Annotated in this window: 56 protein-coding genes (2 of these 56 cut by a window edge); 42 read left to right on the top strand and 14 right to left on the bottom strand. The window is 57.8% G+C overall.

The window, feature by feature from the left end:
- On the bottom strand, positions 1 to 524 hold the 5' portion of the coding sequence (locus ACR0LX_RS16445; RefSeq protein ID WP_480784644.1) for a glutamine synthetase family protein. It extends 853 nt beyond the left edge of the window; 524 of the gene's 1,377 nt are visible here — the first part of the coding sequence; the start codon lies at positions 522 to 524; the stop codon falls past the left edge of the window.
- 113 nt (positions 525 to 637) lie between these two features.
- Positions 638 to 1,294, bottom strand: coding sequence for a GntR family transcriptional regulator (locus tag ACR0LX_RS16440; protein ID WP_480784643.1), 657 nt, complete (start codon positions 1,292 to 1,294; stop codon positions 638 to 640).
- Positions 1,295 to 1,450: 156 nt separating this feature from the next.
- Here ACR0LX_RS16440 and ACR0LX_RS16435 point away from each other — a divergent pair, with 156 nt between their 5' ends.
- From ACR0LX_RS16435 to ACR0LX_RS16400, 8 genes are all read left to right on the top strand, one after another.
- Positions 1,451 to 2,539 (top strand): polyamine ABC transporter substrate-binding protein, encoded by a 1,089-nt coding sequence (locus ACR0LX_RS16435; RefSeq protein WP_480784642.1) that lies wholly within the window; start codon positions 1,451 to 1,453, stop codon positions 2,537 to 2,539.
- A gap of 74 nt (positions 2,540 to 2,613) precedes the next feature.
- Complete coding sequence (locus ACR0LX_RS16430) at positions 2,614 to 3,753, top strand: ABC transporter ATP-binding protein (RefSeq protein WP_480784641.1); 1,140 nt, start codon at positions 2,614 to 2,616, stop codon at positions 3,751 to 3,753.
- Between the two features lie 12 nt (positions 3,754 to 3,765).
- Positions 3,766 to 4,662 carry an ABC transporter permease subunit gene (locus ACR0LX_RS16425; RefSeq protein WP_480784640.1) on the top strand — a complete coding sequence of 299 codons (897 nt, stop codon included), beginning with the start codon at positions 3,766 to 3,768 and terminating at the stop codon, positions 4,660 to 4,662.
- Positions 4,659 to 5,477 (top strand): ABC transporter permease, encoded by an 819-nt coding sequence (locus ACR0LX_RS16420; protein ID WP_480784639.1) that lies wholly within the window; start codon positions 4,659 to 4,661, stop codon positions 5,475 to 5,477. Before ACR0LX_RS16425 ends, ACR0LX_RS16420 begins: the two co-directional genes overlap by 4 nt.
- On the top strand, positions 5,474 to 6,814 hold the full coding sequence (locus ACR0LX_RS16415; RefSeq protein ID WP_480784638.1) for a glutamine synthetase family protein: 1,341 nt from the start codon (positions 5,474 to 5,476) through the stop codon (positions 6,812 to 6,814). Before ACR0LX_RS16420 ends, ACR0LX_RS16415 begins: the two co-directional genes overlap by 4 nt.
- A 2-nt stretch (positions 6,815 to 6,816) precedes the next feature.
- The gene (locus tag ACR0LX_RS16410; RefSeq protein ID WP_480784637.1) at positions 6,817 to 8,148 is read left to right on the top strand and encodes an NAD(P)/FAD-dependent oxidoreductase; all 1,332 of its coding nucleotides are present in this window, start codon (positions 6,817 to 6,819) and stop codon (positions 8,146 to 8,148) included.
- Positions 8,148 to 8,879 carry a type 1 glutamine amidotransferase gene (locus ACR0LX_RS16405; protein WP_480784636.1) on the top strand — a complete coding sequence of 244 codons (732 nt, stop codon included), beginning with the start codon at positions 8,148 to 8,150 and terminating at the stop codon, positions 8,877 to 8,879. Before ACR0LX_RS16410 ends, ACR0LX_RS16405 begins: the two co-directional genes overlap by 1 nt.
- 16 nt (positions 8,880 to 8,895) lie before the next feature.
- Entirely contained in the window at positions 8,896 to 9,603 is a 708-nt protein-coding gene (locus tag ACR0LX_RS16400; protein ID WP_480784635.1) for a DUF1194 domain-containing protein, read from the top strand.
- On the opposite strand, the gene ACR0LX_RS16395 is transcribed toward ACR0LX_RS16400, so the two are convergent.
- Complete coding sequence (locus tag ACR0LX_RS16395; RefSeq protein ID WP_480576127.1) at positions 9,600 to 10,511, bottom strand: LysR family transcriptional regulator; 912 nt, start codon at positions 10,509 to 10,511, stop codon at positions 9,600 to 9,602. The two genes, ACR0LX_RS16400 and ACR0LX_RS16395, sit on opposite strands and share 4 nt — an antisense overlap.
- A gap of 116 nt (positions 10,512 to 10,627) precedes the next feature.
- On the opposite strand from ACR0LX_RS16395, the gene ACR0LX_RS16390 reads away from it, so the two are divergent.
- From ACR0LX_RS16390 to ACR0LX_RS16305, 18 genes are all read left to right on the top strand, one after another.
- On the top strand, positions 10,628 to 11,689 hold the full coding sequence (locus ACR0LX_RS16390) for a dipeptidase (protein ID WP_480784634.1): 1,062 nt from the start codon (positions 10,628 to 10,630) through the stop codon (positions 11,687 to 11,689).
- Between the two features lie 35 nt (positions 11,690 to 11,724).
- Positions 11,725 to 13,320, top strand: a complete 1,596-nt coding sequence (locus tag ACR0LX_RS16385) for an ABC transporter substrate-binding protein (RefSeq protein WP_480784633.1) — start codon at positions 11,725 to 11,727, stop codon at positions 13,318 to 13,320.
- Entirely contained in the window at positions 13,321 to 14,379 is a 1,059-nt protein-coding gene (locus ACR0LX_RS16380) for an ABC transporter permease (protein WP_480784632.1), read from the top strand. It begins immediately after the preceding gene.
- Positions 14,376 to 15,287 carry a nickel transporter permease gene (gene nikC, locus ACR0LX_RS16375; RefSeq protein WP_480784631.1) on the top strand — a complete coding sequence of 304 codons (912 nt, stop codon included), beginning with the start codon at positions 14,376 to 14,378 and terminating at the stop codon, positions 15,285 to 15,287. The genes ACR0LX_RS16380 and nikC overlap by 4 nt, the downstream gene beginning before the upstream one ends.
- Positions 15,284 to 16,132, top strand: coding sequence for an ABC transporter ATP-binding protein (locus ACR0LX_RS16370; protein ID WP_480784630.1), 849 nt, complete (start codon positions 15,284 to 15,286; stop codon positions 16,130 to 16,132). Before nikC ends, ACR0LX_RS16370 begins: the two co-directional genes overlap by 4 nt.
- 1 nt (position 16,133) lies before the next feature.
- A complete protein-coding gene (locus ACR0LX_RS16365; protein ID WP_480784629.1) occupies positions 16,134 to 16,886 on the top strand; it encodes an ABC transporter ATP-binding protein in 753 nt (250 codons plus the stop codon).
- 378 nt (positions 16,887 to 17,264) lie between these two features.
- A complete protein-coding gene (locus ACR0LX_RS16360; protein WP_480784628.1) occupies positions 17,265 to 18,782 on the top strand; it encodes an ABC-F family ATP-binding cassette domain-containing protein in 1,518 nt (505 codons plus the stop codon).
- Positions 18,783 to 18,939: 157 nt separating this feature from the next.
- Positions 18,940 to 20,157 carry a 4Fe-4S double cluster binding domain-containing protein gene (locus ACR0LX_RS16355; protein ID WP_480784627.1) on the top strand — a complete coding sequence of 406 codons (1,218 nt, stop codon included), beginning with the start codon at positions 18,940 to 18,942 and terminating at the stop codon, positions 20,155 to 20,157.
- Positions 20,158 to 20,444: 287 nt separating this feature from the next.
- A complete protein-coding gene (locus ACR0LX_RS16350) occupies positions 20,445 to 21,188 on the top strand; it encodes an SDR family NAD(P)-dependent oxidoreductase (protein WP_480784626.1) in 744 nt (247 codons plus the stop codon).
- Complete coding sequence (locus tag ACR0LX_RS16345; RefSeq protein WP_480784625.1) at positions 21,185 to 21,661, top strand: MarR family winged helix-turn-helix transcriptional regulator; 477 nt, start codon at positions 21,185 to 21,187, stop codon at positions 21,659 to 21,661. Before ACR0LX_RS16350 ends, ACR0LX_RS16345 begins: the two co-directional genes overlap by 4 nt.
- Positions 21,662 to 21,664: 3 nt before the next feature.
- A complete protein-coding gene (locus tag ACR0LX_RS16340) occupies positions 21,665 to 22,465 on the top strand; it encodes an enoyl-CoA hydratase family protein (protein WP_480784624.1) in 801 nt (266 codons plus the stop codon).
- Between the two features lie 45 nt (positions 22,466 to 22,510).
- A complete protein-coding gene (locus tag ACR0LX_RS16335) occupies positions 22,511 to 23,665 on the top strand; it encodes an acyl-CoA dehydrogenase family protein (RefSeq protein WP_480784623.1) in 1,155 nt (384 codons plus the stop codon).
- 4 nt (positions 23,666 to 23,669) lie between these two features.
- On the top strand, positions 23,670 to 25,289 hold the full coding sequence (locus ACR0LX_RS16330; protein WP_480784622.1) for an AMP-binding protein: 1,620 nt from the start codon (positions 23,670 to 23,672) through the stop codon (positions 25,287 to 25,289).
- Complete coding sequence (locus tag ACR0LX_RS16325) at positions 25,286 to 26,125, top strand: tryptophan 2,3-dioxygenase (RefSeq protein ID WP_480784621.1); 840 nt, start codon at positions 25,286 to 25,288, stop codon at positions 26,123 to 26,125. The genes ACR0LX_RS16330 and ACR0LX_RS16325 overlap by 4 nt, the downstream gene beginning before the upstream one ends.
- A 3-nt stretch (positions 26,126 to 26,128) precedes the next feature.
- Positions 26,129 to 27,316: a kynureninase gene (gene kynU / locus ACR0LX_RS16320; protein ID WP_480784620.1), complete on the top strand. Its 1,188-nt coding sequence runs from the start codon at positions 26,129 to 26,131 to the stop codon at positions 27,314 to 27,316.
- A 19-nt stretch (positions 27,317 to 27,335) separates the two neighbouring features.
- Positions 27,336 to 27,515, top strand: a complete 180-nt coding sequence (locus ACR0LX_RS16315) for a hypothetical protein (RefSeq protein WP_480784619.1) — start codon at positions 27,336 to 27,338, stop codon at positions 27,513 to 27,515.
- Positions 27,516 to 27,521: 6 nt separating this feature from the next.
- A complete protein-coding gene (locus tag ACR0LX_RS16310; protein ID WP_480784618.1) occupies positions 27,522 to 27,929 on the top strand; it encodes an acyl-CoA thioesterase in 408 nt (135 codons plus the stop codon).
- On the top strand, positions 27,926 to 28,327 hold the full coding sequence (locus ACR0LX_RS16305) for a RidA family protein (RefSeq protein WP_480784617.1): 402 nt from the start codon (positions 27,926 to 27,928) through the stop codon (positions 28,325 to 28,327). Before ACR0LX_RS16310 ends, ACR0LX_RS16305 begins: the two co-directional genes overlap by 4 nt.
- Positions 28,328 to 28,399: 72 nt before the next feature.
- On the opposite strand, the gene ACR0LX_RS16300 is transcribed toward ACR0LX_RS16305, so the two are convergent.
- Positions 28,400 to 30,751 (bottom strand): oxidoreductase, encoded by a 2,352-nt coding sequence (locus ACR0LX_RS16300; protein WP_480784616.1) that lies wholly within the window; start codon positions 30,749 to 30,751, stop codon positions 28,400 to 28,402.
- 123 nt (positions 30,752 to 30,874) lie between these two features.
- On the opposite strand from ACR0LX_RS16300, the gene ACR0LX_RS16295 reads away from it, so the two are divergent.
- Entirely contained in the window at positions 30,875 to 31,354 is a 480-nt protein-coding gene (locus ACR0LX_RS16295) for a MarR family winged helix-turn-helix transcriptional regulator (RefSeq protein WP_480784615.1), read from the top strand.
- A 146-nt stretch (positions 31,355 to 31,500) separates the two neighbouring features.
- Here ACR0LX_RS16295 and ACR0LX_RS16290 read toward each other — a convergent pair whose 3' ends face one another.
- A complete protein-coding gene (locus ACR0LX_RS16290) occupies positions 31,501 to 31,710 on the bottom strand; it encodes a hypothetical protein (RefSeq protein WP_480784666.1) in 210 nt (69 codons plus the stop codon).
- Here ACR0LX_RS16290 and ACR0LX_RS16285 point away from each other — a divergent pair.
- Positions 31,637 to 33,616 (top strand): bifunctional 2',3'-cyclic-nucleotide 2'-phosphodiesterase/3'-nucleotidase, encoded by a 1,980-nt coding sequence (locus ACR0LX_RS16285; protein ID WP_480784614.1) that lies wholly within the window; start codon positions 31,637 to 31,639, stop codon positions 33,614 to 33,616. The two genes, ACR0LX_RS16290 and ACR0LX_RS16285, sit on opposite strands and share 74 nt — an antisense overlap.
- A gap of 89 nt (positions 33,617 to 33,705) precedes the next feature.
- Here ACR0LX_RS16285 and ACR0LX_RS16280 read toward each other — a convergent pair whose 3' ends face one another.
- From ACR0LX_RS16280 to ACR0LX_RS16270, 3 genes are read right to left on the bottom strand one after another with little or no spacing between them, the layout of a single operon-like run.
- A complete protein-coding gene (locus ACR0LX_RS16280; protein ID WP_480784613.1) occupies positions 33,706 to 34,770 on the bottom strand; it encodes a TRAP transporter substrate-binding protein in 1,065 nt (354 codons plus the stop codon).
- A 34-nt stretch (positions 34,771 to 34,804) separates the two neighbouring features.
- Positions 34,805 to 36,358, bottom strand: a complete 1,554-nt coding sequence (locus ACR0LX_RS16275; protein WP_480784612.1) for a TRAP transporter large permease — start codon at positions 36,356 to 36,358, stop codon at positions 34,805 to 34,807.
- Positions 36,348 to 36,854, bottom strand: a complete 507-nt coding sequence (locus tag ACR0LX_RS16270; RefSeq protein WP_480784611.1) for a TRAP transporter small permease subunit — start codon at positions 36,852 to 36,854, stop codon at positions 36,348 to 36,350. Before ACR0LX_RS16270 ends, ACR0LX_RS16275 begins: the two co-directional genes overlap by 11 nt.
- A 308-nt stretch (positions 36,855 to 37,162) precedes the next feature.
- Here ACR0LX_RS16270 and ACR0LX_RS16265 point away from each other — a divergent pair, with 308 nt between their 5' ends.
- Entirely contained in the window at positions 37,163 to 37,861 is a 699-nt protein-coding gene (locus ACR0LX_RS16265; protein ID WP_480784610.1) for a GntR family transcriptional regulator, read from the top strand.
- A gap of 29 nt (positions 37,862 to 37,890) precedes the next feature.
- Here ACR0LX_RS16265 and ACR0LX_RS16260 read toward each other — a convergent pair whose 3' ends face one another.
- Positions 37,891 to 38,637: a creatininase family protein gene (locus tag ACR0LX_RS16260; protein WP_480784609.1), complete on the bottom strand. Its 747-nt coding sequence runs from the start codon at positions 38,635 to 38,637 to the stop codon at positions 37,891 to 37,893.
- Between the two features lie 278 nt (positions 38,638 to 38,915).
- On the opposite strand from ACR0LX_RS16260, the gene ACR0LX_RS16255 reads away from it, so the two are divergent.
- Complete coding sequence (locus ACR0LX_RS16255; protein ID WP_480784608.1) at positions 38,916 to 39,260, top strand: carboxymuconolactone decarboxylase family protein; 345 nt, start codon at positions 38,916 to 38,918, stop codon at positions 39,258 to 39,260.
- 63 nt (positions 39,261 to 39,323) lie between these two features.
- On the opposite strand, the gene ACR0LX_RS16250 is transcribed toward ACR0LX_RS16255, so the two are convergent.
- Both ACR0LX_RS16250 and ACR0LX_RS16245 read right to left on the bottom strand, forming a co-directional pair.
- Positions 39,324 to 40,097: an amino acid ABC transporter permease gene (locus tag ACR0LX_RS16250; RefSeq protein ID WP_480784607.1), complete on the bottom strand. Its 774-nt coding sequence runs from the start codon at positions 40,095 to 40,097 to the stop codon at positions 39,324 to 39,326.
- Positions 40,098 to 40,107: 10 nt separating this feature from the next.
- Positions 40,108 to 40,857, bottom strand: coding sequence for an amino acid ABC transporter ATP-binding protein (locus ACR0LX_RS16245; RefSeq protein ID WP_480576042.1), 750 nt, complete (start codon positions 40,855 to 40,857; stop codon positions 40,108 to 40,110).
- Between the two features lie 127 nt (positions 40,858 to 40,984).
- On the opposite strand from ACR0LX_RS16245, the gene ACR0LX_RS16240 reads away from it, so the two are divergent.
- The 5 genes from ACR0LX_RS16240 to ACR0LX_RS16220 all read left to right on the top strand — a co-directional run bounded on the left by ACR0LX_RS16240 (position 40,985) and on the right by ACR0LX_RS16220 (position 47,712).
- Positions 40,985 to 41,773, top strand: a complete 789-nt coding sequence (locus tag ACR0LX_RS16240; protein ID WP_480784606.1) for a transporter substrate-binding domain-containing protein — start codon at positions 40,985 to 40,987, stop codon at positions 41,771 to 41,773.
- Positions 41,774 to 42,026: 253 nt separating this feature from the next.
- Complete coding sequence (locus ACR0LX_RS16235; RefSeq protein WP_480784605.1) at positions 42,027 to 44,285, top strand: molybdopterin-dependent oxidoreductase; 2,259 nt, start codon at positions 42,027 to 42,029, stop codon at positions 44,283 to 44,285.
- A gap of 195 nt (positions 44,286 to 44,480) precedes the next feature.
- Positions 44,481 to 45,992 carry a malonate--CoA ligase gene (locus tag ACR0LX_RS16230; RefSeq protein WP_480784604.1) on the top strand — a complete coding sequence of 504 codons (1,512 nt, stop codon included), beginning with the start codon at positions 44,481 to 44,483 and terminating at the stop codon, positions 45,990 to 45,992.
- A gap of 123 nt (positions 45,993 to 46,115) precedes the next feature.
- The gene (locus ACR0LX_RS16225; RefSeq protein ID WP_480784603.1) at positions 46,116 to 46,694 is read left to right on the top strand and encodes a helix-turn-helix domain-containing protein; all 579 of its coding nucleotides are present in this window, start codon (positions 46,116 to 46,118) and stop codon (positions 46,692 to 46,694) included.
- A 127-nt stretch (positions 46,695 to 46,821) separates the two neighbouring features.
- Positions 46,822 to 47,712, top strand: a complete 891-nt coding sequence (locus tag ACR0LX_RS16220; RefSeq protein ID WP_480784602.1) for a LysR substrate-binding domain-containing protein — start codon at positions 46,822 to 46,824, stop codon at positions 47,710 to 47,712.
- On the opposite strand, the gene ACR0LX_RS16215 is transcribed toward ACR0LX_RS16220, so the two are convergent.
- Genes ACR0LX_RS16215 through ACR0LX_RS16205 form a run of 3 tightly spaced genes read right to left on the bottom strand, consistent with a single transcriptional unit; the run spans position 47,699 to position 49,910 of the window.
- A complete protein-coding gene (locus ACR0LX_RS16215; protein ID WP_480784601.1) occupies positions 47,699 to 48,271 on the bottom strand; it encodes a thiamine pyrophosphate-dependent enzyme in 573 nt (190 codons plus the stop codon). The genes ACR0LX_RS16220 and ACR0LX_RS16215 overlap by 14 nt on opposite strands.
- Entirely contained in the window at positions 48,268 to 48,816 is a 549-nt protein-coding gene (locus ACR0LX_RS16210) for a decarboxylase (RefSeq protein WP_480784600.1), read from the bottom strand. Before ACR0LX_RS16210 ends, ACR0LX_RS16215 begins: the two co-directional genes overlap by 4 nt.
- Complete coding sequence (locus tag ACR0LX_RS16205; protein ID WP_480784599.1) at positions 48,816 to 49,910, bottom strand: pyridoxal phosphate-dependent aminotransferase; 1,095 nt, start codon at positions 49,908 to 49,910, stop codon at positions 48,816 to 48,818. Before ACR0LX_RS16205 ends, ACR0LX_RS16210 begins: the two co-directional genes overlap by 1 nt.
- 129 nt (positions 49,911 to 50,039) lie before the next feature.
- Here ACR0LX_RS16205 and ACR0LX_RS16200 point away from each other — a divergent pair, with 129 nt between their 5' ends.
- The 7 genes in view from ACR0LX_RS16200 to ACR0LX_RS16170 are tightly spaced (at most 24 nt apart) and all read left to right on the top strand, a layout consistent with a single transcriptional unit that may run on beyond the window.
- Entirely contained in the window at positions 50,040 to 51,029 is a 990-nt protein-coding gene (locus tag ACR0LX_RS16200) for a succinylglutamate desuccinylase/aspartoacylase family protein (protein ID WP_480784598.1), read from the top strand.
- Positions 51,030 to 51,035: 6 nt separating this feature from the next.
- Positions 51,036 to 52,496, top strand: coding sequence for an aldehyde dehydrogenase (locus tag ACR0LX_RS16195; RefSeq protein ID WP_480784597.1), 1,461 nt, complete (start codon positions 51,036 to 51,038; stop codon positions 52,494 to 52,496).
- 24 nt (positions 52,497 to 52,520) lie between these two features.
- Positions 52,521 to 53,891 carry a Rieske 2Fe-2S domain-containing protein gene (locus ACR0LX_RS16190; protein ID WP_480784596.1) on the top strand — a complete coding sequence of 457 codons (1,371 nt, stop codon included), beginning with the start codon at positions 52,521 to 52,523 and terminating at the stop codon, positions 53,889 to 53,891.
- A complete protein-coding gene (locus tag ACR0LX_RS16185) occupies positions 53,888 to 54,520 on the top strand; it encodes a hypothetical protein (protein WP_480576006.1) in 633 nt (210 codons plus the stop codon). The genes ACR0LX_RS16190 and ACR0LX_RS16185 overlap by 4 nt, the downstream gene beginning before the upstream one ends.
- Entirely contained in the window at positions 54,520 to 55,146 is a 627-nt protein-coding gene (locus ACR0LX_RS16180) for a hypothetical protein (protein ID WP_480784595.1), read from the top strand. The genes ACR0LX_RS16185 and ACR0LX_RS16180 overlap by 1 nt, the downstream gene beginning before the upstream one ends.
- Positions 55,146 to 56,336 (top strand): YlbE family protein, encoded by a 1,191-nt coding sequence (locus tag ACR0LX_RS16175; protein WP_480784594.1) that lies wholly within the window; start codon positions 55,146 to 55,148, stop codon positions 56,334 to 56,336. The genes ACR0LX_RS16180 and ACR0LX_RS16175 overlap by 1 nt, the downstream gene beginning before the upstream one ends.
- On the top strand, positions 56,333 to 57,105 hold the 5' portion of the coding sequence (locus tag ACR0LX_RS16170; RefSeq protein WP_480784593.1) for an amidase. Its footprint extends 511 nt past the window's final position; the window shows 773 of its 1,284 coding nt (coding positions 1–773); its start codon is at positions 56,333 to 56,335; its stop codon lies off the right edge, out of view. Before ACR0LX_RS16175 ends, ACR0LX_RS16170 begins: the two co-directional genes overlap by 4 nt.

Raw genomic sequence — 57,105 nt, 5'->3', positions numbered from 1 at the left:
CTGGCGCCCTTGCGGCCCGTGCGGCCCAGAGGCGGTTCGATTTCTTCGTTCGGATCGAGGTTTGGCTTGGTCAGATAGAACTCAAGCTCCGGTGCGATCACAGGTTTCCAACCTCGATCGCTATAGGCTTTCAGCACACGTCGCAGTACTGTCCGCGGTGCAATGTCCAACGGCGAACCGTCGCGATTGAACATATCGCAGATCACTTGCAGCGACAGATCGGGCGACCACGGGATCGAGCAGGCGGTATCCATATCGGGCCTCAGCACGACGTCTTGCTCAAGCCATTGGTTCTCGATCTCCATATCGACATATTCGCCCGAGATGGTCTGATAAAAGAGAGATACCGGCAGGGCCAATTCGGTTTTCGGATCGAACTTCGCGCAGGGCATCGCCTTACCGCGCGAGGTGCCAGCCAGGTCGGGCACAATGCACTCGACCTCATCGATCCGACGACCTTGCGCATAGGCCACGAACTCATCAGGCAGAGAGTCTTGCCACTGATTACGGCTCGCCTTTTCCATCAAAACCTCCACAGCGCCCCACAAACTGAGGCGCTCCTTTTCACTTGATGGTATTTTGATCAAAAATTTAGATGAGTCAATCTCTACCTTTCGAACGAGACCAACCCAGGCGCCTAATCTGCTTTCGGCAAGGTTTGCGCGACAACATCCATGCCTTGGCGAATGTCTTCTTCGATTGCCGTTCGCACCCTTTCGACATCGCCGTCGCGCAGACCGGTGATTGCCTCGCGGTGCTGATCCAACAGGTTTGCGGTTCCGAAGCGCCCGCAAACAACACGCAGCGCCGGCCCAACCTGCAACCAAAGGGATTCCGCTATACGTTGCAGGATCGAAGCATCCGCTGCTGCATAGAACACGAAATGAAACTGATAATTCGCCTCGAGATAGGCTTGAACATCGCCTATTTCGATTGCCCGATCCACCAGCCTGTCCAGCTGTTCGAGCTTTTCAATGTCCTGTTCACGGAAGTTTTCCGCTGCCATGACGGCCAAAGAAGGCTCGAGCGACATCCGGGCCAGCTTGATCTGTCGTAGCCGATGCTCGGTCATCTCGGGCACCTCGACACGGCGGTTTTCCAGCGCGTTCAGCGCACCCTCGGCGGTCAGCCTGCGGATCGCCTCTCTGACCGGCGTAACGCCCGCGCCGAGTATTTCCGACAAACCAAGTATGGTAATGGGCTGGCCCGGTATGAATTCACCGAACAAAATCATTTCTTTGACGCGGCCGTAAATCGTCTCGTGCTCGGGTTTTTTGCCTACTAAGCGGTTCATCTCTCATCTTTCGTGCGTCGGGCGTCCGGGGTTGCAGCCTATCCAACAACTATAATTTTATCAAATTTTTTTCGAGAGGGTTGCAACGAATCATATTTTGATCAAAATTATACCACAGTGAGCTGATCACCAATACGCTCAGAGAGGGAGAACCACATGCAGAAATTGAAGTCCGGCACCGCCGTCCTGGCGGTTGCACTCATGTCGCAGGCCGCCTGGGCCGAGGAAGTGCGCGTCTACAACTGGTCCGACTATATCGACGAAGAGCTGCTTTCCAAATTCGAAGAAGAGACCGGCATCAAACTCGTCTACGACGTGTTCGACAGCAACGAGGTTCTGGAAACCAAAATGCTCTCGGGTGGTTCCGGCTATGACGTCGTTGTCCCATCGGGCACTTTCCTGCAACGCCAGATTTCTGCCGGTGCGTTCCAAAAGCTGAGCTCCGAACAACTGCCGAACGCAGGCAACCTGTGGGACGTCATTGAACAGCGTACTGTTCAGTATGACCCCGAAAATGCCTATTCGATCAACTATATGTGGGGCACGACCGGCATCGGCGTAAATGTCAACAAGGTCAAGGAGGTGCTTGGGGATGACGCACCCGTCGGATCGCTGGACCTGGTGTTCAACCCCGAAAACATGTCCAAACTGGCCGAATGCGGCGTCTATTTTCTGGATGCACCCAGCGAAATGATCCCGGCAGCGCTGGCCTATCTGGGTGAAGATCCAGACAGCCACGACGCTGAGGTCATTGGCAAGACCGAAGAGGTCTTTATGGGCGTCCGGCCCTACGTCAAGAAATTCCACAGTTCGGAATACATAAACGCGCTGGCCAACGGTGACATCTGCGTTGCTTTCGGTTGGTCCGGCGACATCCTGCAAGCGCGCGACCGCGCCGCCGAAGCTGAAAATGGTGTTGAAATCGCTTACAACGCACCCAGCGAAGGCGCGCTTATGTGGTTCGACCAGATGGCGATTCCGGTCGATGCACCGAACCCGGAAGCCGCGCACAAATTCCTGAACTTCATTTTGGACGCCAAGAACATGGCGGCTGCATCGAACTATGTCTACTACGCCAATGGCAACAAAGCGTCTCAGGAGTTTCTGAGCGAGGACGTGATTGGCGATACGGCCATCTATCCGGACGAAGAGACGCTTGAAAAGCTCTATACCACGACGCCTTATGACCCCAAGACACAACGGTCCGTCACGCGCTTGTGGACCAAGGTCAAGTCCGGCACCTGAGGTGAAAAATAGATAAAAGATCGCCTGCCCACACTCGGGCAGGCGTAAATTTTTCTGGGTAGGAGGGACTAGGAATGACTGCTCCTGTTGTTGCGACAGAGTTCGCACCATGGGATGATCCTCAGGCAACGCCGCTGATATCGTTCAAATCGGTAACCAAGAATTTTGGTAGTTTCACCGCAATTGACGACATCAACTTGGACATCTACCCACGTGAGTTCTTTGCGCTGCTTGGTCCCTCGGGCTGCGGTAAAACCACCTTGATGCGGATGCTGGGCGGGTTCGAGACTCCGTCCAAGGGCGTCATCACAATTGATGGTCAGGATATGGCCGCCGTTCCTCCGAACAAACGCGCCGTGAACATGATGTTCCAAAGCTATGCGCTGTTCCCGCATCTGACCGTCTGGGACAATATCGCGTTCGGCCTGAGACGGGACAACATACCCAAAGCTCAGGTCGAAGAGCGGGTCGAAGAAATGGTCAAGCTCGTCCAGCTGGACAAGTTTGCAAAGCGCAAACCTCACCAGATTTCAGGCGGCCAACGGCAGCGCGTCGCCTTGGCGCGGGCGCTGGCCAAGGCCCCCAAATTGTTGCTGCTGGACGAACCGCTTGGCGCGCTGGACAAGAAGCTGCGTCAGGACACCCAATTCGAACTGATGGACATTCAGGAAAAGACCGGCACCACTTTTGTCATCGTGACCCACGATCAGGAAGAGGCAATGACTGTCGCCAGCCGTATCGCGGTTATGGATCACGGCAAACTGGTGCAGGTCGAAACCCCAGCCAGAATCTACGAGACGCCGAACTCGGTCTATGTTGCCGACTTCATTGGCGACGTGAACCTGATCGAAGGCAACACCAAACCGCGCAACGATGGCAAAATCGAACTGTTCTGGGCCGAAGGTCAGCCGCCTCTGGTTGCCGAATGCCCGCACGCGCCGGACATCGAAGCCCGCTGCACGTTCGCGGTGCGTCCCGAAAAGGTCTCGATCAGCAAGGAACGCCCCGACGACAAGACAAATGTTGTGAGCGGCAAGATCCACGACATCGCCTATCTCGGCAATATCTCGACCTACAAAGTCGAGCTAGCGAACGGAACCATGGTCAAGGCTCAGGCCGCCAACAACCGGCGTATCGCGCGGCGGTCGCTGACCTGGGAAGATGACGTCTGGCTTTCATGGACCGAGACCGCCGGCATTGTTCTGGATAAATAACAGGAGAAGACGATGAACTACCGCCGTTTTTTCCTGATCGCCACGCCCTATGTCTGGCTTTTGGTACTGTTTCTCATTCCGTTCGGGATCGTGCTGAAAATCTCGCTTTCGGATACGGCGCTTGCGATTCCACCGTATACCCCGACGCTGGATATCTCTGGCGGCTGGAGCGCGATCAAAGAGTTCTGGTCCGAACTGGATTTCGAGAATTACGTGTTCCTGACCACCGACGATCTGTACTGGAAAAGCTATCTCTCCAGCCTCAGAATCGCGTCGATATCGACCTTTCTCTGCCTTCTGGTCGGTTTCCCGATCGCCTATGGTATGGCCAATGCCTCGGACGAGTGGCGCCCGACGCTTCTGATGCTGGTGATCCTGCCCTTCTGGACCAGCTTTCTGATCCGGGTGTATTCTTGGATGGGTATTCTCAGCCAAGAGGGGTTCTTGAACCAGATCCTGTTGGCGTTCGGCATCATCGGCGAACCGCTGACCATTCTGAACACCAACACCGCCGTCTATATCGGTATCGTGTATACCTATTGCCCGTTCATGATCCTGCCGATCTATTCGACGCTGGAAAAGCTGGACGGTTCGCTGCTCGAGGCCGCCGAGGACCTTGGGTGTTCGCGCACATCTGCCTTCTGGCTGGTGACGATCCCGCTGTCCAAGGCGGGTGTGATCGCAGGGTGTTTCCTGGTCTTCATTCCGGCGCTGGGTGAATTCGTCATCCCGTCGCTGCTGGGTGGCTCTGAGACGCTGATGATCGGCAAGGTCCTGTTTGAAGAGTTCTTCTCGAACCGCGACTGGCCCGTCGCAAGCGCCGTGGCTGTGATCCTGCTGCTTATCCTGATCATCCCGATCGTGCTGTATCAGCGCAACGAGCAGAAATTGATGGAGGCCGAGCAATGAGGCGTCTGACCTGGTTCAACGCAACCTCGCTTACCCTTGGTTTTGCGTTTCTGTACCTGCCGATGGTCATTCTGGTCATCTACAGCTTCAATGAATCCCGGTTGGTGACGGTCTGGGGCGGGTTCTCGACCAAATGGTACGGAGAGCTCGTCAAGAACGAAGCCTTTCTTGATGCGGCCCTGGTGACGCTGAAAGTGGCCTTTGCGTCGTCGATCATTGCCACGGTTTTGGGGACGATGGCTGCCTATGTTCTGGTCCGGGGCGGCCGGTTCTTTGGGCGGACGCTGTTTTCGGGCATGATCTATGCACCGCTGGTTATGCCCGAGGTTATCACCGGTCTTTCGCTGCTGCTGCTGTTCATTTCCATCGGTCTGGACAGGGGCATTTTTACGATCATCCTGGCGCACACGACTTTTTCGATGTGCTACGTGTCGGTGGTGGTCAGCTCGCGCCTGGTCAGTTTTGACCGTTCCGTGGAAGAGGCCGCGCTGGATCTGGGCTGTTCGCCCTTTGATGCGTTCCGACTGGTGACATTACCGATTATCGCCCCGGCGGTAATCTCGGGATGGTTGCTCGCCCTGACGCTGTCACTGGATGATCTGGTAATCTCGTCCTTCGTGTCGGGCCCGTCCTCGACCACACTGCCGATCCGGATCTACAGCTCGGTCCGGCTGGGTGTAACGCCCGAGATCAATGCCTTGTCGACGATCCTGATCGCGCTGGTCACCTTTGGGACGATCACCGCGTCATTGTTGAATAAGCGTGCCGTCAAGAAACGACAGCGCGAGGAACAGATGGCGGAACTAAACGCATGAGTTTTACTGAAGACTACGACGCCTATTGCGCCGCGCATGGTACGCCGGATCGTATCGATTTGCTTCTGTGTGACCTGAACTCGGTGCTCCGGGGCAAATGGGTGCCCGGAGACGGGGCCGACAAACTGGTCAAAGGGGCGGTTCGGCTGCCTCTGTCAACCTATGCCCCTGCGATCATGGGCAATGAGGTCGCCGAGACCGGGCTGGGAATCGAGGTCGGAGATCCCGACGGTATCCTCGTGCCGATCCCGGGCACGCTGCATCCGGCCCCGTGGCTGCCAGGAAACGTGGCGCAAGTTCTGGTCGAGATGACCGATATGGGCGGCACGATCAGCCCCAATTCGCCGCGGGCATTGCTCCAATCCACGCTGGATCGTTTCAAGGACAAGGGCTGGCGACCGGTTGTGGCGACCGAGTTGGAATTCTATATCCTGCGCGCGCGTTCCGAGCGATCCGAGGCACCGGTGCCGCCCTCCTTCAGCCCAGACGCGCAGAACTATGACATGGAACTGCTATCCCGGCGCGAGGCGATCCTAAACGAAATCCTGTCGGCCAGCGCCACGCAGGGCCTGGCCACGGATACCTTGATCGCCGAATATGGACCGGGCCAGTTCGAGATCAATTTTCACCACACTGAAGATGCTCTGGCAGCGGCAGAAACCGCGATCCTGTTCCGGCGTCTGGTGCGGGGCGTGGTCGCCAGCCACGGCTATGAGGCGACCTTCATGGCCAAACCCTATACCGATCAGCCCGGCAACGGCATGCACGTCCATGCCTCGGTGATCGACGGCGAAGGTGGGAACATCTTTACGCCATCCGCAGGTGAAGACATCTCGAAGAACCTGCTGAACGCGGTTGCCGGTGTGCTGGATAGCATGCGCGATCTTCAGGTGATCTTTGCGCCCCATGCCAATTCCTACCGCCGGTTTCGCCCCAACAGTTTTGCTCCGGCGACGCCGGATTGGGGTCTGGACAACCGCGCGGCCTCAGTACGACTGCCGGAAACCAAGGGGCCCGGAGCCCGGCTTGAGCACCGCATCAGCGGCGCGGACACCAACCCTTATCTTGTCCTGACCGCCATCCTTGGTGGCATGATCCACGGTTTGAACACCGCCCCGGCCTTAACGCACCCGTTGGATGACCCCAATTGCACACCGGCCAAGCCGCTGGGGCATGACTGGACCAGCGCGGTTGAACGCTTTGCCGGATCGCAAATTGCAGCCGATTGCTTTGGCAACTACCGAGAGATCTACGCCGCAGTCAAACGCGACGAAATCGCATCGATTTTGGAAGCCATAACACCAGCTGAATATACCTACTATCTCAGCCGGTTGTAAGCATGCGACTGTACGAAGACATGGCCTATGGGCCAGCGCCAATTGCGGACAGCTACTGGGCAACCACGGTTCGGCGGCCAGAGTATCCGGCGCTGGTCGGTACTGCCGAATGCGACACGGCCATTATCGGTGCCGGCTATACCGGATTGAATGCCGCATTGAAACTTGCGCAAGGTGGACAGAACGTCGCCGTTCTGGACGCCGAACAACCCGGTTGGGGTGCTTCGGGCCGGAATGGCGGTTTCTGCTGCATTGGTGGGTCCAAGATCGGGCTTGCCGAACTGACACGGCAAGTTGGACGTGATAAAGCGTTGGCCTACCTGCGGGCCGAACGTGACGCGGTGGGATATGTCGGCAATCTGCTGGACACGTACGGGATCGAGGCCGACACCCACTCAGAGGGTGAAACCTTGTTGGCGCATTCTCGCCGCATGGCGCATGAACTGCAGGATGAATGCAGCGAATACCGTGAGATCTACGGCGAAGACGCTGAATTCATTCCTCAAGAAGCATTGGCTGATCACGGGTTAAACAGCCGTGAGTTCCATGGCGCGCTCACCTCGCCCGTCGGATTTGCCCTGAATCCGATGAAGTATGTCACCGTGCTTGCGCAGGCGGCAAGGGATGAGGGGGTACGCATCCACGGGCAAAGTGCCGTGACAGATATGTCCCGGGCAAACGATGGTCGGCACCTTCTGCGCACCGCACAGGGTGAGCTTCGCGCAAAGAACCTGATCGTGGCGACCAACGGATACAGTTCGGACATTTTGCCCAACTGGCTGGGCGGTCGGTATTTGCCGGTACAATCCAGCATCATTACCACGCGCCCAATGAGCGAGAGTGAGCTTGAGGCGCAAGGCTGGACCAGTCGTCAGATGTGCTATGACAGCCGGCATCTGCTGCACTATTTCCGCTTGCTGCCTGATAACCGAATGCTGTTTGGTCTGCGGGCCGCCTCTCGGACCACCGAACGCAGCCTGGAAGAAACCAGAACCCGCGCGCGCGATGATTTCGACCGGATGTTCCCGGCGTGGCAGCATGTCGAGACCCCGTATTTTTGGTCCGGATTGGTTTGCGTGTCGCGGAACCGCACACCTTATGCGGGACCAATCCCGGGCATTGATAGGGCCTGGACCGCGCTTTGCTATCATGGCAATGGCGTCGCCATGGGCAGCTATTCGGGTGCCCTGCTCGCGGCACAGATTTTGAACGCGGGTCCAGAAACCCCATATGTAATGACCCTGCCAATGCGCAAATTCGAATTGGGCCGCTGGCGACGCGCGCTGCTGCCGCTTGTCTACGCTTGGTATGGGCTGCAAGATAGGAGAGCATGATGAGCGAGCAGAAAATTCGCGTTGGCATTCTGGAGACCGGCCGCCCCCCCGAGGAACTGGCCCGTGTTCACGGCGATTACCCAGGTATGGTTCGGCAATGGCTTGGCGATCTGAATGCCGAGTTCTCGTCATACGCTGTGCTGGACGAAGAATTCCCCGCCCGTCCCGAGGATGCCGATCTTTGGGTGATTACCGGATCGAAATTCGGGGCCTACGAAAATCATGCCTGGATCCCCCCTCTCGAGGAGTTCATCCGGGCGACGCGCGATGCTGAACGGCTGATGTTTGGCATTTGCTTTGGTCACCAGATGATCGCGCAGGCCCTGGGCGGCGTTGTGCGCAAATCCAACAAGGGCTGGGGCCTTGGTATTCACGAATACCCAACCACTGCCAACTGGCCAGCCGAACTTGGCAAACCTCCTGAGAAATTCGCAATACAAGCCTATCATCAGGACCAGGTCGAGGAGAAACCCGAAGGCGCAGTCACCATCGCCTCGACTGATTTTTGCGAGCATGGTGCGCTTTGGTATCCAGGATTTGCCGTCACGGTACAGGGTCACCCTGAATTCCCCAAGCCCTATGCCAGCGACCTTCTGGAGAGTCGGCGCGGTACTATTCTAACGGACGACGACGTCGACCGAGGCCAACGCGCCATGGCGATTGACGACAACCGCTCGATGATTGCCGATCTGGTGCGCGAGCATCTGCTGAAGCAAAAAACACTGGCTTGAAGAACGCACCAAGGTAATGCAGCGGTTTACGCTCATACTGGCATCCATGATGCTGTGTTGGGTCGCATTCCCTTCACGCGCACAAGTGGCGGTCGATATCGAACTGGTAATCGCCATCGACACCTCGGTCAGCGTTTCAGATCAGGAATATGCGCTGCAATTGTTGGGTGTGGCCGATGCGATGCGTGACCCTCAGGTGCAGGCTGTGATCGAGTCCATGCCCAACGGGTTGGCAATAACCGTCATGGAATGGAGCTATGGCCATCTCACCCGCCTCGCCCTGCCTTGGCATCATTTGCGCAAGGCCTCGGATGCGACGGCATTTGCGGATCAAGTCGCGCGTGTTGAACGACAGGGCGCTGGTCGAGCTACTGCAATAGGCGAAGCGATCACACGGGCAACCAAACTTTTGAATGACAATGACTTCGTCGGCGCGTTTCGCAAGATCGACATCTCGGGAGACGCTCGGAACAATTCCGGCATCAACCCACTGGGGCCGCGGCAAATAGCGATTGACCAGGGGATTACGATTAACGGACTGGCTATTCTGACCAGTGACCGTGAACTCGGGCTCTATTACGCGACATACGTCGCCGGAGGAGCGGGTTCCTTTGTCATGGCCATTGACGGATCGGACAGCATCCGCCTTGCGATGCGCCGCAAACTGGAACGCGAGTTGCAGCTACAGGTGTCGCAAGCGGTCAGAAATCGGACCCCGACCTAGTTACGCTCAGAAAACGGATCGGGGGGCGTGTTCAGCCGCAGATGCCGCATGAAAGCGCGTGCGATACGCGGAACCGGTCGCTGATCCGACACAACAAAATGACCGCGATAGCGCATTGGTGATTCAAACCGAACAAACGCCAGATCAGGGGACCGGTACATATAGACAGGAAAGGGGTTGATGATCGCCAGTCCCAAGCCTTCGCGCGCCATGTCGGCGGCTGCGAAAGACGTCGAGACTTCGGCAACAATTCTGGGTTCCGCGCGAACCTGATGCAGCACGCGGTCAAGCTGCCCGCGTCTTCCGTGGCGGTATGTCAACGCAATCAGGTCCTGTTCGTGCAAGTCAGAAGGCGAGATTGACTGACGCTTTGCCAGCGGGTGTTCGGGACGCATCACGCAGACAGCGGGGGACTCGCGAAACGGGATGAGTTTGATACCAGCGCGGCTCTGTTCGATACCCGTGACCGCAAGATCAAAGCGGTTCTCCAATACGCCCAACGTGACCATGTCTGATGTCGTCACCTCGAGGTTCACGAAAAACCCTGGGTTTCCGCGCAAGAAACTGGCGATGAGTGAAACGATGTAGCGATGCGCATAGCTGGGCGGCGCGACAAGGCGCAATGTCTCCTCCACGGTTTCACCCGGACCATCGATACGGTCCAACGCATCAAACAAAGGGTCCAGGCGCAAGTTCAGCCGCACAGCCTCTTGCGTTGGGCGCAGCCTGCCGGCATCGCGTTCGAACAGGGTTTTGCCCAGCCGCGATTCCAGATTTCCGATTGAGCGGCTGACTGCGGATTGCGACAAATCCAGCTGGCGTGCAGCCCCTGCCGTCGTTCCGGCCTGCATCAACGCGCGCAGGGCTTGATATTCCGGCAACGAGTGCCATTTGCGCGGTTTCTTCACGTCCCGGTACCCTCATGAATCCGACTAGCTCAATGAGTAAAACTCATCGATTTTTTTTACAATTATGATGATACCGTCTGCTAGCGTGTGTCAAATTGATACCTTTGGTGGATGCGGTGGCTTCGAAAACCTCTCCTTTGATCTTTGACGGGCACAATGATGTGTTGTCCAAGCTCTCATCCGCAGGCGGACTGGCAGCGGCTGGTGGATTCCTAAGCGGCCTTGATGGCGCGATTGATCTGGACAAATCCCAGCGCGGTGGCTTCCTTGGCGGTTTCTTCGCAATTTGGGTCCCTTCACCCATGGATGTCGATGCGAAGATGGAGGAGATGGTCCAGCCAAGTTATGACCTGCCGCTTCCAGATCTGATCGATGTTGAAGATGCCTTGCAGCCCGCGCTGGGGCAAATCGCGATACTGCTCGAGTTGGAGCGACTGGGCGCTTTGCGCGTTGTTCGGTCAGCCGCAGATATCCGGGAGTGCATGGATCAAAGTAAGATGGCGGCCATCTTTCACATCGAAGGGGCCGAAGCGATCGACGCCGATCTGCACGCGCTTGACGTTTTCTACGCTGCGGGCCTGCGATCAATCGGGCCGGTTTGGAGCCGACCAAACATTTTTGGCCACGGGGTTCCATTTCGGTATCCATCGGGGCCGGATACCGGTGCGGGACTGACCGATCACGGCCTCAGGCTTGTCCGGCGTTGCAATGCGCTTGGCATAATGCTGGACCTGTCTCATCTGAACGAAAAGGGGTTTTGGGACGTCGCAAGGCATTCGGACGCACCGCTGGTCGCGACGCATTCGAATGCCCACACCATCTGTCCGCACGCACGCAACCTGACAGACGACCAGCTTCGCACGATTGCGGAAAGTGATGGCATGGTCGGGCTGAACTTTGCATCCGCATTCTTGCGCGGAGACGGGCGTATGTTGCCCGACGTGCCTTTGACGCAGGTTCTCAGACACCTTGATCACCTGATCGCCATATTGGGCGAGGATCGCGTCGGGCTCGGTTCGGATTATGACGGTGCGGTGGTGCCAGATGAAATTTCCGATGTCTCGATGCTACCCTATCTAAGAGATGCCATGGTGACCCATGGTTACGGCGAAGAGCTCATTAAGAAGCTCTGCCATGGAAACTGGTTACGCGTACTTGAGAAGACCTGGGGATCGTAACCGTTAGTATAAGGCTTAATGACAGAGAGGACAAAATGAACGCATTTAACAGATTGCTAACCGGTGCGGCGCTGGGACTGGCGCTGGCTGTGACCTCGACCACAGCAGTGGCGGAAACGCCACCGAATATGCTGGTGATTGCAAATCGTATCGACGACATCACAACGCTTGACCCCGCTGAGAGCTTTGAGTTTGCCGGATCGGATGTCAGCCGGAACGTCTATCAGAAACTGGTCAATTTCGACCCGCTCGATCTGGACGCAGGCTACCAGCCGGATGTCGCTGAAAGCTGGACGGTGTCCGAGGACGGCAAATCGATCACCTTCAAGATCAGGGGCGGGCTAACCTTCCATTCCGGCAACCCGGTGACAGCCGAGGATGTCCAGTTTTCGCTGCGCCGCGCTATCATCCTGAACAAGACGCCGGCCTTTATCCTGACCCAATTCGGCTTTACCCCGGAAAACGTCGAACAGACTATCGTGGCCGATGGCGACACGCTGACGATCACCACGGACAAGCCCTATGCGACCTCGTTTGTGCTGAACTGCCTGACCGCCACCATTGGCGGTATCGTCGACAAGAAGACGGTGATGGAGCATGACAAAGATGGCGATCTGGGCAACGAATGGCTCAAGACCAACACGGCTGGATCTGGCGCATATAGCCTGGTGAGCTGGAAGCCCAACGAAAGCGTGACCCTGCAGTCGAACCCTGATTTCTACCTGGGTGCCCCGGCGATGGAGCGTGTTGTCGTCCGCCATGTACAGGAAAGCGCGAGCCAGCGCCTGCTGCTCGAGCGTGGCGATATCGACGTCGCGCGAAACCTGAACCCCGAAGACGTGGCAGGCGTGTCCTCGGTCGCTGGCGTCAAGATCGCGGATGAGCTCAAGGGCCGTCTGATGTATGTCTCGCTGAACCAGAAGCACCCTGAACTCAGCAAACCTCAGGTCCGGCAGGCATTCAAATACCTCATTGATTATGAGGGGATGCGCGACAGTTTCCTGAAAGGCCAGTACACGATTCACCAGAATTTCCTACCGCAAACCTATCTTGGCGCATCGGATGAGAACCCGTTCACCTATGACATCGAAAAGGCCAAGGCCCTGCTGGATGAGGCAGGTGTGAGCGGTCTTGAAATCGAAGTTGGCGTGCGCGAGGCGCAGGAACGGATCGAAATCGCTCAGTCGCTGCAAAATGCTTTGGATCAGGCCGGCATCACGATGAATATCACCGTTGGCACTGCCAAACAGATCCTGGCGCGGTACCGCGCGCGCGAACTGGATGTTTATCTTGGCGCATGGGGGCCGGACTATCCTGACCCGCAAACCAACGCGGGAACCTTTGCCTATAATCCCGACAACGCAGATGCGGCCAATGCAACCGGTCTGTTGGCGTGGCGGAATTCCTGGGATACCGGCGGGCTGACCGAGAAAACGGCTGCCGCCGTGGTCGAGAACGACACTGTGAAACGGGCCGATATGTACAAGGAAATCCAGGCCGAGTTCCGCGAGACCTCGCCCTTTGTCATCATGTTCCAGCAGATCGAGCAATCGGCCTTGCGTGAAAACGTGACGGATTTCTCGACCGGTCAGGCGATCACGTCAGCATCGTATTGGCAGGTGACCAAGTAAATGGCACTGGCCGAAAGACCATCCGAGGGGCGCCGCGCGGCGCCTCTCATCCATTGGGTCAAGAGCATCCTGAAAACTCTTGGCACCATCGCTATTACCATGCTGGGCCTGCTGTTCGTGACCTTCATCATCGGCCGGGTCATGCCGATCGACCCGGTGCTGGCGATTGTCGGCGAACGTGCCTCGCAATCGACCTATGACGCGGTCTATCAGCAACTTGGGCTCGATAAACCATTGCTGGTGCAATTCTGGTACTATCTGTGGGACGTGCTGCACGGCGATTTTGGCAACTCGTTGCTGAATGCACGCCCTGTGTCCGAGGACATTGCACGGGTCTTTCCTGCGACGCTGGAACTGGCAACCCTGGGCGTGCTGATCGGCATCTTTCTGGGCGTTCCACTGGGCGTCATCGCCGCCGTAAAGCGCGGATCATGGATCGACCAGATCGCGCGCGTGGTCGCGCTTGTAGGTTATTCGATGCCCATTTTCTGGTTGGGCCTCATGGGTCTGCTGGTTTTCTATGGCATACTTGGCTGGGTCGGGGGACCAGGCCGTTTGGATATCTTTTACGAGGACATAGTGCCGACGCGCACTGGACTTATCCTGGTGGACAGCGCGCTGGCCCGCGATTGGAATGTTTTCCGCAACGCGTTGTCGCACATCATCCTTCCTGCGGCCCTGCTGGGGTACTATTCGCTGGCATATATCAGTCGCATGACCCGGTCTTTCATGCTGGAACAGCTGTCGGCCGAATATGTCATCACCGCCCGGGTCAAGGGCCTGTCGGAAAGGCAGGTGATCTGGCGCCACGCCTTCAAGAACATCCGCGTACAGCTCATCACGGTGATCGCGCTGAGCTATGCCAACCTGTTGGAAGGTTCGGTTCTGACTGAAATCATCTTTAGCTGGCCTGGCATCGGCAGCTACATCACAACCGCTCTGCTGAGCGCTGATATGAATGCGGTTCTGGGCGGAACCGTGGTGGTCGGGCTGATCTTTATCTGCCTGAACATCTTTTCCGACCTGCTATACCGTTTCTTTGATCCGAGGTCGAAATGAGCGACATGACATTGCGTCAGTGGTTGCTGACCGACGAACCGACATCCCGCCGCCACGCCAGATTGTCCAGCCTGTACAAAGGCTGGCTGACACTAAGGTCTAACTCGATGGCGATGGTGGGGCTGGCTATCCTTATCGTGCTTGTCCTAAGCGCGGTATTCGCGCCTGTGCTGGCGCCTCATGATCCTTTTGTTCAGGACCTGTCCAGCCGGTTGAAACCCATTGGGACCGAAGGCCATCTTCTGGGCACCGACAGTCTGGGGCGGGATATCCTGTCTCGTCTGATCTATGGCGCACGGATCACGCTCTACATCGTTGCGCTTGTCGCGCTGATTGCACCGGTCGCGGGGCTTCTGGTCGGGACCGTCGCGGGATATGCGGGCGGATGGGCGGACGTGGTTCTCATGCGCATCACCGACATCTTCCTGGCCTTTCCCAGGCTGGTTCTTGCGTTGGCGTTTGTTGCCGCGCTTGGCGCGGGAATCGAAAACGCGGTGCTTGCGATATCCCTTACGGCGTGGCCCCCATATGCGCGCATGGCGCGGGCGGAAACGCTCACCATCCGGTCGACCGACTACATCAACGCCATCCGGCTTCAAGGTGCGGGACCGCTGCGTATCATCACCCGCCATATCTGGCCCTTGTGCATTTCGTCGCTGATCGTGCGGGTCACGCTGGATATGGCCGGGATCATTCTGGCGGCGGCGGGGCTGGGCTTTCTGGGGCTGGGCGCACAGCCACCAAGCCCGGAATGGGGCGCAATGATCTCCGAGGGCCGCAGATTCATCTTGGATCATTGGTGGGTTGCCACCGTTCCTGGGCTTGCGATCTTCACGGTCTCACTGGCCTTCAACCTGTTGGGTGACGGGTTGCGGGATGCGCTTGATCCAAAGGATGGTGGACAATGAACCTGCTGGATATCGAAGATCTTTGGGTCCGCTTTCCAACCCGACAGGGCGTGTTCGATGCAGTGCGCGGTGTCTCATTTTCGCTTGGGCGCGAGCGTCTGGGTATTGTAGGCGAAAGCGGGTCCGGCAAATCGATGACCGGGCGTGCGATCCTACGGTTGATCCGCAAGCCGGGCATTGTCGAGGCCGATCACATCAACCTGGAAGGCCGCGATCTGCTGCACCTCAGCGAGCGCGAGATGCGCGAAATCCGGGGCAAGCAGATTTCCATGGTCATGCAAGACCCCAAGTTTTCGCTGAACCCGGTGGTCACGGTCGGCGAGCAGTTGATGGAGGCCTATCTTCAGCACAATTCCGGTGCCAGATCGGGGGCCCGCAAGATGGCGATCGAGATGCTGGAAAACGTCTCGATCCGGGATCCTGAACGGGTGATGCGTGCCTATCCGCACGAGGTTTCCGGCGGTATGGGCCAGCGCATCATGATCGCGATGATGCTGATCCCAAACCCAAAGATACTGATTGCCGACGAACCCACTTCGGCACTGGATGTCAGCGTCCAAAGGCAGGTGCTGAACATCATGGACGGGTTGGTCAGAGAACGGGGCATGGGTCTGATCTTTATCAGCCATGATCTGAATCTGGTGTCCGAATTCTGCGATCGCGTTCTCATCATGTATTCCGGTCGGATCGTAGAGGTTTGCGAGGCCGACAAGCTGCATCAGGCCCGGCACCCATATACGCAGGGGTTGCTGAACTCCCTGCCCCGGCTTGACGAAAAGCGCACGCATCTGAGCGTTCTGACCCGCGACCCAAGCTGGTCCGACGCCCCAAGCGTGAGGGGATGACATGACCGTTGTCGAGATCAAAAACCTGGACGTCTGGTTCGGTTATGCGCATGACCGGGTCGACGCGGTGAAAGGTGCCAGTTTCAAGATCGAACAAGGGCAGAGCTTTGGCCTTGTCGGCGAAAGCGGGTCCGGCAAGTCAACCATTCTTCGCGCCATTACCGGTCTTGCCCCGCAATGGTCCGGCACCATTCAGATCGAAGGACAAACGCTGTCCGGCGCAAAACGGGATCGCGCATTCTTTCGGACCGTGCAGATGGTTTTTCAGGACCCCTACGCTTCGCTGCACCCACGACATACGGTCGATCAGGTGCTAAGTGAAACACTATACCTGCATGGGTTGGACAATATCGATACGCGCGTCGCCAAGTTGTTGGATGATGTCGGGCTTGGACAGCGCTTTCGTTTCAGATACCCGCACCAATTGTCAGGCGGTCAGCGCCAGCGCATCGCCATCGCACGAGCCTTGGCTGGTGAGCCGGATATCCTGCTTTTGGACGAACCCACATCCGCATTGGATGTCAGCGTTCAGGCAGAGGTCTTGAACCTGCTGACCGACCTGCGCGCCCAACGCGGTTTGACCTATCTCATGGTCTCACATGACCTTCCGGTCATTGCGCATATGTGTGATTGTTTGGCGGTTATGAGAAATGGCGAGATCGTCGAGGTGATGTCGGCCGAAACGTTGCGAAACGGAAAACCCGAACACGACTATTCCAGGCAATTGCTCAGTGCTTCGGTGGCGCTGGCGTGACGGCCGCGTGCCCGGCACGATCCGCATAGGTCGGACGAACCATGCCCAATCGCGCGTTCCGCAGCATGTTCAGCCGAACTCTCCGCTTACGGTTTCGGTGAGCGGCGCCGGAACGCCGCTGCTTGCCAGCTTGCCACTGCAAACCATCCGCTCTTCTACATAAAGGCAGCTTGCCCACGGCCAATCGTTCAAATACGCTGCCGGTATCTGGATGTTCACAAGAGGAGGGCAATTGCTGAGCATGCGCATCACACGCCGACTTCAGCATGGTCCCCGTTATGCCCTGCGAATCCGTTTGCAGGGCTGACCAAATCTTTACCCGATTTACGGTCTGCCCAAAGCCGCTCTGCGGCACGATTCTTGTGACACGAGACCGTAATGACCCTTCTCAGTACAAAATCCCTTGGCGTGACCCTTGGCACCCCACTGTTTCGAAACCTCGATCTAACTATCTCAAAAGGTGATCGCATTGGTCTGATCGCCGCCAACGGGCGCGGCAAATCCACCCTTCTAAAATGTCTGGCCGGCTTATTCGAGCAGACGACCGGGGACATTACCCACAGCAGAGGTCTGCGCGTCGCGTATGTTCCTCAGGAGGTGCCCGAAGCTGCGCTGTCCGGTACACTTTACGACTGCGTGCTAAAGTACCTGCCCCCTGAAATGGCAGAATATGAAAGCTGGAAAGCGGATGTCGCGTTGGCGGATTTGCAGGTGCCTTTCGATTTCCAGCATACGTCGATGACCAGACTGAGCGGTGGCTGGCAGCGAATCGCCCTATTGGCTGCAGCTTGGGTGACAGAACCGGACCTTCTGTTGCTTGACGAGCCGACAAACCATCTGGACCTCAGCCGTATCGGTCTTTTGCAGGACTGGCTGAAGGCTCTGCCGCATAGTGTTGCCGTGTTGATGGCTTCGCATGATCGGGCGTTTCTGGATGAAACAACAGATCGAACGCTGTTCATTCGCCCCGAACATTCGCGCGTCTTCCAAATGCCGTTTTCAGCCGCGCGGGATGCGCTGGACGAAGCGGATGCGGCAGATGCGCGCCACCATTCCAACGAAATGAACAAGGTGCGCCAATTGCGCCGTCAGGCGGCAAAACTCAAGAATGTCGGCATAAATTCGGGTTCGGACTTACTGCTGACCAAAACCAAGCGGCTGACCGACCGTGCAGAGAAGATCGAAGAAGGGACCAAGCCCGCGCATCAGGAACGGGACGCCGGGCAAATAAAACTGGCCAACAGCGGGACCCATGCAAAAGCGTTGATCACGCTGGACAATGTCGCCATTACCAAACCGGACGGCCAAACACTTTACCTGACAGGTGAAAAGTGGATCACAAAAGGTGATCGCGTCGTGTTGCTCGGGGCAAATGGGACTGGCAAGACCCGGTTGATCCAAACCGTCCGGCACGCGCTGATCGGGGATCGCGACCAGATCCGGTGCGCTGCCTCGGTTGTCCCGGCGTATTCGGGCCAGAATTTCGAGCAACTGGACGGCGCAAAGACACCAATGATCGCAGTCACCCGCCAGTCCGACATTGGTGACCGGCGCGCACGGCAAGTTCTGGCTGCGGCGGGCATTGAAATTTCCCATCAGGATCGTCCCATTGAACAGCTGTCAGGTGGCCAAAAAGCCCGCCTGGCCATGCTTGTCCTGCGATTGGAAAACCCGAATTTCTACCTGCTGGATGAACCGACCAATCATCTGGATATTCACGGACAAGAGGTATTGGAGGCCGAATTGATTTCGCAAGGGGCGTCCTGCTTGTTGGTCAGCCACGACCGGCAGTTTATCCGCAATGTCGGTACCCGGTTCTGGTGGATCAAAGGTCGAAAGTTAGAAGAGGTTGAGAACGCCGAACCCTTTCTGGAGGCAGAACTCTCGCGACGCTAAACTGATTAGGCCGGTAAACTACCGGCCTGACTTTCCGATTTATCCAAAGTCGATCGTCTGGTATCTGGTGTTTCTACCACGGTCCGACGACCGGGCTGCGTTTCCACCGGATGCGAAATGCCTCATGTCGCCGGAAATGATACGACCGGAGATCTCCATGCCTTGGCCCCGCAACCAAGCCATTTCCGACGACGACCGCGCACGTTGGGATGTGAAATACGCTGAAAGCGATGTCGCTGCCGGTATCGAGACCACCGAAGAGTTCGAGCCATTTTCGCAACGCAACGACATGTTTACACGTGCGTTCTGGGACGAGTCCGTGCGGACGAAACAAACGGATGATTTCTTTCAAAGCTACCGAATGAAAGCGAACTATCGCAAAGGGGACGGGTTTCGGCAAAAGGACTTCGCGTTGCGAAATGCCAGTTGGATCATTTCGGATATCGTCAGCAATCGCTCGGCCCGTGAAGGGCGTCGCGAGGGGTTTCAGGCCCCCATTGTGGCGGATACGCCGGTTGCTGAAACGCGTGTGGACATTGATGACCCCAATGCCATGGCGCACGAGATCAAGCGTATTGCCCAGTTCTTTGGGGCGGATCTAGCCGGGATAACCGATTTCGATGACCGATGGGTCTATTCCAGCCGCGTCGATACTCGCGACTTTTCCGAGACCGACAACACGCTGCCCGAAGGGTTGAACAGCGTTATCGTGCTGGGCCACAAGATGGACCAGGATCTGGTCGCAACCTACCCTTCGGCGCTGGCCGGGGCTGCGACCGGGCGCGAATACAGCCACGAGGCCGCAATCGTGATCCAGTTGGCCGCCTATATCCGAAACCTTGGCTATGAGGCCGTTCCGTCGATGAATGACACCGGGCTGGTCATTCCCTACGCAATCAAGGCCGGTTTGGGCGAGTACGCCCGCAACCAGATGGTCATCACGCCGGAATTCGGCCCCCGGTTACGGTTTTCAAAGGTCTTTACCAATCTGCCGTTGAGTCACGATCAACCCCACCCCTTGGGCGTCCGGGCTTTTTGCGACATCTGCACCGAATGTGCCGATGCCTGCCCGGCAAAGGCTCTGCCATATGGGCCACCCGAAGTGAGCGCACAAAACGATGCCTCTGCCATCAAAGGTGTGCGAAAGTGGACGTCTGACGCAAAATCCTGCTTTCAATATTGGGCAAAACTGCAAAGCGATTGTGCGATTTGCATGCGCGTCTGCCCGTTCAATCGTGACTTTGACAGATTGCAGGACCGGATCTGGCGCAAGCTTGCCCTCAGCCGTTGGCGCAAATTGGCCCTTTGGTGGGACAAACGCAGCGACCGAGCCAAGCGGTTGAAACCAAAAGACTGGTGGGATGCCAGGTCTTGAATGCGTGCTGCGAGCGAAAGTCTGACAGCCCGTCCGCTTTCACTTTCTTCTCATCGCGGTCCAAGGCTTAGGGCTCATTTACATAATATTTAAAAATTTTAAGCTTGAAATAAATCGAGGACTCCGGTACCGATTGATCAAGCCAAGTCGGCATCACAGCCCATTGCTGGTGGATCGGGACAAGAGCGTACGCAGCCTGAACAATAGGCAGGCAAGGCGCCATTGGCATTCTGCAAGCTGGCCAACCGCCAGGGCCGTAAAGGCGGCCAAACGAGGGTGCTCCGGGGATGAATTTGGAAGGCAAGCATATCGTTGTGACCGGTGGCGGCACCGGGGTTGGCGCTGAATCCGCCCGTACACTTGCGAATGCCGGGGCCGATGTCACGATACTGGGCCGTAACGCTGAGCCCCTGAAGGCGCAAGAGCTACCCTATCAAACCTGCGACGTGACCGATGCTGCGGCAGTACGGCTGGCATTCGACGCCGCACGCGACCAGCACGGACCCATTGTTGGCGTCATCGCCAATGCGGGTGCGGCGCAAACCGATCCATTTGCGCGCCTGACGCCCGAGGCGTTGCAGGCAATGTTGTCGGTCAATCTGATCGGTGTCGCCAATGTGTGGCAGGCCGCTTTGCCCGACATGAAGTCAGAGGGCTGGGGCCGGATGATCGCCATCGCGTCGACAGCGGGCCTCAAGGGATATGCCTATGCCTCTGCCTATTGCGCGGCCAAGCACGGCGTGATCGGCCTCACCCGGGCACTGGCCATCGAATTTGGCACCTCGGGGATCACCGTCAACGCAATTTGCCCGGGCTTTATCGAAACGCCGATGCTGGACCGATCGGTCGGCAATATCGTCGAAAAGACCGGCATGACGGTCGAACAAGCGCGTGAGTCTCTGCTGGCTGGAAACCCGCAAAGACGCTTTGTGCAAACCGACGAGGTCGCGGATACCGCGTTGTGGCTGTGCTCGGAATCTGCCCGCTCCGTAAACGGACATACTCTCACCCTGTCGGGAGGTGAAATTTGAGCACTGAAAAGAAAAAGGGGCCTGTTGCCGAGCCAATTTCGAAATCGCGCCTGCGATTGTGGCTGAGCCTGTTGAAGGCCAGCAGTCTGATCGAAGATGAAATCCGCAGTCGGTTGCGGGCCGAACTTGACTGGACGCTGCCGCGCTTTGACGTGATGTCAGCGCTGGCCCGCCGCCCCGAAGGCCTGAAGATGAGCGAGATATCGAAGATGCTGCGCGTATCCAACGGCAACGTCACCGGGATCGTTGATCGCCTTGTACAAGACGGGCTGGCATTGCGGTTGGCTCTGCCGACCGACCGCCGGGCCAACATGGTGCGGCTTACACCCAAGGGCGAAGAGGTTTTCGCCGAACACGCGGCAACGCATGAAGCCTGGATCGACGAAATCCTGGGCCGGCTGGATGCGGATGACATCGAGGGCATGACCGTGCGGCTCGACCATCTGGTGAAATTTCTGGAAAATCAGGACTGAAGAATGCGCACCGACGTCACTCATTTCAACTGCTCGGTCAGCGATGGCATCGCCGAGGTCTCTCTGTTACGCCCCGAGCGCAAGAACCCGTTGACCTTTGAAAGTTATGCCGAACTGCGCGACTGGTTTCGCGACCTGCACTATGACGACACGATCAAGGCGGTTGTCATTGCACCCAATGGCGGCAATTTCAGTTCGGGTGGTGATGTCCACGATATCATCGGCCCGCTGACAAAAATGAACATGAAAGAGCTGCTGACATTCACCCGGATGACTGGCGATCTGGTCAAGGCGATGGTGAATTGCGGAAAGCCGATCATCGCTGCGGTGGACGGGGTCTGCGCCGGGGCCGGTGCGATTATCGCCATGGCCTCGGATCTGCGCATCGCGACGCCCGAGGCCAAGACCGCTTTCCTGTTTAACCGGGTCGGGCTGGCAGGCTGCGATATGGGCGCCTGCGCAATCCTTCCGCGCATCATCGGTCAGGGTCGTGCGGCTGAACTGCTATATCTGGGCCGGTCGATGAGTGCCGGGGAAGGTCAGTCCTGGGGATATTTCAACCGCGTGGTGCCCGCAGACGAGTTGCTGACCAACGCGCACGATTTGGCCCGTCGCATCGCCGAGGGGCCGTCCTTTGCCAACATGATGACCAAGACGATGCTGGCGCAAGAATGGTCCATGTCCATCGAGCAGGCCATAGAAGCCGAAGCGCAGGCTCAGGCGATTTGCATGCAGGGGCAGGACTTTCACCGGGCCTATCGCGCCTTCGTCGCCAAAGAGCGGCCGGTTTTCGAGGGGGACTGACAATGCGCGTCCGGAACTGTTTGCAAAACGCGCACGGGGGTCGCGATGGCTGATCAGAGTTTTCTGAACTGGCCGTTCTTTGAGGATCGCCACCGCGCGCTGGCCAAAGCGCTTGACGACTGGGCGAGGGCCAACCTTCACGCCGTCGACCATTCGGACACGGATGTCGCCTGCCGTCAGCTTGTGACGATGCTGGGCGAATCCGGGTTTCTGACCCATTCCGCAAGTGAAGACGGGCAGTTGGATGTCCGCAGCTTGTGCCTGATCCGTGAAACGCTGGCCCGCTATGACGGATTGGCTGATTTTTCCTTTGCCATGCAAGGGCTGGGTACCGGCGCGATTTCGCTGTTCGGGGCGCCCGCGCAGAAATCGGAATGGCTGCCCAAAACCCGGTCCGGCCAAGCCATTGCTGCCTTTGCACTGACTGAGCCCCAATCGGGCTCGGACGTGGCCAACTCGACCATGTCAGCCGAAAGAGATGGCGACGCGTTTGTGCTGAATGGCGAAAAGACCTGGATTTCGAACGGCGGCATTGCGGATGTCTATTCGCTGTTTGCCCGTACCGGCGAAGCGCCCGGTGCCAAAGGGCTGAGCGCCTTCATTGTCACCCCGGACCAGCCGGGCTTTGAGATCGCAGAACGACTGGAAACAATCGCACCGCATCCACTGGCGCGGTTGCGGTTTAATGACGTCCGTGTCCCGGTATCATCGATGCTCGGCGCACCCGGCCAGGGCTTTAAGATCGCGATGTCGGTGCTGGATGTGTTCCGATCCACCGTGGCAGCCGCAGCCCTTGGCTTTGCCCGCCGCGCGCTGGACGAAGCCCTAACCCGCGTGACCTCGAGACATGTGCAGGGGTCACCGCTGTTTGATCTGCAAATGGTGCAAGGTCACATCGCCGACATGGCGCTGAATATCGACGCGGCGGCCCTGCTGGTCTATCGCGCCGCCTGGGCTAAGGATGCAGGTGCCCCGCGGGTCACACGCGAGGCAGCGATGGCCAAGCTGTTTGCCACCGATCAGGCGCAGCAAGTTATTGACAAGGCCGTTCAATTACATGGCGGCGACGGTGTGAAATCGGGTGAAGCCGTAGAGAGACTCTATCGCGAAATCAGAGCGTTGCGAATCTATGAGGGCGCATCGGATGTTCAACGCGTGATCATCGCCCGTCAGACTCTGGCGGAACAAGGGGGAAGCTGAAATCATGCTCAAACCATCTGCACATACCGACACATTTGCTCGCGACAACCTGCCTCCGATCGAAAGCTGGCCAGACCTGTTGTTGGAGGGGTTCGACTATCCAGACCAGTTGAATGCGGCGGAAGAGCTGACAGATGCGATGGTCGCTGCTGGCTTGGGCGACAACACTGCGTTGATCGGAAACGGGCGGCGGCGCACTTTTAAAGAGCTGACCGACTGGACCAACCGCTTGGCCCATGCGCTGGTCGACGATCTGGGTGTCCAGCCCGGCAACCGCGTGATGATCCGCTCGGCCAACAACCCCGCCATGGTGGCCTGCTGGCTGGCCGCAACAAAGGCGGGCGCGGTTGTCGTGAACACGATGCCGATGCTGCGGGCGGGTGAGTTGGCCAAATATGTCGAAAAGGCTGAAATCACGCACGCTCTGTGCGACACAAGGCTGATGGACGAGATGATCGCCTGTGCCAAGGACAGCGCGTTCCTCAAGACGGTGGTCGGCTTTGACGGCACGTCGAACCACGATGCCGAGCTTGACCGGCTGGCCTTGGAAAAGCCTGTTGCGTTTGATGCCGTCAAGACATCTCAGGACGATGTTGCCCTGATCGGGTTCACCTCGGGCTCGACCGGAGATCCCAAGGCGACGATGCATTTTCACCGCGACCTTCTGATCATCGCCGATGGGTATGCCGCCGAAATTCTGGGTGTGACGCCCAAAGATGTCTTTGTCGGTTCTCCGCCGCTGGCGTTTACGTTCGGCCTGGGAGGGTTGGCGGTCTTTCCGCTTCGATTTGGCGCGGCGGCCACGCTGCTCGAAAACGCCTCGCCGCCAAATATGGTTGAAATAATTGAGAAATATGGGGCAACAGTGTGTTTTACCGCCCCCACAGCATATCGCGCAATGTTGCGCGCTATGGACGAAGGTGCCGATTTGTCCTCGCTGCGCGCTGCGGTCTCGGCCGGTGAAACCCTGCCGGGACCTGTCTATGATGATTGGATGGAAAAGACCGGCAAGCCGATGCTGGATGGGATCGGCGCAACCGAGATGCTGCATATCTTCCTGACGAACCGGTTCGAGGATCACAAACCCGCCTGCACCGGCAAGCCCGTCACGGGCTATGAGGTAAAGGTCATCGGCCCGGATGGCAAAACACTGGCCCCGGGCGAAATCGGACGACTTGCTATACGCGGCCCGACCGGCTGCCGTTACTTACGCGGCGAACGCCAGGACGAATATGTCCAGAACGGCTGGAACATCTCGGGCGACGCTTTCTCGATGGACGAAGAGGGTTATTTCCATTTCGCCGCGCGCAACGACGATATGATCGTGTCGTCGGGCTACAACATCGCCGGCCCCGAGGTCGAGGCCGCGCTGTTGGCACATGCCGCAGTCGCAGAATGCGCCGTTATCGGTGTGCCCGACGATGAGCGCGGGTCAATCGTGCAGGCGCATGTTGTTCTGTCGTCAGGCTACGTGCCCGACGAGGCCTTGATTGATGAGTTGAAGGACCACGTAAAGGCGTCGATCTCTCCTTACAAATACCCCCGTTCGATCATCTTCACCAAAGCGCTGCCAAAAACCGAAAGCGGCAAGATCCAGCGCTTTAGACTGAAAGAAACACGATGAGTACCGAAGCCTACAACCCCGAAGCCGAGGGGGCGCAAATGGGCTTTGCCGAGGCTATGTCTTATGGCGACTACCTGCATTTGGACAATCTTCTGGCCCAGCAGCACCCTCTGAGCGGCGCGCATGATGAGTTGCTGTTCATCATCCAACATCAGACAAGTGAGCTTTGGATGAAGCTGGCAATCCATGAACTGGCCGCCGCACGCACTGCTTTATGCTCGGGCGATACGTCTGGAATGTTCAAGATGCTGGCCCGTGTCAGCCGGATTTTCGAGCAGTTGAACAATGCCTGGGACGTGTTGCGCACGATGACGCCCGCAGATTACACCAGATTTCGCGAAGTATTGGGCCCGTCTTCGGGGTTTCAGTCCTATCAGTATCGGATGATCGAATACGTGCTGGGCAACCGAAACCCCAACATGCTGAAACCGCACGCTCATCTGCCCGAAGTGCATCAGATGCTGCTAGACGAGCTTGCGCGCCCCAGCTTTTACGACGAGGTGGTGCGGTTGCTGTTCCGCGCGGTCGACGGGCACGAAAACAATGTCCCGGCGCCGCAACTGGATGCGCCTCATACCGCGCTCGCCGAGATTCAGAAGCGGTGGAAAGTCGTTTACGAGAACATTGACGACTATTGGACATTGTACCAGCTTGCCGAAAAGATGGTCGATCTCGAGGACTATTTCCGCCGCTGGCGCTTTAATCATGTAACCACCGTAGAACGGGTAATCGGGTTCAAGCGCGGCACCGGCGGCACATCCGGTGTGCAATATCTGCGCCGGATGCTGAGCGTTGAACTTTTCCCTGAACTCTGGAACCTGCGCGGAGAGCTTTGAACCATGTCGCTACCCAAGAAACACCTGTTCGACATCCCCGATGACGTGATCTATCTGGATGGCAATTCGCTGGGTCCCCTACCCCGCGGAGCGGTGGAACGGGCAGCCGAAGTGATGACCCAGGAATGGGGCGTCAGTCTGATCCGCGCCTGGAACACCGCCGACTGGATGTCATTGCCCAAACGCGTTGGCGACCAAATAGCCGGTTTCATCGGTGCACCCGAGGGATCAGTCGCAACCGGCGACACCCTGTCGATCAAGGTCTATCAGGCGCTGGCGGCTGCATTGAAAATGCGCCCTGATCGCAAGGTGATCCTGTCGGATAACGGTAATTTTCCAACCGACCTCTATATGGCGCAGGGTCTGATCAGCACGATCGACAAAGGGTACGAACTGCGCACCCCGCCTCCAGAGAGTCTGACCGATCATATCTCGGATGAGGTTGCCGTGATCATGCTGACTCAGATCGACTACCGCACAGGCAAGATGCACGACATGGCCGATATCACACGTCGCGCGCATGAGGTCGGGGCGGTGATGATCTGGGATCTCGCCCACAGTGCGGGTGCCGTGCCCGTGGACATGACCGGCTGCAACGCCGAGTTTGCGGTCGGTTGTACGTACAAGTATTTCAACGGTGGCCCGGGCGCACCGGCATTCATCTACGCTCGCCCCGACATCGCAACAGACATTCAACCGGCGCTGTCCGGTTGGTTGGGTCACGAGGCGCCTTTCGCAATGGACCTGGACTATCGCCCCGCCATGAGCACCGAGCGCCTGCGTGTCGGCACCCCCTCGATCATTCAGCTTTCCATTCTGGAACATGCAATGAAAGCCTGGGATGGCGTGACCATGGAAGAGATCCGGGCTGCGTCAATCGAACTGTCCGAAACCTTCATTGCCGAGGTCGAGGCCCGCTGCCCACAGCTTACGCTGGCCTCACCGCGGGATTCGGATCAGCGCGGCTCACAGGTCTCGTTCGCGTTTGAAAACGGTTATCCGGCGATGCAGGCGGTGATTGATCGCGGTGTTATCGGCGACTTTCGCGCGCCCAATATTATGCGCTTTGGCTTCACGCCGCTCTATCTGGACAAAAACGACGTTATCCGGGCCAGCGAGATAATCGAGGATGTTCTGAACACAGAAAGCTGGCGCGAGCCGAAGTATCAGGTCAGATCGCGCGTCACCTAAATCGCGAGGAAGAGAAAGCTTGGCATACCTGTTTACCCCGATCGATGGCCATTCAGGAACCGCCCGCAAAGCGGCCGAATGGACCGAGCCGCGCCTATCGTATTCCAAGCTCCACCCGCTCGACAGGGGCTACGGCCCGCCGCCGAAACTCGGTGCGGCCGAGGGCGAGGAAAAGGCGCAAACGGTAAAGGCAATCTGAGGATTCATGCATTTTACGCTGCACCAAAAAGTCCTGTTCAAACACTGCGACCCGGCGGGGATCGTCTTTTATCCGCGTTATTTCGAAATGATCAACGACGCCGTTGAATCCATGTTCAGCGAACTTCTGGAATGGCCCTTTGAAAGCATGCACCCGGACAGGGGTATGCCAACCGTTGCGTTCAACGTAACGTTCACGGCACCTAGCAGGCACGGTGATCATCTGGACCTGAATATCACCATCAATCGGATCGGAGGATCCAGCATGACTTTGCAGACTGTCGCGACGAGCCGTGAAGAAACCCGCTTTGTCGCGGATCAGACACTGGTCTGCGTCAATGCGGCGGGTCGACCATCGCGATGGCCCGAGGCCGTGCGCAACAAAATAGTCAGTATCTTGGAGGAAACCGCGTGACAGGCCAAACTATTCAGCCCGAGGGATGGGCGCCCGCGCTTGGTTACGCCAACGGGATGCTGATGGCAGATGGCACCCTTCATATTGGCGGGCAGATCGGGTGGAACAAGGATAAGGTCTTTGAAAAACACGATTTTATCGGCCAGATGGAACAAGCCCTTAACAACATTGCCGCAATCGTGCGGGCTGCCGGTGGTGATGTCACGGATATTGGCCGGTTGACCTGGTTCGTGAAGGACAAAGAAGAATACATCGCCAAACAACGTGAGGTTGGCCAGGCATACCGGCGCGTTTTTGGCAAGCACTTCCCGGCCATGTCGATGCTGATCATCAAGGATCTTGTCGAGGATGAAGCCCTGATCGAAATCGAAGCCACCGCCTTTATCGCGCCGGGCTAAGACCTTCGGCGCGGTTGCGTGCGGTATTGTGCGTCCGCCGATCCAGCGCGCCTGTCTTTCGGAAATAGCGGCTCAGAGAGGTCGATTGTGCCGACCAGGGGCAGCTTTACGTTGCAGGTCCAGCATGCGCTGCCGGTTCTTTTCGACCTCTCGAAATGCCTGTATCGCGCCACTTTCATATTGCTTTGCCCAGGCTTTCTTGTTCGGAGCGCCGTACCAAGCCGCGGCCTGATGGGTGAAATACGGGTTCCACAAATGCGGACGGCCGATAGCCACAAGATCTGCCCGGCGTGTATGCAGGATTGTGTTGACCTGCGCAGGTTCGGTGATCGCGCCCACGGCCATCGTGGCGATTTTGAGTACATTGCGCACAGCCTCGGCCAGATGGGTCTGGAACATACGCCCATAAATCGGCTCTTGATCCGGAATGGTCTGGCCAGCGGATACGTCAATCAGATCGCAGCCCGCATCGCGGAACGCCTCGGCGATGCCGATCAGGTCCGCTTCGGTCAGGCCACCCTCTTTCCAGTCGGTGCCGGAAACGCGGACAGCCATCGGGCGATCGACAGGCCACGCGGCGCGCATCGCCCGGAACACGTCCAGCGGGAAACGCAGCCGGTTTTCGAGTCTGCCGCCGTAATCGTCACTCCGCTGGTTGGTAAGCGGCGACAGGAACGATGCCAGTAGGTACCCGTGGGCGCAATGCAGCTCGATCATGTCGAATCCGGCGCGCGCGGCGCGTTTGGTGGCCTGCACGAAATCGCCCTTGATCCTGTCCATTCCTGAGCGGTCCAGTTGCAGCGGAACCTGGCTGACACCATCAAACCAGGGGATCGGAGACGCCGAGACCACTGGCCAATTCGCATCCGCATCCGCGATGGGGTGGTCCATCTTCTCCCAACCCAGTTGAGTCGACCCCTTGCGGCCCGCGTGACCGATCTGCATTGCGACCTTCGCCGCCGAGGTCGCATGGATCATGTCCACGATCTCTTTCCACCCGGCCTCCTGCTCGTCATTCCAAAGGCCCGGGCATCCTTCGGTAATGCGAGCATCCGCCGAAGGGCAGGTCATTTCGGTATAGATCATGCCGGCACCGCCATGAGCGTGGCCGACATAGTGCACCTTGTGCCAATCATTGGGCACACCGTCGCCGTCACAGCTGTATTGTGCCATTGGCGACATCACCACGCGGTTCATCAATTCCATCTCGCGCAGCCTGAATGTCGCGAACATCGGGGTTGGGCGGGATTTGGTCAGATCCTCGCCGGTTTCGCGCAGATGGCGCCCGTACCATTCGTCATCGGCCTTGCGAACGAATTCAGCATCGCGAACGATCAGGTTGTCATAGGTTATCGACTTGGCACGGCACATTACGACCATGGCGAACTGATACGGGTCCATGTCCCATGAGCGGTTCATATGTTCAAACCAGGCCAGCGAAACATCGGCATTGTGCTGAATGATCTGGCAGGGCACGCGGCGGGCCTCGTCGTAGGCTTTGAACGCCGCCTGCACGTCGGCCTCTCCATGCTCCAGCAGGGCGTCCGCCAGCGCGATGGCGCATTCCATCGCCAGTTTGGTGCCGGACCCGATGGAGAAATGCGCACTGGCTTTGGCATCGCCAAGAATGACGATGTTATCGACATGCCAGTTTTCACAGAAAACGCGCGGAAAATTGCGCCAGTTCGAGCGGTTCAGCAGAAGTGGGTGGCCCTGAAGCTCTTGGGCAAAAAACTCCTCAAGTTTCGCCTTCGACCCCTCTTCATCAAACTCTTCGAACCCGTGGCCCTGCCAGGTGGCTTCGTCCATCTCGAACACCCAGGTCGAGTGATCCTGCTCGTACTGATAGCAATGCGCCACCATATGGCCGTGCGCGGTCTCGCGGAAGAAATAGTTGAACTCTTTCATCGGGCGGGTCGACCCCATCCAGCAGAACCGGTTCGACTTCCAGGTGGTCGAGGGTTGGAACCCCTCTTTGTGGTACGCGCGGATGGCCGAATTGATGCCGTCACACGCGACGATAACATCGGAGTCTGAAAAGCGCGTCTTAAGGTCCTCGGGCCTGATCTCGACGCCAAACTCCATTCTGACGCCCAATTCCAGGCATCGATCTTGCAGGATCGTCAGCAATGTCTGGCGTGAGGTGCCGCAGAACCCGTTGCCCGCACAGCGCATCTCACGCCCCTTGAAGTGGATTGCAACGTCATCCCAATAGGCAAACTCGTCCTTGATCCGGTCAAAGACAGGTTTGTCGCGGCTCAGGAACTCGTCCAGCGTTTCGTCCGAAAACACCACGCCAAATCCAAAGGTGTCATCAGCCCGATTACGTTCGAACACCTCAACCTGCCAGTCCGGTCGCGCCTTCTTGGTCAACAGAGCCGTATAAAGCCCACCCGGGCCACCCCCGACTACGGTGATTTTCATATGCTTCCCTCCGGGTGCGCACGTGCAATATATGTGCATTAGCACATAATATGAAATTGTTTAAGCTTAAAGTTTCTGCTAGCGTTAAGTTCGGCAGACAAGTTGAGGCCATTGGATTTCACCATGAAGATCGAAGATCTAGATCCGCCGGAATACCATCTGACGATGCTAAATGGTCAGATACGCGAGATGATGAACGCGGTTCTGCGCCCGCATGGTTTGAAGCTGGTTGAATGGCGCATGATGCAATGCCTCGCGGATCAGGGTGACTTATCGGTTTGCGATCTGGCCTCTCTTGCGGTGATCGAGCGCACCGCAACCAGTCGCATGATCGATCGCTTGGTCGACAGAGGGTTTGTTTCCAAGACGCAGATGGAAGATGACCGGCGGTATGCTCGCGTGTCGTTGCGCGCAGCTGGGCGAGACAAACTGAATGCCTGCAACACAGATGTTGACACAACGCGCGCGCAGCTATTTGACGGGCTCAGCCAGGCCCAAATCAGCGATTTACTGACCGCGCTGAAACGGCTGCAGCGGAATTCGGCCGGAATCGCACAGGACCTCAGCCGTGCGCCTCGCCGCAACGTGATGACTGGTCGCTAAGCAAAAGACCCGAACCCATCGTCGGCTCGGCGCTGGATCACAAGAAGGTGGATCGTTTTTTCGGCGCTGTTCTGCAAGGATGTAGACAACTCCGTTTTCGCACTCGAAAGCCGCCGATATGCACCGTTTGGCGGGAAATGAATGGATCAAAAGCGCTGAGCGTGGTAGGTCGCAATACCGCCCACAAAAAGCGACGGGCCAGCTTTGTTGGCAGCATTGTCATACAGTTGTTGTGAAACGCCAACAAAAGTCTCGTCGACCAAAAAAACTGAAAGGTACCCTATGTCTTTTTCCAGCAGCTCTTCCATTTCGCGCCGCAAGTTCCTTGCCACGACGACCGCCAGTGCTGCGGCCATCACTCTGCACCCCTTCTCGGTTGCTGCGGCCAACAATCAGGCACATTTGCGGATCATGGAAACCACAGATATCCATGTCCACGTCTTCCCGTATGACTACTATGCGGACAAACCCCGCGACACCGTGGGCCTGTCGCGCACGGCTTCGATCATCAACGACATCCGGTCAGAGGCGACAAACTCGCTGCTGGTCGACAATGGCGACTTTCTGCAGGGCAACCCGATGGGCGACTATATCGCCTATGAACGCGGAATGAAGGACGGCGACAGCCACCCGATCATCAACGCGTTCAACACCGTTGGCTACGACGCTGCCACGCTGGGCAACCACGAATTCAACTATGGCCTAGAGTTTCTGGACAAAGCACTGGCTGGCGCGGACTTCCCGGTCGTGCTTGCAAATGTGGTCAAGGAAAAGGGCGCGAGCCCGCGCGATGACACACCGCTGGTCAAGCCCTATGCCATCCTTGATCGCGAAATCGAAATGGGTGACGGCACAAAACATCCGATCAAAGTCGGGGTCATCGGCTTTACGCCGCCGCAAATCATGAACTGGGATCGCCGACATCTTGAGGGCAACGTTCAGACCCGTGACATCGTCGAGACGGCACAAGCCTATGTGCCCGAGATGAAAGAACAGGGATGCGATCTGATCATCGCATTGTCACATTCGGGGATTGGTGGCGCCGACCACGAAGATGGTATGGAAAACGCTTCGGTCGTTCTGGCTGGTGTCGATGGCATCGACGCACTGGTCACCGGCCACAATCACCTTGTCTTCCCCTCACCGACATTTGCAGATCGTCCGGGGATTGATGTGGAAAAAGGCACCCTGATGGGCAAACCTGCGGTCATGGGCGGCTTCTGGGGGTCGCACCTTGGCCTGCTGGACCTGCTGCTGGAACGCGACGGTAATGAATGGCGCGTCGTGACCACCACTTCCGAGGCGCGGCCGATTTCCAAGCGTAACGAGGACCGCTCGATTACCGCTCTGGTCGGCGATGATCAAAAGGTACTCGACTCGGTCGCGAAAGATCATGACGAAACGCTGGCCTATGTCCGACGCGCGGTTGGCAAGACGTCTGCCCCGCTTCACAGCTATTTCGCTTTGGTCGCGGATGACCCGTCTGTGCAGATCGTGTCAATCGCACAGAAATGGTACGTCGAAGAGATGCTTAAAGGCACTGAGCACGAAGCGCTGCCGATCCTGTCCGCCGCTGCGCCCTTTAAGGCAGGTGGCCGGGGTGGCCCGGAATACTATACCGATGTTCCGGTGGGTGACGTTGCCATCAAGAACGTGGCCGATCTGTACCTCTATCCGAATACCGTGCGCGCGGTCCGCGTGAACGGGGCGCAGGTGCGGGGCTGGCTGGAACGGTCGGCAGGTATGTTCAATCAGGTCGAGGCCGGTGCCGAGGACGCTATTCTGCTGAACCCAGACTTCCCGTCCTACAATTTCGATGTGATGGACGGCGTGACCTATCAGATCGACCTGTCCCAGCCGTCGCGCTTTGGACCAAAGGGCGAAGAAATCAACTCCGATGCGGCGCGGATCGTGAACCTTGCCTTCAACGGCGAGCCGGTTACCGATGACATGGAGTTCATCATCGCCACCAACAATTACCGCGCATCGGGCGGCGGCTCTTTCCCCGGCGCTCTGGGTGACACGATCGTATTCGAAGCGCCGGATACCAACCGCGACGTCATCGTGCGCTATATCGTCGAGCAGGGCACAATCGATCCGAAAGCGGACGCCAACTGGTCGTTTGCGCCGCTTGAGAACACCACCGTATTGTTCGAAACCGGCCCGAAAGCCCGGGACTACATGAACGACGTCAAAGGTGTCGCAATCGAGGATGCCGGAGAAGGCGCCGATGGCTTCGCGGCGTTCCGCATCAAGCTTTGATCCGGTCAATCTGTTTGGCGGGCGGTTCGCCCGTCAACATTGCCTAGATGTGGCGGGCCAACGATATGTTGGCCCGCTCGGTACTTGCGTCAGGCGCGATTTGCGAAAGTCGGTTCTTTCATCGCGGTGCCATAACTGCGGAACAGTTCGAGCGTCGCATTATAGCTTTCCATTACCTTCGCGAAATCCGGGTTGGCTGCCGCGTTTTCGGCCATTACCTCGGCCACGGCGGCTTTGAGCGCTGCGTTGATCTCGTCCGAGAAACTGCCGAACATCACGCCTTCTTCCGCAAGATTCTTGAACGCAACGGCGTTGAAATAATCGAACTGTGCGGATGTCTCTGCATACGAAGCCTCAGCCGCGTTTGCGATGACAGCTTGCAGGTGGGCAGGAAGCTCTTCATAGGCTTCTTTGTTGACTATAATCTCAAGGATTGCCGATGGCTCGTGGAAGGCGGGCAGGTAGCAGTAGTTCGCCACCTTCTGCAGACCAAACGCCTGATCAAGAAGCGGGCCGACCCATTCGGTGGCGTCGATTGCACCGGATTGGAACGACGGGAAAATCTCTTGCGGCGGCAACAGCACGGCGTTGACGCCAAGCTTGCGCATCGCCTCGCCACCAAGCCCCGCGATCCGCATGTTCAGGCCCGAGAAATCCTCGACGCTTTCAATCGGGCTGCGGAACCAACCCGCCGCCTGAATACCCGAGTTCCCGCTTGCGAACGGTTTCAGGTTTTGCTTGCCATAAATCTCGTCCCAGATCTCTTGCCCGCCGCCATAGCGCAGCCAGCCGAGGGTCTCGATCGCAGTCATTCCGTAGGGGATGGCCGAGAAGAAATGGTAGGCCGAGTTTTTGCTGGCATTGTAATAGGGCGTGGAATGGCCAATTGGTGCGGTGCCCTGCGATACGGCGTCTTCCACGCCAAAGGGCGGTACCAGTTCGCCGCCGGAAAAGACCTTGAGTGTCAGTTGGCCGTCGGACATCGCATTCACGCGATCGGCGAAGGTTGTCACGTTGGTGCCAATCCCCGGCGCGCGGGACGGAAACGAGGTGGGCAGGTTCCACTCGATCTTTCCCTGCGCAATCGCCGGAGCGGCCAGTGCGGTCGCCGGTGCGCCCATAATCCCGGCTTTGAGTAGGTCACGTCTTTTCATTCGAAAAATCCTCCTGTTGTGTTTGCGTTTCTTTCTATCTGAACACTTCCGGCAAAGCCGTCGCAAGGGCCGGAAACGTCGCGACCAGCGCGATTGCGCAAAGTTGCAGCAACACGAAAGGTGCAATCGCGCGGTAGATGTCGGTTGTGGTGATGTCTGACGGGGCTACGGATCGGAAATAGAACAGCGCGAAACCGAAAGGGGGCGTCAGGAACGAGGTTTGCAGGTTCATCGCGACAAGCACCGCAAACCAGACCGGATCGATTTCCGTTGCCAGAATGACCGGCCCCACAATGGGAATAACGATGTAGATGATCTCGATGAATTCAAGCACGAAACCAAGAACAAAGATCACGATCATGGTGACCAAAAGCATGCCATATGCGCCTCCGGGCACGGCACCAAGAACGTTGGCAACAATTTCGTCGCCCTCAAACCCACGAAACACCAGCGACAGAATGCTCGAGGCGATCACGATCCCGAAAACCATGCCCGACATCAGGGCGGTTTCCTTCAGCGCCCGGCCCAGCACCGATACGCGCAACAAAGTGACTGCTGCCCAAAGAAGGCCGAGAACAAGGATCGCAAGCGCCACGACCGTCAGCACCGTCCCGGGTGTGAAACTGAGCGTGCCCGAGGAAAAATCGACCCGCAATAGCCCAAGGGCGCTTGCCGGGACCAGAGCGACAGCATAGGCCCCAAGCATGAAGCTGACCCGCGCGGCTTTGGCCGAGGTCTGAGCCGCAGCGATCAAAAGTGCCCCCGCAGCACCAACTGCAGCAGCTTCGGTCGGGGTTGCCACACCGGCCAGGATGGATCCCAGGACCGATACGATCAGTGTCAATGTAGGAAGAAGATCAACCCAGAGCGATCCGCTGGCAGATTGTTCTAGCTCGACCACCGGGATCGCCGCGCCTGATCGTCCAAGGCGAAAGACTGCGTAGATCCCATAAAGCGCCACAAGAAGAAGCCCAGGAACCAGCGCCCCTGCAAACAGGTCAGCAACAGTCACCGGTTCGGGTGCAAAATTGCCGGCGTTCAGCTGCGCCTCGAGATAGGCGTTGGAAATCTGATCGCCAAGCAGAACCAGAACGATCGATGGCGGGATGATCTGACCCAGCGACCCGCTGGCGCAAATCAGCCCGCTTGCGGTGTGTTTGTCGATGCCCGCCCGCAGCAGCGTCGGCAGGCTGATCGTTCCCAGCATGACGATTGTTGCGCCGATGATCCCGGTCGATGCCGCAATCAGCGCGCTAACGGACAGAACCGCCAACGCCAAACCGGATCTGCGGCGCCCAAAAAGACCGTTGATGGATGTCAGCATCCGTTCGGCCTGCCCCGACTGATCAAGCAAAATGCCCATCAACACGAACAACGGGACCGCCAGAAAAAGCCGGTTCTCCATGATACCAAAGACGCGCTGCGGAATGGCCTGCATCAGAACCAGGTCAAATTCTCCGAAAGCTGCCGCGACAAAGGCGACAAGGGTTGGCACGCCCGCGATCACGAACATGACCGGCAAACCGCTTATGATCCCTGTCATCAGGGTCAGAAAGAGGACGAGCAGCCAGATGGCCTCAATTGTCATTGCCGACCTTTCCCCCAAAAACTGTCACCAGAGCAACAAGGATCACGAGTATGCACATCACGATCACCGTGCCTTTGACAAGGAAAAGACCACCAAGCCCACCGGTTTCGCGGGACCCTTCTAGGATGGCGAATGAGGCAACGACAATCGGCCAGGCGTTGACCAGAAGAAGGCCGAATACAGGCAGAACAAGAAACAAAGTACCCACACGCTCGATCACTCTGACCGCGCGCTTGCCAAGCCGGTTGCTGAACACATCGACCCGCACATGACGGCCGTTCCAATAGGCAAACGGCACCGCAAAAACGACGAGAATGGCGAAGGCGTAAGTCACCAGGTCCTGAAGCTCGAGAAACCCCACACCCATGACATAGCGCAGAACGACTATGACGATCTGGCCCGCGAATACCACGCCGACGCATGCCAGACAAACCGCAAGAACGACTCCCATCGAATGCCGCGAAGCGGCCTCTAATGTCTTGATGATGCTGTGCATTTACTCCTGCCTCTGCGCTATCGCGTCCGATGCCAACACCTGGGTCGCGATCCCGTCAGGCCTTGATGGTTGACCACAGAATGCTTGTCAATGTGCCAGCGATCACATTGATAATTTGGTCGTGTTGCGCCCTCCGTCGGAAACCGACGCTTCTGATTTCACAATGGGACTGAATTCCGATTTCATCTCATGCCAGGTCAATATTCAGCCAGCGTGGCGGCCCGTCCTGCAGCGTTTCAGGGCCTTGAAATTTGGAATAACTTCTAACATTATTTGTATAATAGCGCACATATGACGGAGAAAGCTGAGTGAATTCACGCAAAAAGAGCTATCGTGACGTTAAAACGGAGATCCTTGCTCGAATTCGCGACAAAACGTGGGCACCGGGTGTTGCCGTCCCCGGAGAGGCCGATTTAGCCATCGAGTTTGGATGCGCCCGCGCGACCGTAAACCGGGCGATGCGCGAGCTTGCCGAGGATGGGTATCTACAGCGAAAGCGCAAGGCAGGCACCCGGGTCAATCCAAACCCGATCCGCAACGCCAAATTCGCCATCCCCCTTATTCGCACCGAGATCGAAGAGACCGGAGCAGAATATCGCTATAGTCTTGTCAAGCGCGAGGTTTTGCCCGCGCCCGAGTGGCTGCGCGCCCGATTGGGTCTTGAAGAAGAGGCCCGTGTTTTGCACCTGCGCTGCATGCATTATGCCGGCGGCAAGCCCTTTCAGTTCGAAGATCGATGGATCAATATCAAAGCCGTGCCCGAGGTTGAGGATGCCGATTTTCAAAGCTGTGGACCCAACGAATGGTTGGTCAAGACAATCCCCTACACCGATGTTGAAATCCGTTTCTATGCAAGCGCGGCGGATGTCTCTTTGGCAGAGTTGCTGATGGTCAAAGACGGAGAAGCCATCTTTGTCGCCGAACGGACCACATGGCTTGACGGGGAACCTGTCACTTTTGCCCGAATGAGTTTCGGGCGCGGTTATTCGATGACGGCGCGGCTATAGGTCGGTCTGAAACTACGTCATCTGTGTCGCTAAGAACCCTGCGAAGATGCAGCGCGAAACGCCTCATAGTCGCGCGCCATCGCGTCCACCGCCAGATCGAAAAGACGCTGCCCGTCGTTCTTGTTCGCCAATGCCGAATGAGAGCCTACGCGGCCATCCGGAAACATCTCGCGATGCTCATCGGGCGGGCCGTGACGGTCGCCTGCATGAGAAAGGATGAATGCGCGCGAAAGCTTCTCGGGCGGGTTTTCGGCACCGCCGTGGACAATCCCAAGCCGCGCCTGCGTAATCGCGACTTCGGACGGTGTCGCATGCATACCCTCCCAATCGCCATAAAGCGCAGTTCGCAAGGCGTTGACCTCGGGGTATTCCCACCAACTGCGCACGCGAAACGACAGCGCGCCCATGTTCCGAATTACGTCTTGCAGCGGCTCGAGGTTCGCACCGTGGCCGTTCAAAACATAGAACCGTCGAAACCCGTGCCGAGCAAGCGCTGACACAACCTGCTGAAACAACTCCGAAAAAAGCGATGCACTTACCGACACTGTGCCGGGGAAGCTCATGTTGAAGGGTGCAGGCGTATAGGGCATTTCGGGCGCGACGATCGCTGCGACCCGCTCGGCCGCTGCAAAGGCGATCTCGCGGGCGCAAATGGTGTCGGTCCCGATCAAACCGATCGGCCCGTGCTGCTCGGTCGACCCAATTGGCAGGATAATTGCGTCGCTGTCAGCCAGATAGTCTTCCACCTCGGTCCAGCGCATCGTTTCCAGTTTCATCGTTGGTTTCGCCTCACCTGCCAAACTCTACCGCAAACCCGTTCGGGCCTGTGCGTCTTGCGCAGCCTATGCGATCCGCGAGTGCCGCAGAAACTCTAATTCGCGCGGCCCACAGACCTTGCTTTGCCCTTTCAAGCACATCGCTGCACGCAAGGCGACTGCGCCGCCGCCTGAACCAGCGAGGTTTGCGGTCAACGCCGCCTGCTCAGACTGGTGCGCGCCATGAGAAAGCATTAAAAGTATGCACATAAAGATATTTTCCTGATTTGGAGATCCGAATGACCTGGAAGCCCTTCCTCAACGAAACCGTCAAGCGCATCGGCGCGTTTCAAAAGCATTCCCCGGATGTTTTTGAGGGTTTCAACAAGATGTCAGCAGCTGCCAAGACCAACGGTGCGCTTTCGGAAAAGACCAAAGAACTGATCGCCCTTGGTATTGCGATTTCAACCCGCTGCGACAGCTGCATCGGGTTCCACACCAAGTCTCTGGTACGCCTGGGCACCACCCGAGAAGAGTTCATCGAGGCGTTGACAATGATCAGCTATATGGGCGGCGGTCCAGCGATTGCGTACAGCGGAAAAGCGTTGGAAGCCTACGATGAGTTTACTGGCGATAGCGCCTGATCTGGCTAAGCCGAAAATCGTGACGGCCGACGGGCTGTCACCTTTGTTTAACGTGCCCAGCCCTTAGCTTGCGGCCTCATTCGAGCCCATCTTGCGTTCCAACCAGCGCACGAAGGCGCTGATGATCAGGACCAGAACCAGATATTCCAAGATCAGCAGCGAATAAATCTCAAGCGGACGATACTCGGTAACCACCAGCTCGTTTGCCCGCCTGGTCAGTTCCTGCATGCCGATGACAGAGGCAAAGGCCGACATCTTGACGATGTAGATGAACTGGTTGGCAAGGGGCGGCAGAATGCGGCGGATCGCTTGCGGCAGGATCACATAACGCATGGTCTGCATATAGTTCAGACCGACGGTTTGCGCCGCCTCGGACTGGCCGCGAGGGATCGATTGAATCCCCGAACGATAGATTTCGGCCGTGAAAGCGCTGTCGGAAATCACCAGAGTGATGATCGCCCCCCAGAACGGATCGATTGACACGTTGAAGCCGACGATAGACGCCAGAACGACCGGAAGCCCATAGAACACCCAGAATAGAAGCGGCAACAAGGGAACGGCGCGGACAAATTCGATATACACGCGCGACGGCATGCGAATGAGGCGATTGCTGCTCATCCCCGGTAAGGCGACGATCAGCCCCAGGATCATCGAAAGCACCGCCGCTATGATCGACATCTGGATCGTCGCGCCCATCCCGCTAACCAGAAACTTGATATTGGTCCAGCCCGCCGGATTGGTCGGATCGATCACATACCAGCCCCAGGTTCCAGGGGCGGAATTGCATCCCGACAACACCAGCAGAAGCCCGAAGACTGAGAGCAGTCTGAGTTTCATTTCGTCACTCCTAATGCTGCAGGATCTGGTCCAGGAACTGCCTGCACCGTTCCGATTTTGGTGATGTGAAGAAGTCCTCGGGCTTTCCCTCTTCGACAATTTCGCCATGGTCCATAAAGACCATCCGATCTGCCGCCTTGCGCGCGAAACCCATTTCATGGGTGACGCAGATCATGGTCATGCCATCCTCGGCCAGACCAACCATCACGTCGAGAACCTCGTTGATCATCTCGGGATCAAGCGCCGAGGTCGGTTCATCAAACAGCATGATCTTTGGTTGCATGCACAAGGACCTGGCAATCGCCACACGCTGTTGCTGGCCTCCGGACAATTGCGCCGGTCGTTTATGCGCCTGTTCCGGTATGCGCACGCGTTCGAGATAGGACATCGCTATCTCTTCGGCCTCTTTCTTGGACTTCTTGAGGGCCACGGTCGGACCAAGCATAAGATTCTGCAAAATGGTCAGATGCGGAAAAAGATTGAATTGCTGAAAAACCATGCCAACTTCAGACCGAATGCGCCCGATCGAGTCGGTGTCATCACCAAGCTCGATACCATGCACCTTGATGGTGCCGGACCCATGGGTTTCCAGGTGATTGATACACCGGATGAATGTTGATTTTCCCGAACCGGAGGGGCCGCATACAACGATCTTTTCGCCTTCGGCAACGCTGATTGAAATGTCCTTTAGAACATGGAAGTCGCCGTACCACTTGTTCAGGCCTTCGACTTCGATTGCAACGGCGGCGCTGCCGGACATCTGCATCCCCCTTAACTTCTCGCTATTGCCATTTTGTATGCACATTATGTTTACACGCGCAAGAAAAAAGGCCATGGTAATCTATCAATCAGTCAACAATGCCGCGATCAACAACAAGGAGTGTAGTATGAAAAAACTTATCAAAAATGGGCTGGCAGCAACTTTCATGGCCCTTGTTGGGTCATCGGTCGCGGCCCAGGATGCAGGGCAATCGGCGCTGATTGAAATTCTGGAAACCGGCACGCTCAAGGTCGGGACCACGGGTGACTGGAACCCGATGTCACTCAGAAACCCGGCCACGAACACATTCGAAGGCTACGATATCGACGTGATGAAACAACTTGCCGCCGATCTCGACGTCGAGCTTGAACTGGTGCCCACCGACTGGAAAACGCTTGTAAACGGGGTTGTGGCCGGCAACTACCACCTTACGGGCTCGGCATCGATCAGCCCGGCGCGGATGAAGGCAGCTGGTTTCTCAGAAAGCTATATCGGCGTTGAAATCCTTCCGTTCACCACAGCGGACAAGATCGACCGTTTCGACGGCTGGGATTCAATCAACAAGCCCGAAGTGGCCGTTGCCGCCACCCTGGGGACAACGTTCGAACGGCAGGTCAAAGCCTGGTTCCCAGATGCAGATATCAAGATTGTCGAGGCCCCGGCTCTTGGCCATCAAGAGGTCCTTTCGGGCCGTGCAGATGTCTTTGTAACCTCGAACATCGAAGGTTCGACCCTGATCGCGAAATTCCCGAATGTACGCCAGATCCCTGTCGAGGCACCACGCGCCAAGACACCAATCGCGATGATCGTGCCACAGCGTGATCAGGTCTGGATCAACTATGTGAACAACTGGATCAAACTGAAAAAGTCGCAGGGGTTCTTTGACGAAGTCGCCGCCCGTTGGGGCCTGAACTAAAGCGCCAAATTCAGGCGCGCGCTCCGCGCGCCTGTCCGCCTACCTGGCTGGCTGCGCCACCATTATTGTAAAGTCGCCCAGTCGCAATCCTCAGTTATTCGAGCCAACGCAACCCGTCGCCGCTGCCGGCGCACATGTCGCCGAGCCGTGAAACTCGTAACTCGGCGCGCCGCGCGATTTTGGTTTTTAACTCGGTCAATTTGACCTATTTTTCTGATCGATCGAGAACTGACAAATGACCGGCAACAAATACATGGCCAAAGATTCCCACAGACAGACAAAGGTAACTTCAAGCCATTGGGGGGCGTTTGAGGTGGATGTCGAAGGCGACCGAATTGTCGCCACGCGGCCTTTTGCTCATGACCCTTCGCCAACAGGCATTCCCAACGTTCTTCCAGAGGCGGTGCATCACCGGACACGGGTTACGCGCCCGGCAATCCGGCTTGGCTGGCTGGAACAGCGCAGCCGTAACGGGCGAGGCCGAGACGACTTTGTCGAACTTCCCTGGGACGAAGCGCTGGATATCGCAGCGAATGAGATTGACCGCGTGCGCCAGACCCATGGCAATCAGGCGATTTTCGGCGGGTCCTACGGTTGGGGTTCCGCAGGCCGTTTTCATCACGCCCAAAGCCAGGTCCATCGCTTTCTCAACGCCGCAGGCGGCTATGTTGCGTCCTTTGGCAGCTACTCGACGGGGTGCGCCCAATCGATCATGCCACATGTGTTCGGAGTGAATTTCCTGACGCTCAACTACGAACATCAGGACAGCTGGCAAACCATCTACGATCACACAGAAACACTTGTGATGTTCGGCGGGATCAACCCCAAGAACTCTCAAGTCAGCATGGGCGGCATAACCCAGCACGAAACCGCGAACTGGTTTGACAGATTTCTGGCGAAAGGCATGCGCTGTATCAATGTCGCGCCGCAACGAACCGATTCACCTGACGGGTGTCAGTGGCTTCCGACGCGTCCTGCGTCGGATACGGCGCTTATGCTGGCCCTCGCCTATGTGCTGGAACTCAAAGGCCTGACCGACCGGGATTTTCTGGGCCGTTACACCACCGGTTTTGACCGCTTTCTCCCCTATCTTTTGGGGGACAGCGACGGACGGCCAAAATCGCCGGAATGGGCCGCGCCGCTATGCGGTGTCTCGTCCGAAGAGATACACAGGCTTGCGAACCGCATGGCGACGACCCGCACGCTCATCACCGTGTCATGGTCTTTGCAGCGCGGAGAACATGGCGAACAGCCTTTTTGGATGTCGGCTGTTTTGGCCGCTATGCTGGGGCAGATCGGCTTGCCCGGGGGCGGTGTCGGTTATGGCTACGGCGCGGTTGGCGGGGTCGGAAAGTCCTTCACAAGCCTTAGCGGCATGACCTTGCCTCAACTGACCAATCCGGTGAAGAAAGTGATCCCCGTCGCGCGAATTGGCGACATGCTGCGCAATCCCGGGCATCTCTATGACTTCAACGGCAAGCGCGAACCCTATCCGGATATCCGGCTTGTCTACTGGGCTGGTGGGAATCCCTATCATCATCATCAGGATCTGAACGCGCTGCACGAAGCCTGGCAGTATCCCGAGACTATCATTGTGAACGAACCGTGGTGGACGGCGACCACCAAACGCGCCGACATCGTCTTTCCCGCCACCACCCCGTATGAGCGCGAGGATATCGGGCGTACAAGTCTGGATGACTATCTGTTTCACATGCCGCAACTGGTGCCACCGCAGGGCGAGGCCCGGGACGACTACTCGATCTTTGAGGGGCTGGCCGAACGGATGGGCATTGCTCAGACTTTCTCGGAAGGTCGCAGCGCCGGGGAATGGATCGAACACCTCTATCTCGGCTACCAGAACACGGCCGCTGCCAAGGGCATCGAGGTACCCGATCTGGACTCGCTCAGACGCAAGAATTGGGTACGCCTGCCGATCCGGGCCGAAGGGCCCAACCGCACGTTGTTTGCCCCTTTCCGCGAGGACCCCGATCAATCGCCCCTGCCAACGCCTTCGGGCAGGATCGAGATCTTTTCGGACACAATCGACGGGTTTGGCTATGACGATTGTCCGGGCCATCCGGTGTGGCTGCCGCCATCGGAATGGCTGGGAACCGCCACCCGATCTACACCCTTGCACCTTGTGTCGCCACAACCCGGCGACAAGCTACACAGCCAGTTCGAATGCGCTCTGGCCGATGCTGACGGCGCGCGACCCGAGACAATCGTTATTCATCCAGACGATGCCCGCGAGCGCGGCATCAAAAGCGGTGATCTGGTTCGGGTTCACAACGCGCGCGGGGCTTGTCGCGCAAAAGCGCTGGTTTCCGAAGGTATCGTTGCTGGAGTCGTCGCGCTTCCCACCGGGACCTGGTACGGCGATCCGGGCGAAAATATCGATCCGCACGGCAACCCCAACGTGCTGACCAAGGATGTTGGTACCTCACGCCTTGGACAGGGATGCAGTGCGCATACGGCGCTGGTTCAAGTTACCCGGATTGACCCGGCCCGCTGACGCGTTGTCACACGGGGTTGGCTGCGAAGTTACACTGAAAATACTGTCGCGCTTTTGATGCCAATTTTGGGTGGTCGACCGCTGTGCAGAGCAGGTAGAACTACAGTCGTGCGTCGGGTGTTGACTGGCCAACGGGTCACTCCGCTGTGGCGGACAAACGCACCAAGACTCAACTACCGCCAGAAAGGCAGCACCATGGCAAATCCACTTTACGATGACCTGTTCGGGGTTCACGCCGGAAAAACCACAACATTCATTCAGCTGCCATCTGGCGTGGCCGTATCGCATCGCGACTTTCTGGCCATTGCCGCCCGGATCGCAAATGCCACTGTACAGTTGGGGCTGAAGCCCGGTGACCGGGTTGCGGTGCAGACAGAGAAATCGGTCGAAGCGCTTGCCGTCTATGCCGCCTGCGCGCAAGCCGGGCTGGTCTTTCTGCCGCTGAACACCGCCTATACAGCCAGCGAACTGGTCTATTTCCTTGAAAACAGCGGTGCGGCACTGGTCATCTGCGACGAAAGCAGACAGCAAGAGATCATCGATGCGACCGCAGCACTGGATACGTGTATCGAGACGCTAAATGCAGATGGCAGTGGCACCCTGACGGATCGCGCGTCCTCGCTGTCTGTCGAGTTTGCCACGGTCGATCGCAGCGGCGAGGATCTTGCCGCGATCCTCTACACATCGGGCACGACCGGTCGACCGAAGGGTGCGATGCTTAGCCAGCGCAACCTGCTTTCGAATGCGAAGACTCTGGTGCAGGAATGGCGCTTCACCTCGGACGACGTGCTGTTGCACGGGCTTCCGATCTTTCACACGCACGGTCTGTTCGTGGCTTGCAACGTTATGCTTGCAGCGGGCGGCAGCATGATTTTCCTGCCCAAATTCGATCTGGAGGAGATGATCCGGCTGCTTCCGCTTGCCACCTCGATGATGGGCGTTCCGACATTTTACACCCGTTTGCTGGGTGACGCGCGTTTTACCCGTGATTTGACGCAGAACATGCGACTGTTCATCTCGGGTTCGGCACCCCTGCTGGCAGAAACGCACCGTCAGTTCGAAGATCGCACCGGTCATCGTATCCTTGAACGCTATGGCATGACCGAGACCAACATGAACACTTCGAACCCCTATGATAAAGAGCGCCGCGCTGGCACGGTGGGCTTTCCTTTGCCCGGGGTCGAAATCAAAATTACCGACGCCCAGACTGGGAAAGCCCTGCCCGACGGGGACATCGGTCAGATCGAAGTGCGCGGACCGAATGTATTCTCAGGCTATTGGCAGATGCCCGAGAAAACCGCCGAAGAACTGCGCGAGGATGGCTGGTTCATCACCGGTGATCTGGGCAAGCTGGACGCCGAAGGGTACCTGCACATCGTCGGGCGGAACAAGGATCTGGTGATCTCGGGCGGCTATAACATCTATCCCAAAGAGGTTGAGCTGGTGCTGGACGACCAGCCCGGCGTTCTGGAAAGCGCGGTGGTCGGCGTACCCCATCCTGATTTTGGCGAGACCGTTCTGGGCATTCTGGTCGCCGAGGCCGGACAACACCCCGATCTTGATGGCGTTATGGAAAGTGTCGGGCGGGAACTGGCCCGGTTCAAACATCCCAGACGACTGATCCTGGTGGACGAGCTGCCGCGCAACACGATGGGCAAGGTGCAAAAGAACGTTCTGCGGGAACAGTACAAATCTCTGTTCGTTTAGCGCTCATCTCCTTTCGTCACGGCCGTTCCCCCTTCAAGACCGCGATTGACGGAGGACGGGAAATTGACGCAACTGTGGGGACCAGCTTTTTGAAGACCAACCGCAATACCGGCACGGAAACCTGTGATCAAAGATCGAGATATTGAGCAAGACGTCGGGCAGACTCTGCAAAGATTGCGGCAAGAGCGCAATCTGACCCTGTCCGAACTGGCGACAATTGCGCAGGTATCGGCCTCGATGATCAGCCGAATAGAAAACGGCAGCGTTTCACCTTCGCTTGGAACGCTTCAGGCTTTGGCGGATGCGATGGATGTGCCTTTGATGGCATTGTTCGCACAGACCGAGGTTTCGGCAGATGTGCATCATGTCAAAGCGTGCGAGGGGTTGGCGTCACGGCGGATCACACAAGGGCACGCACATGACTACCTGCTGCTCGGCAAACATGGTGGGCCGGGCGGTTCGTTTCAGTCCGCCCGGATCAGCATTTCCAAAGCGCAATCGGGAACTCTGCCCAGCTACCAGCACGAAGGATATGTCTTCCTGTACATGATCAAGGGCGATGCAATCTACAGGTGCGGCACCGAAGATTTTTCCATGACCACAGGCGATACCCTGAGTTTCGATGCCAAACTGCCCCATGGTTTCTCCGAGATCGTCTCCGAAAGTATAGAATTCATCACCGTCTCGACCCGCCCGCAATAGATTGCAAAGTCGACACGACCTTTCCCATCATGGATCATCGAAGCATAATCTTTGCAGGCGGTTGCGGGCTGTTTCATACTATTTTACTATGAAAAACCTTTCGCAAACAACGACGGTTCCGCCTCCTATGAAAATCACTTTCAAACAGGTTGATGCCTTTCGCACGGTGGTATCGACCGGAACCGTCACCGAAGCAGCCGCAATGCTTGGGATATCGCAGCCTGCTGTCAGCCGTCTGATCTCGGATTTCGAGGCAGAGGTTGGGTTTCAACTGTTTCAGCGGTCGGGGCGGGTATTGGTGCCGACCGATGAAGCCCGGCTGCTGGTCGAAGAGGTGAGGCAGGCCGTGAGCGGCATGGAACACATCAAGGACTCGGCCGCCGCAATCGGAAAATTCGGCCACGCACGGCTGAACCTGGTCATCACCCCGGGGGTCTCTTCCCAACTGGCACCCGATCTGATCGGAAATTTCGTGGACACCTGTCCACATGCCATGGCGCGGATGGAAATCGCCCCGAACGACGACGCGGTCGAGTGGATGGTCTCGCAGAATTACGATTTTGGGATCACCACGACAGAACCGGCCAATCCTTCCTTCGAAAGCCTGGTAATCCGCGACAGTGATGTGTGCTGCGTGTTGCCCAGCGGCCACCACCTCGCAGGCAGAACCATCATTCAGGCGCGGGATTTGGAAGGAGAGAATTTCATCTCGTACATGCCGTCGTCACGATTCCGGTTCGAGATCGATCAGTTTTTTGAAGCAAAGGGCATCGCTCGGCACATGCAGTACGAAACCCGCACGACTGATGCGGTGTGTCGTCTGGTCGCTCGGGGTTTGGGCGTTTCTGTCGTCGGCGCCAGCCTCGATTACCTCAAAACTCTGCCCGACTGTATCGCCCTACCCTTTGCTGCGCCTTTGACGTTTCGGGCAGTGTTGTTCTGGTCCAAGAACAAACCCCTCTCGGCAGTTGGGCAGTCTTTCCTGAAGATTGTCGAGGGGCAGGTCAATCGCGATTAAGCGCTTCACGAAAGCTAGTGCGGGCTTTCGCGCTGTGGATATATGCATAGTCTCTTGGATAAGCGGTTCCGGCCTGCACCTCCATTGAAACGAATTGTGGGCCGCTTGCCGATAGAACATGCGGCAGTGCTTGCGAAAACTGATCCAAGTCGGCAAATCGCTGCACCCCGGCATAGCCTGCGGCCCAAGCCATGGCTGCAAAGTCGACCCTTTCGCCACCGGGCAAAGGATGTGATCCGTTTACCTCGTACACTCTGTTGACCGACAGAAAATGATACAGGTTGCTGACCTGTGCATTGGCGATCGTCACAAGCGAGCCAAGGTTCATCAGCAGGCTGCCATCCCCATCCAGAACGATCACACGCCGCTTGGGATTTGCCAGCGCCAGTCCCAGACCATGTGAGGATGCCTGTCCCATCGCCCCGACCGCTACGTAGTTCAGATCACGCGGGTTCAGGGCCAACCAGTCGAAACAGCTTTGATAGACGGCGACTACGATGTCTTCGTCCAGGACATGCGGGATCAGCGCCTTCAAAGCCGCATCTCTATACATGCTCATGAGGCCTCCGGCGATCGGCCAATCAGGAAGATATGAGGTCTGGAGGCGGCATAAGCGGCCTCGACTGCGGGTGGTATCAGAACTTCGTCCCCCGGCTCTTCAATCAGTGAATGCGACAGGGTCATCGCATCCAGAACCGGCTGGATGATCCGCACTCCATACGAGGCCGACTGATCCGGCAGCAGATGGGGTTCCTTCCCTTGCAGGCCAACCATCATGACAATTGGCAATTCGTAGTCGACACCGATCGCACGGATCGCATTCAATGAATCCATCAGACCGGTTTGTTGCATCATCAGAACTGCGCGCGTGCCGTTATAGGACATCGCACCACAAATGCTGACGCCTTCGTCTTCCTTGCAGACCCGGGTCAGGCGAAAATCGGGATCGCGCGAAATCGGCCACAGCAGACCGTCGCTGGTCACGATGTCCGGCAACGCCACAACTTCTCGGATGGCGGATGCCTTGATCGCCGCGATGATAGCGGCCCCGGAAGGATGCGCGACCGACGGAGCATCATCGCGGGCTTGCGGAGACGCAACCATCACAGGGCTCCGTCCAGAAACGCAGCGATCCCGTCGCGCGCGGCCCGCATCTCATGCGGGTAGCCGATGGTGATGCGGATGTAGTCGCGGTAGGCAGGCGAAGCGAACCGGCGCACCATCACGCCCCGCTGCCTCAGAAACAGATCCGCAGCCTCCGCTGTTTTTCCCTGATCCGGAAAGCGGACCAGTACGAAATTGGTCTGGCTTGGCACAACGTCCAACCCCAACGCCTTCAGTTCTGTCTCAATCCAACGCCGCCCCATTACGTTGGCTTCATAGACTGACTGTATATGGGCTTTGTCCTCCAACGCAGCGACCGCCGCCGCAACTGAAGGGGCAGAGATGGGGAACGTCAGACCAATCCGCCTTACACTGTCGACCACATCCTCGGGTCCGTACATCCAGCCCACGCGCGCACCGGCCAGCCCGTAAATTTTCGAGAATGTCCGGCACATAACCACATTGTCCGAGTCCTCAACCAACTTGTGCGCAGGCTCATAATCCTGGGCGTCGACATATTCTTCGTACGCGGCGTCTATGATCAGCAATACGTGCGCAGGCAGCGCCGCGTGCAACCGCCGCAGCTCGGCCCCGTTCAGGTAGGTTCCCGCCGGGTTTTCGGGATTGGCAAGATAGACGACACGCGTTCGGTCGCTTAGCGCTTTGATCATCCGATCCACTGACGGCTTGAAAGCATCATCCTCAACAGACACAACCTCGGCATCGTTCGCATAGGCGTAGTTGGGCACTTTCAAATACCCATTGGCACTGCGGATCAACTCGGTGCCGGGTCCCAGATAGGCGCGGGCCAGCCGCGCCAGCAAGTCATCCGACCCCTGCCCGGTTGTGATCCGCGCCGCATCCAACCCAAAATGCCTGGCAATGGACGGGGTTAGAATTCTGTCCGGATCCTCCATGTATCGCTCGACCGTGCTGATGGCAGCACACGCGGCTGCACGCGCGTTTGGACTGGGTCCAAAGACATTTTCGTTTGAATTCAGCAAAGTTGCCGGCGGCGGCAGGTTATTAGACAGCCCGCCCACCATATGAGGTTTGATCCTGTCGATTCCAGCTTTTGCGCGACTGAGCGCCATTGAATTCCTCCGGCAGGGCCATGGGGTGGCCAAGAGTTCTCGCCCCTCATATCACATATCACCCATATTTTATCAATTCACTTTCAAAAAAATTATGATATGAAGCAGGCATCCAACCTACGAGAACGAATGACTCAAACTGCTTCACCTCATCCCAGCCGGTTGACCCTGACCATCGATCTTGATGCGCCAGGCAGGCACGTGGGCGATCTGATGCTGAAATGGTCCGACAATTCGGTGCCACTAGGATACCACCCCGTACCGGTGATCAGTGTGAATGGTCGCCCGGGGCCAAGTATCCTGATCCTTGGGGGCACACATGGCGACGAATTTGAAGGTCCAGCCGCCATCATGCGTCTCGCCGCGCGCCTGAACCCAGAGGAGCTGACGGGGCAGGTCATTCTGATCCCGGGCCTAAACGCACCCGCCCTCGTGGCGGCGTCTCGCGTGTCACCGCTGGACGGTCAGAATCTGAACCGGGCCTTTCCCGGAGACGCCGATGGCGGGCCAACGGCGATGCTTGCGCACTTTGTTGAAACTGTTCTGCTGTCCCGGGTCGATGCCGCGATTGACCTGCATTCTGGTGGCAAAGCCTCGGTCTTTTCCGCTTGCGCATTGGCCGCCCGCACGCAGACCGATGCGCTGACCGCCGCCAACATGGATCTTGCGCGCGCCTTTGGGCTGCCTTTGATCTGGGTATTGGGGGCGCATAACGACAATCGATCCGTGAATTCGGCGGCCGCCCGGACCAACACCCCAATGATCGCAGCCGAACTTGGCGGCGGCGGTGGCCTTGACCCCGAGATCACCGATCTGACCGAGGCGGGATTGATACGGTGTTTTGGGCATCTGGGTATATTGTCGGGCGTTCAGTTCGAAGCAGCAACGCCGAAATGTGTTGAAATCACCGACCCGTCGCATTCGGTTTACGCCCCCGCTGACGGTCTGTTTGACCGGCGTTGTTCTGCGGGCCAACACGTCGAACGCGGTGCGTCAGCCGGAACGCCCATCGATGGATCTGAATTTCTCGGCTTCGGGGTATATCTTGGCCCATGGCAACCGGGGTATCGTCAAACGTGGCGACCTGTTGGCGTTGGTGGCCCAAACTGTGTCCGGTGACATGGTATGAGAAACTACACTCCCTTCATCTCGGGCGCGTATGTGGATTGGGCTGGGGAGTCTCTGACCAGTATCGACCCAGCGACCGGCCAGGGTTGGAGTACAATTGCCCGTGGCAACGACCATACCGCCGATCAGGCGATCCAAGACGCCGATCACGCCTTTCGCAATGGTCCATGGGCGAAGTTGGATCCAAATGAGAGAGCAGACATGCTCGACCGGGTGGCGGATGCGCTGGAACACCGTTGGGAACAGCTTGTCACACCCGAAATCCGTGACAACGGAAAGCGGATTACCGAAGTGCGGGGCCAGTTTTCCGGCCTGCACATTTGGTTCCGCTATTTCGCTGCCCAAGCGCGCAAACTGGAGCCTGAGGCGCAGGCGAATTCGGTCCCCGGTGTACGCAGCGTCGGCCACCACATCCCGTATGGCGTTGTTGTCGCCATTACGCCCTGGAACTCACCTCTGATGATCCTGGCCTGGAAACTGGCCCCGGCACTGGCGGCGGGCAATACGGTCGTGGTGAAACCGTCCGAGATGGCCTCGGCCTCGACGCTGGAATTCGCGCAACTGGTGTATGAGGCAGGTCTGCCGCCCGGAGTGCTGAATGTCGTGACCGGGCTGGGGCATGAAGTGGGCGAGGCGCTGGTACGGCACCCATTGACCCGCAAAGTCACCTTTACCGGATCGGATCTGGGCGGCCGCAAAGTAGCCGAGGCAGCCTCTGCGGGCGTCGTCCCAACGGTGCTGGAACTGGGCGGGAAGTCGGCGCAGGTGGTCTTTTCAGATTGCGATCTGGACAACGCGGTCAATGGGATTTTGTCAGGTATCTTTTTGTCCAACGGCCAGACATGTGTCGCCGGTTCCAGGCTGATCGTTCAGGCCAGCCTGAAAGACACGCTGGTCTCGCGTCTGATCGACCGCGCAGGTGCATTGAAGTTGGGCGATCCTATGGACCCTGAAACGCAGATCGCACCGCTGGCCAACGAACCCCATCTGCGCAAAGTGTCCGCGATGATCAAGCAGGCCAAGGCTGAAGGGGCCGTTTGCCTGCTGGACGGGTTGGAAACCGCCGCGGGACACGACGGGTACTATGTCGGCCCGACCATATTCGACAGGGTTACGCCCGAGATGCAGCTTTGGCGGCAAGAGGTATTTGGACCAGTGCTGGCGGTAACCAGCTTCGAAACCGAAGACGACGCCATCGCACTGGCCAATGACAGCGATTATGGTCTGGCCGCCGGGGTTTGGACAACCGATGCCAGCAAAGGCGCGCGCGTCGCCGAAGCCATTGCGGCGGGCACTGTCTATATCAACCACTATCGCAGCGTTGATCCAGCCAGCCCCATCGGGGGGATCAAGCTGTCGGGCTATGGGCGTGAGCTTGGCCCCAATGCCATTAAGGATTTTTGCCAAACCAAATCGATCTGGACCGGCACAGCTCCGGTACCTGATCCATTTCCCTGACCACGGATACGCGCGGAGGACGCTATGAACGATTATTTCTCAGCCCCCAAAGGCAATTTCCGAGGTCACGATCAGCAGAAAGTCTGGCACGAACGTCCTGACCCTGAACTGACCGAGGTTGGCCCCGGCACCCCCTGCGGCGAATACCTGCGTCGGTTCTGGATGCCGGTGGCGATGACCGATCAGATCGGCGACCTACCCTATCGTTTGCGCATACTGGGCGAGGATCTGGTTCTGTTTCGCGAAAAGAAAGATGGCAAACTGGGTCTGACCCATCTGCATTGCTGCCACCGCAATATGAGTCTTGAGTTTGGTATCGTCGAAGAAGGCGGCATTCGCTGTTCCTATCACGGTTGGAAATACGGGCTGGACGGCACCATTTTGGAAACTCCGTGCGAACCGCCCGCCTCTCAGGTCAAGAAAAAGGCCTGTCTGGGGGCCTATCCGGTGATCGAATACAAAGGTTTGGCCTTTGCCTATATGGGTCCCGCCGAGGAACAGCCCCCCTTTCCGGTGATGGACACGTTCGACGACAATGGCGACGAACTGGTGCCCTATCTGATCAAATCGCCCTGCAACTGGCTGCAAGTGATGGAGAACGCCTGGGATCCGTTCCATGTGGTGTATCTGCACACTCTGGCCGTGCGCAGCCAATTCATCGACGCGTTCGCCGAGATGCCGATGATCGAGTTTCACGAAAGCCAGACGGGCGATTTCTACACAAATGTCCGGCGGGTCGATGATATCGTTTGGGTCCGCATACACGACCACATGTTGCCTTCATTCACACAGAATGGCGGTCATTTCCCGGTTCCGGACGGGCCGCGCTATTTTGGGCGCTGCGGCTTGTCGCGCTGGATCACTCCAATTGACGACACCAATACCATGGTCATCGCCTGGCGGCACTTTCGGGATGAGGCCGCGAATGACGATCCAAAGGGTCTGACGGACAAAAGCAAGGTCGGTTACGGGATGACCGATTTCTACGGTCAGGATCCCGACCGCCCTTATGAGATGCGCCAGCGCGATCCTGGCGACTATGATGCGTGGGTCAGTCAGGGGCCAAGGAACATCCATGCCCGCGAAAACCTCAGCTTCACCGACCGGGGTGTGGCCAAGGCACGCCGCCTGTTGCGTAACGCCATTCGCGCCCTGCAAAAAGGTGAACGCCCGCCGCAGCCCTCGGACAGTTTCGCTGGCAAGGTGATCCCGACCTATGCGGGCGATACAATGCTGCGCATTCCGGTGCAGGAGGGGCGCGACGACGGCGCGGTGCTGAAAGAGATCTCGCACCAGGTGGCCGAGATCTACAAATCCGGCGACCACCTTCAGGGCGATGCGCGCAAGGCGTTCATCGTCGACGCACTCAAAAACTACGAGGCAAGCTGGTCATGACCACACGCATTCCCCACAACCCCGGTCGGGTCGACTGGTCCGGTGAAAACCCCGGCATCTATCTGAAACAGGACCCAGCACAGGATCATTACGACACGCTGGCACTGTTCTTTCGGGTGGTTCTGTCACCATACGGACGTGGCAACGCGGCACTGATCCTGGGTGCCCCGGATCAGGCGCAGGGCTGGCCGCAGGTGCCCAACCTGATCATGACCGACAACCAGCGGATGATGCGCTGGATCGTGGATGGCTGGGTCACGAAGATGCCGACGTTCATTGGCAAGGCCGGGCTCGGCGCAATGACCTGGCTGGATTGCGACAGTGTCGAAAAGCGTCCCGGCAATCTGAAATCGCGCTATTCCGAAACTTTGCGCGGCTCGGGCGTAACGGTTGAGATGATCTGGCAGGATATGGGACCGCCACTACCAGTCGAAGTGACCAAAGAGAACTCGGCCACCAAAGCGCACGAAATGTACTCGGTATTTCTCGAGGCCAAAACGGCACAAGTCGTGATCAATGGCACCCCCCTGCCCGGACAGGTCGCCAGCCGTCAGTTCTTTGGCCGTACCATGTCGACCGCCTTTCTGGCGTTTTCCGAGACCTGGGTGACCCCGCAGGAGGATCTGTAATGCCTTTGAACGAACCGATTACCCCGGGCACCGTCGATTGGACCGGCGAGAATCCGGGTATCCTCCTGAAAGATGACAATGACAATTTCTCGGCCATGGCGTTGTTTTTTCGCGTTGCCTGGTCGCCGGTTGGTCAGGGTCAGGTCCTGTTGCTTTACGGGACACCCGATCAGGTCGACGGATCATCATACGCGCCAAACGTGATTCTCAGCGACAATCCCGATCTCACGACGTTTCTGAAAACAAATTTTATCAGCAAACTGGCCGCGTTCGCCAATGCGCCTGCCTTTGCCACACTGCCCGAGATTGGCGCTCGGGTTGTCCGCACCTCTGGTGACCCGATGAGCCATCGCTATTCCGAAACCGTCGTCGGCGAGAACCTGACAATCGAACTGGTCTGGGAAGGCTTCGAACCGCCCCGTGCGCTGGAACTGTCCCCGCATGAGGTCGCCTCGGGCGAGCAGAACATGTTCTCGTTGTTGGTACCTGCGCATTCGGCGCAGATCATCGTCAATGGCCGACCGCTGCCGGGCAAGCTGGGCAAACGTGTACAAGCCGGTTACGAGACGACGAGCGCGTTCCTGTATTTCTCGGAAACATGGATCGTTCCACCGGAGGATGCGTGATGCTGCATCCGGCTGATAAACTGGCCTTTGACCGGGCAATGGTGACTCAGCCGGTGTGGAACCGTTTCAACACCACATCTGAAGCTTTAGGTTTGGACGAAAACGTTCTGTTGCATGCCGGGCCGGCCTTTGCCAGCCCGGATCAGATAACCGCCCCAATCCTGAATTCGGCTTGTGTTGCCGCGGTCTGGCAAGGTCTGGCGAAGGATTTTGATCGGGCCGAAGCGATGATCAACGCTGGCGAGATACTCCTGCAACCAGCGCAGGACCACGATGTAGTGACACCTCTGGCCGCCGTTGTCTCTGCTGATATGCCGCTGCACACGGTCTATGATGCGTGGCACGGACAGCACAGGGTGTACGCACCGATCAACGCGGGCAGCCGACCTGCAATGCGTCTGGGTCTGCGGTCCGAGGCGGTGCTGGACCATATGCGTTGGCTGAACACCCGGTTTCTGGATGTGTTGGAGAAGGGAATCGCTGAAGGGATCGCTCTGGTTCCGTTGGCCGTGATCGGACTGATGGGTGGGGATGACTGTCATGGGCGTACACCAGTTGCCGCTCAGGCGCTGATAGCGGAACTTAAAGACCGTACGCCCGGTGGTATATCGGATGACGACGTGCTGGCCTTCATGGACAGCTCTCCCTCACTGTTTCTCAACCTCTGGATGGCAGCCACCAAATGTATGATGAAACTGGCCGAAGGGATCAAGGATTCCAGCTTCGTTACAGCGGCAGGCGGAAATGGTCGCGATGTCGGCATTCAGGTTTCCGGCCTCGCCAACCAGTGGTTCACGATCCCTGCCAACCCGCCGAAGGGGGCGTTTGACGTGGACTTGCCAGAGGACCGCGCCCTCGGCGCAATTGGCGATAGCGCCGTGGTTGAGGCATTCGGACTGGGCGCCATGGCTATCGACCTGAGTCCTGAGCAGAAAAAGGGTCTGGGGTCATTTCTTCCCGCAGACGCGCAGGCGCGTATGTCCGGCCTGTCGGTCGGAGCGCACCCCTATTTCCGCGCATTGGATGTACAGCTTGGCAGCACGGCGCGCGGTGCAGTTGCGCAAGGTTCCGGGCCGGTGATCGGCCTGGGCATCCTTGACCGTCTGGGCGAGGCCGGGCGGTTGGGTGGTGGCATCTACGACATGCCTGTTGCCCCTTTCGCTGCGGCGCTGAAAGCGCTTGAAGCATGACCCCCCTGAACCAGCGCTCTGCCCACGTGCTTGCAGCGATGATCCGGTCGGGCGAGGTCAAACCATCGCAAGTGATGGCCGCACATCTGGACCGGATCAAGGATCGCGAACCTGTCATCGGGGCTTTCCAGACTCTCGATGCAACACGCGCCATCGAGAGGGCAGAGGCCGCTGACGATCTCACCATAGGTGGGCCGCTGCACGGCGTGCCGTTTGCGATCAAGGACATCATCGACACCGAAGACATGCCGACAGGATGGGGCAGCGACCTGTATGCCGAACGGCAACCGGACCGCAACGCGGCTTGTGTTCAGGCGTTCTTGAACGCCGGTGCAATTCCCATCGGCAAAACCGTCACCACAGAATTCGCGTATTTTCGCCCAGGCAAGACCGCCAACCCGGCCAACCCCGCGCATACGCCCGGAGGATCGTCATCCGGTTCGGCCGCTGCGGTGGCCGACATTATGGCACCGCTCGCATTTGGATCGCAAACCGCTGCATCGCTGATCCGGCCTGCGGCGTATTGCGGCGTCTGCGGGTTCAAACCAACCACCGGGCGATATGATCTGACGGGGGTCATGGGCCTGTCCGAAAACCTTGACACATTGGGGGTTTTGGCCCGCAATCCGAGGGATCTGGCGCTGTCCGACGCGGTGTTACGCGGAACGGACCTGCCACCGCCGCCCGCCTTCGACGATACATTGCCGCGGATCAGCCTGATGCGCGGCCCGTATTGGCAGGACGGCTCGGTTGAGATGCGGGATACCTG

It is taken from the genome of Ruegeria sp. CH11 (genome assembly GCF_056537105.1).
The sequence above is the reverse complement of the archived record's forward strand: the minus strand, read 5'-3'. Positions and strand labels throughout refer to the sequence as shown.

Bases quoted from the DNA above. Each gene is read 5' to 3' on its own strand.
- ACR0LX_RS16385 (WP_480784633.1), top strand. From the start codon at position 11,725: ATGAACGCATTTAACAGATTGCTAACCGGTGCGGCGCTGGGACTGGCG.
- ACR0LX_RS16285 (WP_480784614.1), top strand. From the start codon at position 31,637: ATGTCTTTTTCCAGCAGCTCTTCCATTTCGCGCCGCAAGTTCCTTGCC.
- ACR0LX_RS16280 (WP_480784613.1), bottom strand. From the start codon at position 34,770: ATGAAAAGACGTGACCTACTCAAAGCCGGGATTATGGGCGCACCGGCG.
- ACR0LX_RS16245 (WP_480576042.1), bottom strand. From the start codon at position 40,857: ATGTCCGGCAGCGCCGCCGTTGCAATCGAAGTCGAAGGCCTGAACAAG.
- ACR0LX_RS16190 (WP_480784596.1), top strand. From the start codon at position 52,521: ATGAACGATTATTTCTCAGCCCCCAAAGGCAATTTCCGAGGTCACGAT.
- ACR0LX_RS16350 (WP_480784626.1), top strand. From the start codon at position 20,445: ATGAATTTGGAAGGCAAGCATATCGTTGTGACCGGTGGCGGCACCGGG.
- ACR0LX_RS16410 (WP_480784637.1), top strand. From the start codon at position 6,817: ATGCGACTGTACGAAGACATGGCCTATGGGCCAGCGCCAATTGCGGAC.
- ACR0LX_RS16200 (WP_480784598.1), top strand. From the start codon at position 50,040: ATGACTCAAACTGCTTCACCTCATCCCAGCCGGTTGACCCTGACCATC.
- ACR0LX_RS16435 (WP_480784642.1), top strand. From the start codon at position 1,451: ATGCAGAAATTGAAGTCCGGCACCGCCGTCCTGGCGGTTGCACTCATG.
- ACR0LX_RS16220 (WP_480784602.1), top strand. From the start codon at position 46,822: ATGAAAATCACTTTCAAACAGGTTGATGCCTTTCGCACGGTGGTATCG.
- ACR0LX_RS16185 (WP_480576006.1), top strand. From the start codon at position 53,888: ATGACCACACGCATTCCCCACAACCCCGGTCGGGTCGACTGGTCCGGT.
- ACR0LX_RS16415 (WP_480784638.1), top strand. From the start codon at position 5,474: ATGAGTTTTACTGAAGACTACGACGCCTATTGCGCCGCGCATGGTACG.
- kynU (WP_480784620.1), top strand. From the start codon at position 26,129: ATGTCGCTACCCAAGAAACACCTGTTCGACATCCCCGATGACGTGATC.
- ACR0LX_RS16340 (WP_480784624.1), top strand. From the start codon at position 21,665: ATGCGCACCGACGTCACTCATTTCAACTGCTCGGTCAGCGATGGCATC.
- ACR0LX_RS16210 (WP_480784600.1), bottom strand. From the start codon at position 48,816: ATGGTTGCGTCTCCGCAAGCCCGCGATGATGCTCCGTCGGTCGCGCAT.
- ACR0LX_RS16330 (WP_480784622.1), top strand. From the start codon at position 23,670: ATGCTCAAACCATCTGCACATACCGACACATTTGCTCGCGACAACCTG.
- ACR0LX_RS16310 (WP_480784618.1), top strand. From the start codon at position 27,522: ATGCATTTTACGCTGCACCAAAAAGTCCTGTTCAAACACTGCGACCCG.
- ACR0LX_RS16405 (WP_480784636.1), top strand. From the start codon at position 8,148: ATGAGCGAGCAGAAAATTCGCGTTGGCATTCTGGAGACCGGCCGCCCC.
- ACR0LX_RS16275 (WP_480784612.1), bottom strand. From the start codon at position 36,358: ATGACAATTGAGGCCATCTGGCTGCTCGTCCTCTTTCTGACCCTGATG.
- ACR0LX_RS16425 (WP_480784640.1), top strand. From the start codon at position 3,766: ATGAACTACCGCCGTTTTTTCCTGATCGCCACGCCCTATGTCTGGCTT.
- ACR0LX_RS16230 (WP_480784604.1), top strand. From the start codon at position 44,481: ATGGCAAATCCACTTTACGATGACCTGTTCGGGGTTCACGCCGGAAAA.
- ACR0LX_RS16335 (WP_480784623.1), top strand. From the start codon at position 22,511: ATGGCTGATCAGAGTTTTCTGAACTGGCCGTTCTTTGAGGATCGCCAC.
- ACR0LX_RS16440 (WP_480784643.1), bottom strand. From the start codon at position 1,294: ATGAACCGCTTAGTAGGCAAAAAACCCGAGCACGAGACGATTTACGGC.
- ACR0LX_RS16290 (WP_480784666.1), bottom strand. From the start codon at position 31,710: ATGGCCGCAGCACTGGCGGTCGTCGTGGCAAGGAACTTGCGGCGCGAA.
- ACR0LX_RS16360 (WP_480784628.1), top strand. From the start codon at position 17,265: ATGACCCTTCTCAGTACAAAATCCCTTGGCGTGACCCTTGGCACCCCA.
- ACR0LX_RS16260 (WP_480784609.1), bottom strand. From the start codon at position 38,637: ATGAAACTGGAAACGATGCGCTGGACCGAGGTGGAAGACTATCTGGCT.
- ACR0LX_RS16255 (WP_480784608.1), top strand. From the start codon at position 38,916: ATGACCTGGAAGCCCTTCCTCAACGAAACCGTCAAGCGCATCGGCGCG.
- ACR0LX_RS16420 (WP_480784639.1), top strand. From the start codon at position 4,659: ATGAGGCGTCTGACCTGGTTCAACGCAACCTCGCTTACCCTTGGTTTT.
- ACR0LX_RS16325 (WP_480784621.1), top strand. From the start codon at position 25,286: ATGAGTACCGAAGCCTACAACCCCGAAGCCGAGGGGGCGCAAATGGGC.
- ACR0LX_RS16240 (WP_480784606.1), top strand. From the start codon at position 40,985: ATGAAAAAACTTATCAAAAATGGGCTGGCAGCAACTTTCATGGCCCTT.
- ACR0LX_RS16380 (WP_480784632.1), top strand. From the start codon at position 13,321: ATGGCACTGGCCGAAAGACCATCCGAGGGGCGCCGCGCGGCGCCTCTC.
- ACR0LX_RS16175 (WP_480784594.1), top strand. From the start codon at position 55,146: ATGCTGCATCCGGCTGATAAACTGGCCTTTGACCGGGCAATGGTGACT.
- ACR0LX_RS16270 (WP_480784611.1), bottom strand. From the start codon at position 36,854: ATGCACAGCATCATCAAGACATTAGAGGCCGCTTCGCGGCATTCGATG.
- ACR0LX_RS16430 (WP_480784641.1), top strand. From the start codon at position 2,614: ATGACTGCTCCTGTTGTTGCGACAGAGTTCGCACCATGGGATGATCCT.
- ACR0LX_RS16250 (WP_480784607.1), bottom strand. From the start codon at position 40,097: ATGAAACTCAGACTGCTCTCAGTCTTCGGGCTTCTGCTGGTGTTGTCG.
- ACR0LX_RS16235 (WP_480784605.1), top strand. From the start codon at position 42,027: ATGGCCAAAGATTCCCACAGACAGACAAAGGTAACTTCAAGCCATTGG.
- ACR0LX_RS16370 (WP_480784630.1), top strand. From the start codon at position 15,284: ATGAACCTGCTGGATATCGAAGATCTTTGGGTCCGCTTTCCAACCCGA.
- nikC (WP_480784631.1), top strand. From the start codon at position 14,376: ATGAGCGACATGACATTGCGTCAGTGGTTGCTGACCGACGAACCGACA.
- ACR0LX_RS16400 (WP_480784635.1), top strand. From the start codon at position 8,896: ATGCAGCGGTTTACGCTCATACTGGCATCCATGATGCTGTGTTGGGTC.
- ACR0LX_RS16195 (WP_480784597.1), top strand. From the start codon at position 51,036: ATGAGAAACTACACTCCCTTCATCTCGGGCGCGTATGTGGATTGGGCT.
- ACR0LX_RS16355 (WP_480784627.1), top strand. From the start codon at position 18,940: ATGCCTTGGCCCCGCAACCAAGCCATTTCCGACGACGACCGCGCACGT.
- ACR0LX_RS16205 (WP_480784599.1), bottom strand. From the start codon at position 49,910: ATGGCGCTCAGTCGCGCAAAAGCTGGAATCGACAGGATCAAACCTCAT.
- ACR0LX_RS16215 (WP_480784601.1), bottom strand. From the start codon at position 48,271: ATGAGCATGTATAGAGATGCGGCTTTGAAGGCGCTGATCCCGCATGTC.
- ACR0LX_RS16295 (WP_480784615.1), top strand. From the start codon at position 30,875: ATGAAGATCGAAGATCTAGATCCGCCGGAATACCATCTGACGATGCTA.
- ACR0LX_RS16300 (WP_480784616.1), bottom strand. From the start codon at position 30,751: ATGAAAATCACCGTAGTCGGGGGTGGCCCGGGTGGGCTTTATACGGCT.
- ACR0LX_RS16180 (WP_480784595.1), top strand. From the start codon at position 54,520: ATGCCTTTGAACGAACCGATTACCCCGGGCACCGTCGATTGGACCGGC.
- ACR0LX_RS16365 (WP_480784629.1), top strand. From the start codon at position 16,134: ATGACCGTTGTCGAGATCAAAAACCTGGACGTCTGGTTCGGTTATGCG.